Below are 56,865 nucleotides of genomic sequence, written 5' to 3' on the forward strand. Positions count from 1 at the left end.
ATAATAAATTTTTATGTACTAACAATTATTACAATAACTAAATAATAAGATATAGATCACATTAATAAGAATATATTTCTTTGTTAACATCAATATATACTTAGTCTTTAAGTGAGTTAGCTATCATGCTAACTCACCTAAGACCTTTATCTGCTATACATATTCTTTTTTCTAAAAACCTCTTAGATTAAAATTACAATAAGTCATACTTCTTTATTGATCTATCGTTATATTCAATCCTACCATTACACTGAAGCTAGTTATCGTATATTACTAAGTCGCGGGCTTAGTAATTAAGTGTGGTGGTGATGATACGTTCGTAGACTTAAACATTTTGAAATGAAAGAAATTTAAATAACCTCTATCAGCGATTGTGGGTGCCACTAAGCAACAAACGTTATGTTCAACTTAACTAAAGCGAGTATATCTAAAACTCGATCAGACTTCTTATTCAAATAGGATACTTAGCTAGATAGTACCAACCATTGAACTCTTTGATGGTTGATTGTCCTTAGTTATGTAAAAAATCCATCTTGTAAGTTGGTAATTCTTTCTGAGAAAAGAATGGCTTTATACATTTTGTATAAAAGAATTGTTTGCTACAAAGCGGTTCAATAATGATAAGCGGTTTGATTTATTTTTAACTATTTATTTTCTTACATTAATTCGATTCAGATCACCGTAGTAAAGTTTTCGTGATGTTTTTTCAAATGTCCTGCAATGAGTTTTCTCATGCAGTTCTGTTTAATGTGATCCATATATATAGAAAATATGATTCTATTACTCATATTGATGAGTATCATAGAGTTAGCATATTTTTAGGATGATGTTGATGGAATGGATTTAATCTCGTTTTACGATAAAGCCTTGTCGGATGTAGCGACCTCACCTATCGGCCGAAATATGCTATTGTCTCTTCTTGCTCATTTAAATACCGAGATCGTTGATGAGCACAGATTTGATGATGGTGCAGATTATGTGCAAGAGTGTGGTTTAAATGACAAGCAGTGTGAAGCGGTAGCCTATGGGGTACATCACGTTATCTAGCGTGTATTCAAGGCCCACCTGGAACGGGAATAACCAAGGTTATAAGTTTAATTGCTCGTAGAAGCGGGTGAGCGCGTACCTATTATCAAGGTATGTTCTTTTTTAGGGGAAGAGATTCCCCTATATTTTTATCTGGATGTAGGATATTGATATGGAGTTAGTTTAAGATCTCGAGCTATTTTAATCAAATAATAAAAATAAATCATTTAAATATAAGAAAGAAATTAAATGGTTTATTTTAAGTTTGATCGCCTTGGTAAATGGCTACGCGACAGTATTAATGTATGCACAAGGTAAAATTGCCTTTGCATTATTAACACTGGTATTGACAGCATTAGCGGTTTATATTTTTGGTAGCAGTAAAACCTATGCCCAACGTTATATCTATCCAGGTATTACTGGGATGATCATTTTCATTGTTTTCCCTCTTTTATATACGGTAAGTTTAGCTTTTACTAACTATAGTGCGACAAATCAATTAACGTTAGAGCGCACGCAGTCAATATTAGAGCAGCGTACATTCCAGGCTGGAAAAAGTTATAACTTTGAGTTGTATAAAGCTGGTGGCGGCTATCAAATTATTATCGATGATGATGGTAAATTGTTATCTACAGGATTAATTGATTTTAATAATAAATCGGTAAAATTAAAACCAGTAGCAGAGGCTTTTGGTAATACAAAGCCGATAAAAAATTATAATGAATCACATCCTGTTGCTATTAAATTAGAAGCGATTGTTCAAGCTTTTGGTAAAAAATTACCCATCAAAGATATTGTTAAAAACCGAAGTCAAATTTCAAGTCTAATCTTGGAATTACCTGATGGTAATGAAATTCGAATGAGTGGCTTACGAAAATTTGCTGCTGATTATCCTTTATTTACAATGCAATCTGATAACGTCACATTATTAAATAATCAAACAGATCAGTTATATAAGCCGAATATGGATACGGGCTTTTACCAACCTGTTGATAGTAAGGGTGAATTTGTTGGTGAACATATTTCTCCTGGGTTTGTTGTTGATGTAGGTATAGATAACTTTAAACGTGTTATTGAAGATGATGGTATCAAAGAACCATTTGTCGGTATCTTTATCTGGACGGTTGTTTTTGCCTTTTTAGCAGTAGCATTAACACTGATTGTTGGTATGGTGTTAGCGTGTATTGTGCAGTGGGAACCATTAAAAGGTAGTTGCTTATACCGTATTTTATTAATATTACCTTATGCCGTACCATCGTTTATTTCGATTCTTATATTCAAAGGTTTATTTAACCAAATTTTTGGTGAGATAAACATGCTATTAAGTTCAATATTTGGAATTAAGCCAGCATGGTTTTCAGATCCTGTATTGTCACGATTAATGGTTGTTATCGTGAATACATGGCTAGGTTTTCCTTATATGATGATCTTATGTATGGGATTATTAAAATCAATACCTGATGATTTATATGAGGCATCAGCGATTGATGGTGCAAGCCCATTCCAGAATTTTATAAAAATTACTGTACCATTAATGATTAAACCATTAACACCATTATTAATTGCATCATTTGCTTTTAACTTTAATAACTTTGTAATGATTCAGTTATTGACTGGTGGTGGTCCTAATATGGTGAATACATCAGAGCCTGCTGGTTATACCGATTTATTAGTAAGTTACACCTATCGTATTGCCTTTGAGGGCGGTGGTGGTCAAGACTTTGGCTTAGCAGGTGCAATAGCTACGATTATTTTCGTGATGGTGGCAGGTATGGCGTTACTTAATTTGAAATTTACTAAGTTGTCACAAGACTAAGGAGTCGGTCATGGCGATGGTACAATCTAAGTCATTAAAATATCGGTTATGGGCAACACACTTAGTGTTGTGGTTGTTTCTCGTGATCACAATATTTCCTTTATTAATGATTATTGCAATATCGTTCCGTGAGGGTAATTTTTCAGGAGGGGAGTTAATTCCAAGTAATCCAACATTAGATCATTGGAAACTCGCACTAGGTATTACAGTAGAACATGCTGATGGTTCAATAACACCACCATTTCCAGTATTATTGTGGTTGTGGAATACCATCAAAATCGCGACGATCACCTCTATATTGATTGTAGCGATGTCAACGACCAGTGCCTATGCGTTTGCTCGATTACGTTTTGCGGGTAAAGAAAATATCTTAAAAGGGATGATGATTTTTCAAATGTTCCCTGCAGTATTGGCGTTGGTGGCATTGTACGCATTGTTTGATCGATTAGGACAATATATTCCATTCCTTGGTTTAAATACTCATGGTGGATTGATATTTGCGTACTTAGGCGGTATTGCGTTGCATGTTTGGACGATTAAAGGTTATTTTGAAACAATCGATCATTCATTAGAAGAGGCTGCAGCTTTAGATGGAGCAACACCATGGCAGGCATTTAGATTGGTTCTATTACCTTTATCTGTGCCTATTTTAGCGGTAGTCTTTATCTTATCGTTTATTAGTGTTGTAACAGAAGTTCCTGTGGCATCAACACTGTTATCTGATGTTAATAATTACACGCTAGCCGTTGGGATGCAGCAATACTTGTACCCTCAAAATTATTTATGGGGTGACTTTGCGGCAGTGTTATCTGCTTTACCTATTACGATAGTCTTTTTACTTGCTCAGAAATTTTTGGTTGGTGGTTTAACTTCTGGTGGGGTAAAAGGATAAAAATACGAAATTATTAATAAAAGGGCTCTCTCATAGAGCTCTTTTTATTTTAAATTGATTTTAATATTTGGTTATTATTTTCCATTTAAATATCCATAATTACTCTGTGCAGCTTTTTTAATATATGTACTCCACCAGCCCATAATCTCTTTACGCTGCTCTAAATAATCCGAGCGGTTGTAACTTGCCCTTACTTCATTTTGATCTGCATGTGATAAACACGCTTCAATAAGCAAACTATCAAATCCTTGTTCGTGAAGTGCGATAGAAGCGACTGAGCGCAGCCCATGAGCGACTAATTCATCTTTTAACCCTAGGCTACGCTTAATAGCGGCATTCGCTGTAAATAGGCTTACATGACTATTCGTGTCACGCTCACCAGGGAAGACATAATCGTACAGCTCACTCTGCGGACGTATCTGATCTAAGATCTCGATCGCTTGTGGTGTTAACGGTATACGGTGCGCTTTTCGACGCTTCATATTTTCAGCTGGAATCGTCCATACTCGATTTTCTAAGTCAATATCAGCCCAACGAGTTGTTGCTGCTTCTTTGGGCCTAGTCATAGTATGCAATTGCCACAGAATGAGTAATTTAGTTTTAATTTGGATTCTTGCGCATGCATTTAGGCGCTCTAAAAAGTCAGGCAGTTGCTCTGGCCGTATTGTTGGCATGTGTAATACGGTATTTTTGCGAAATACTTTAATGATCTTAGCCAGTGGGTTGGCATGAATTAAACCGTGGTTAACCGCAAAATCCATTATCTGATTAACACTCTGGCATATTCTTTTAACGGTTGAATATTTACCATCTTTTTCTAATGGTCGTAATACCGCAATAGTACCAACAGCATTAATTGCAGTGATTGGTGTTTTGCCAATATGGGGGAAGATATATTTATCTAATGTACGCCATTCACGGTAAGCGTGTTCGGGCGTGATGTTGTCCTTTTTGCGCTCAAACCATAATTCAGCGATAGTTAAAAAGGTATCTGCTTGTTGTTTGCGAGCTTCTAGCTTTTTGGTTTGCTCAAATGACTTTGGGTTTATGTGTTGTGCTAATAGCTCACGATACTCAACCGCTTTTGTGCGTGCATTTGCTAGTGATAGATCAGGATAAGTACCTAGCGTGAGTTTCTGTGTTTTATTTGTTACAGGGTCATTATATTTAAACTGCCATGATTTAGTGCCAGCAGGGCGTACACGAAGCTGTAATCCATTACCATCTGATAGGGTAAATTCCTTGCCTGTTGCTGCTATAGTTTTCACTTTTCTATCAGTAAGACGTGTCACTTGACGAGCCATATTCGTAACCTCAAAACTAGACTTCGCCAGTATATATTAGTTTCGATTTATGGGGTACATCATGGGGTACTAAAAGTGTTGGCTTGGGGTATTATTTAGTGGATTTCAGTGGACGATAAACTATACTTAACTTGTTGATTGATAGTGTTAAATGTGGTTTTTATTAAACATCAATGGACGTGGTATTTTTAGTCCCTGGAACCACTGAATTGTTTGACTACTCATTTGATTTTTATACTCTTTATTTTTCTAGTTAACCTATGGAGTACAACCAGAGGCACTAAAATTTACTGTAAACGATAGCAGTGGGCATCATTTTCTATCCACACTGGTAATGCTGCTATCGGTTACATACAAATACTTATCACTGAGTTTACCATAACTGCTAGGGGATGCTTGCCCGTTAATGTATTTAGACGTGACAGCACCGTAAGCATGGTCAGTAATTGTTCGGTAGCTATTGTCAGTAGTTAATGCTCAGGTGCTATTGTTCAGTCGCAGCTAAGGCTTGTTGCCAGATATTAACTAAGCTTTGATCAAATAAGTAAAAGCTAATATCGAGTTGTTTAAATGCAGTCTCACTACAGACGTTAATTGCAACGGTGGCTGCTTATGCTGGTGGATAACGATAAATGCCACATGAGATAGCAGGGAAGGCAATAGACTGGCATTGACGGCTAATAGCCAGTTGCAGTGAATGTCGATAATTGCCTTCCATAATGTTTATTGTCGCTCAATACGGTGTTTTTTCGAGAGACTTTAATGATTATTGTTAATGTGTTGGTATGTATTAAACTGAGGTCAACCGCAAAATCCATAATTTGATTAACTCTTTGATATATTCTTTTTAACGGTTGAATCTTTATTATCTTTTTCTAATGTGTGCTATTCACTGTGGATATGTAGAAGAGTATCAATTGTGCAATGATTTATTATTAATTAGCAGAGATACTGCTTTGAATTATATAGTATTCAATACCTATTTGAGTAGCTTACCTTTTACATTATTAAACATTGATAATAGCCGTTGGTGGTCGAGGAGGTGTTGTTGAATAAATTGTCGACATACAATGACTCGTTTAGTGTAATCCTCGGGTAGAAGGAGGTTTAGCTCGTGTGCAATAGTTTGAGCGTGTTTGATCTCTTGTGCCGATGGCGGTGTTAACGCTTCCGGAATAGCTTTTATAATAGAGGTTTCTAATGCTTCAGAAAATCCTCGCCATGTAGTTAGGTCAATACGAGTTTCATCCGTTAACGATAATAAAGCCTGTTGTTGTTCTGAGACGGTAAAGTGATAAGTAATTTTTCCAAGTTTAAATTCAATGATATTCATAATAGAGTCATGTTAATAATACTGTTATTTATAGTAAATATATGCTGAAAGAGAAGAGAAAATAGATAGCTAATTTCTTATAATAATTCATCGTTTAAGCTTTATTTAAGTATTCAATTAATGCCTTAGCAAAGACATAAACGATAAAAGCCCGCACTGTCGGAACAGTACGGGCAATAGTTATACTTAGAATTACGCTTCTAGCGGCGCACGCCAGTCATCAGCACCTGAAGTACCTGAAACAGTGTGATCCCAATTAATTTTGCGGTAAGCCATAGAGATTTCAATCAGTTGAGTAAAATCAGCTTTGGTTGAGTCTTGGCAATGTGGCATTTGATTATCAATATTAACAATCGTTGCGTCTGTTAACGTTGTTGTGAAGTAGTGCTCTTGCTTACCTTCAACAGAAGTGCGGTACCACTTAAGTTCAACGGTTGGTAGCATTTCACCCGATGCTAATGAGTTGTACATTAGCGGAACCGCTTTGTTCAATGCCACAGTAAATTTAAAAGGCTTATGGACACGTTGGCCAGCAGGTTGACCTGACTGTGGGTCAGTTGGCACTGTTACGACATGCTTAAATTCTTGCACTAGCATTTGGTCTTCATGACCTTCAACGTAAATGTTACCCACAGAATCGGCAGTGAATGCGCCTGCAGTGATATTGCCCTGAGTTTGGCCTTGGATAGAGATATAACAAGGAGTTGGCATTGTAATGTCCTTTATATTTTAAAGTTAGGATGTGTGCGTACACATAGCAGGATGCATGCCAATAATAATAATATTTTAAGTTACTGTTTTTAAATGTAATTTAATGATATTAATTTATAGGGAAACTGATGTAGGCGAGTTGTTGCTTATATCGGGCAAAATATTGCTCAGTGGGCCACTTATTGCTCATACTGAGCGATATATTGCTTAAAAGAACTCTTTTGTATAAGTACTCCATTAATATCAATGAGTTATGTGATTACCACTTGGCTCAATAATTGCATAAATATAGTTTATTGTGGACGGTAACGGAATAATGTATGCCTTCCGCGCAGTTTTTTGATCTATTTTTACGGGGAGTAATAACCATTGAGTACGATGGGATTTTATCAGAGTCGGCAATTTAAGTTTGTGGATGATGAAAGCAAACTTAGAAATTCTACAAGATATCAATTAATTAGAGATGAGATCAATCGTCTTAACAATCCATCTTATGGAAAAATTGATTGGGATAAAATCAAGATGTTGTGTGAGGATCTTGCTCGAACTGACGGGTTAAACTTTCTGACAACACTCTATTATACGACTGCATTGGTCAAAGAACAGGGGGTGAGTGGGCTTGCAAATGGGCTTGAACTTCAACTTGCTGCGTTAATGCATCTCTATGAAAATAAAGATGTTAACCTAGTTAAATGTGCAGATCTCTATCGCTGGATGATTGCCAGAATAGGTGATGAGTTACGTCGATTAGAGCCTAAAGAATCACAGCTTAAGGATCTTTACCGTTGTGAACGTTGCTGTAAAGAAATTTATGAACTATTTTTAGACGTACATCCTCAACATGTTCCTGATTTAGAAGCCATTAGTTATGTGATTTTTGAACATGTCGATTATCTTGAAGGTAAGTTAAAGCTAATAGAGGCAGATAAACAAAATCATATTAATGAGCAACAAGATATCCCGCCTAAATTACCTCTGCGTAATAAACATCGCATACGCTTGTCTTGGGTGTTTTGCTTAGGTTTGTTATTAGGATTATCAGTTTTTGCTGTTAAAGACTATTTGAGATCCACAACAAATTCATTGCTAAAGCGAGTTACGGCAGAGAAGTTAGAAGCTCAAGTACTTACTTCAGAGCAAATTGCTCAATTGCAGCATCAATATTCTCCCTCTGTATTCACCGATAATAAGGCGATTATTATTCCTTTATATTTGCGTCAAGTGAATGATGAAATTAATGCATTATTTGGTAAGAATATAGCTCAAGCATTTTCTTTGATGGATACCGTTAAGCAACTGTATCCTAATGATGCACAAATAGAACAACATCAGCAGTATATTGCAGATATTCGAGAGCGATTTGAGACACAATATCGGCGCTTTAAAACAGCTAGAACCAATATTGCAAATTTACAACAAACGATGAATCAAAGTCGAAGCAATAAGTTGGCTTCACTTTCAGAAGAAATTAACGACTATGCAATTGGTTTATCACCTGTTTATGGAAGAATCAGTTATATTGAGCAACAAATAGTTAATAAGAATCAGTCAGAAGTACAAAAAGAGCTTCAACAACTTGATAGTGAAATAAAAGGGTTAAAATTAAAATTTTCACAATTAACAGATCAAAGTAAAAATATTTAAATGCTATTAGCGTTGTTTAATGAATGGATACGAATAGGGAAGGTTGGGTTAAGTGATGTATAGAAAATATCTAAGCATATTAATAAGTGGATGTGTATTAACAGCATGCACTGGAGAGACAACTGCTTCAGTAACCAGTAAAACGATACCAGCTGAAAAAATCACTCAAATAGAAGCGAAAGTAAAAAAGCTTTACCCTGATGCAGATACCAAACTTCAACATCAAATCGTGGATGTTGCTGTTGAATCACTTGAAAGTATGGTGTTTATCAAAGGTGGAGCCTTCATGATGGGGGCATTTAAAGCCCCTTGTAACCCCATTTCTACGGATAGAATGGATTGGTCGCCAGATGCTAAGTGTAATACGACTATTTCCAATTTTAAAACTGGCTCTAACTTTATACATAAAGTGACCTTAAGTGACTATTCATTAGCTAATCATGAAACGACCTATCACGGTTTTGATGCATTTAAAAGAGCGCATAATCTGCCAGTTGTTCATGCTGAAGATAGGAGGAAATATGACTTTCCTGATAAAAAGTTTAAAAATAGAGCAACACCGACTAAAACATGGCAAGAGGCAAAAGATTACTGTTTATGGCTGGGTAAATTAACGGGTTTTCCGATTGACTTACCCACAGAAGCGCAATGGGAATATGCAGCAAGAAATCGTGGAAAGCATCTATATTATGCTACCAATAACGGCTATCTCCAACCCAAAAATGGTAGGCATCTAGTTGATGGTAGGTATGTCGATTACACAAAAGATGAATGGAATATTGGGGACATAAACGATAGGTATAAGGTCAAATTGTATCCACCCAATCCGCTCGGTTTATATGACATGTCTGGAAATACACAAGAATGGGTCAATGATTGGTATAGCAAAGATTATTATCAACAATCCTCAGAACTCGATCCTCAAGGCCCATCAACAGGATCTAAAAAGGTCATGAGAGGTTGGGACTTAACTACTTACAGAACAGGTGAAGATATAGTTCAAGATGAATATTACTCATCAATTGGTTTCCGTTGCGCGGTGCAGCAAACGACACCAGTAAAGTAGTATGCATTTAGTATCGGCAATAATAACCTTTAGCTATTATTGCCGGCAACGTTGTATTACGGTTTTAAATTATTACGTTTGATTTTTAGGTGTGGACTGGAGGGAGTAAATGGGAATTTTTTTGGAACCATCCCCATATTTTCTAAATAATTTACACTCGCTAACTGAGCAATCCATTGATTAAATTCTTTTTGTTGGTCGCCATCTAAGATATAGTTTATTCGCTTTAGGTTTTTCACAAGCGCATCATCTGAACTTTGTTTTTTACCTTCGACATTCATGTGGGCTAACACTTCAACAAACTTACGCCAAGAGCGAACAGCGCCTGCTAATAACATATAAATTGCTTTTTCCTGTTTCTCTTCACGGTTGAAAACATACGTATGCACCAAAGTATTGAGCATCATTCCCACCGTTTCAGGAGGAAGAACTCTTAAACTAACGCCACTCAATACGTTTCGATCTAAAATTCGCTTTGTTAAACGTTTGGCTTCATCTGAAATGAATAAATCTTCGTTAATATGATCTATGCGGTACAACCACCAAGTATCAATTTTTCTAGTACCAATTTCTATTGCGTCTTTTATTGGTTTGAAATCTTTTTCTGTAAATGCACTAAAAGCGGCTCGAAATAAATAGGTATAAGCCTCTTCATTTATATTATCCATAATACGGTAGCCAATAGTATCAATCGCTTCCCAAATAATTTTTGCCAATTCAAATAACTGTGAAAAGTCAATCGAGGTGCCAAAACCGCCGGAAGCTCCGGGGCCCCATACTAAGCGCGCACAACAATGGATTTCTAAGCTACCTCTATCTAATCGAATCTGAAAATCAACCCCAGCACCAAGTCCAAACGCCACATTGCCTTCAGCTTTAATTTCAATTAGAGCGGAAAAATCAGTAGTCCCCGTCTTTTGAGGGGTTAGCCACTCTACCTTTCCGCTTAATTGCCCGCCAGCTTGAGCACCAGCAAACCCTTCAGCACTTACACCTACTTGCCCAGAAGGTTTTACTCCCATCGTAGGGTGAGGTGAGAAAATAACGCCAGTTCCCGCACTTTTCTCAGCCTGATTACTGATCATAGCTTTTCCATTAACCATTGCGGTCACTAAACAACTTAATGTTAATGTTGCGCTACATCTAAAGTGACCTAGAGGGTATAAGGCAGGTTTTCTGTCAGCATCAGTATAAGTAATAAGTGCGGAGTAACCTTTTTCATGTGGGAAGTAACTATTAAATGTAACCGCACCTTCTGCTAATGAAGCGGAAGACTCAGCTGCAAAGCCGAGATCAAATTTAGCTTGTTTAAGATTAAAATCGCCTTTCACACTGGCTTGTGCTGCAAATCTTAGTAATTGCGCTTCCGCACTGACGGCATAAACCGTTTCGCCGTTGGCATCTTTAAATTCTTTATTTGCTTTCCATTCTTTGAGCTTATAACCAGGGACTTGCCAGCCTATTATTTTACCTTCGAATTGGCCGTCAATAGTGTTCTTAATACCATCTGTCATGCCATTTGTAATATCTGATGATATTGCCTTACCCATTTCTTTCCAATTGCCGCTAGAGACAGCTTGATTCAAGTGGGTATGGTTTTCTGAATGACGCCAAAAAGGTTTTTCTCGTGTCATAAAATCTTGGCGTATGTAAACCAATTTATTTTGTGAAACGATAAAGATCTCAATAATCCCAGTTTTTTTATTCGTTAGCGCCACACTTTTTGACGAGAAGTTTTTTTGATTAATACCTTGTTTTACAGAGGATTCATCAGTACTAGCCACTGCTTTTATATAGTATTCTTGACGCTTCAGTTCTGTATTGATCTCTGAGATTAAAGCATCAACGAGTGTTTTCTCTGTTGGTTCAAAAGTAAAAACCTTATTAAGGAATTTTTTCCTTTCTTCTAGTTCAATTATTTTTGCTTGTGCCATGTTCCTATTAATATCACTGCGCTTGATGCCAATTGTATTTACAAAAGGATCATCTTCAGGCGTTGGTTGTGCTTCAGTTTGTGTATTAACAGGCAGAGCTCCTGAAGAAATAGCCATGTCATACCATTTTTGTCGCATGGCTTTATGCTTAGCAACAGCGGCATAATCTTGATTTGCATTGTTTTCAGGCGCTTTTTGCAATATTTGCTCATATCCATCAATCAGTTGTTGAGTATATGAAATCTCTTCTTCAAGTAATTCTTGAGCATGTTTATCTAACAACAAGTATTCTTTCGTTTTATCTCCTGTTTTGAATACAACATCGCACACTTCTATTCCTTTGCAGGTAGGTCTTGCAATGGCACACCCACCTTCTGTTGGTCGATTCATATTTACAGGTTCAACAGGCTTTAGTTCTATTGAGCTTGGTTTTTCCTGATTTGGTAAGGTAATACTATCGTTGATGTTTATTAGATCTGGATTGGGTTGGTATTGGGGATTTAACTCCAACAGCTCAACAAGGCTAATCTTGTTTTTGATCGCAATACCTAACAAAGTGTCATTTGGCTTAACGGTGTATATGTTTGTCATAAGAAAATAATACCTGTTAGGATGCTAGAAATTTATTAATACTATCAATCTGTTGATCGCTGATAACCCACTGAAACTGAGAGCGTAACTTCCCTTCATGATGCTGAGGAGGAGAGAAGTGCTTCCAGCCTTTATCCCACCAAATTAAGTTATCGATACCGGAAAAAATGTTTATTTTTTCTTCTTTGTTTAATACCGTAATTAATGCATTAAGAACACGAGGTTCGTAGAAACGAAATAAAGATTTGCCATAAGAAGTATTCGCGGTTAGACGACCTCTAATTTGTTGAAGCAATTCATTCATAATCAACGATGATGTTAAAAAACAACCGATGGGTGAGTGCATTGATTTGTCATATATCAATTGATAAAAATCAGGATTTATATCACTTAATTGAAGAAGGATTGGCCCATCAGCAATAGATTGAAATGGTGATTCTTCAAAAATTTTCTCAAATATAGGATTATCTATTGCGTAGGTATAGCACCACTTAAAGATATCAGGGCATAGTAGTGGTTCAATAATTGCGTATTGATAATGATTCAGTTCTATTGGTGTGAATGAATTTAGGTCCATTACTTTGGAGAATGAATCGGACATGTACCACCTCCACATGTACATAACTCTACAAATAAAGCTCCGCTTTGAAGTACTGCGGAGTAATTAATTAAAGAAGCAGGAACTAACGCCACTGCCGCTTCAACCGCGCCTGGTAATAATGGCGAAACACCCGCATAGCCAGAACCATTTCCAGCACTGCCGCCTGAATTGAGATTAATTGCAGCACCTGATATCGATACACCTGAAGCATCTATTTTGACAAAGCTACCGCCTGCTTTAAGGGTTAATTCCGCGCCAGCTTCAATGACAATTTTGCTGCCTGCTTTAAGATGCACTTCATTACCCGCATCGAGCAGTAAGGCTTTACCTTGTTTCATGTGTAAGCTGCCATCAACAGCCAGCGTATAGTTGCCTTTGGTGTGTTGGCGACTTTCACCCTCAACAGTTAAATGATCATTAGCTTTAATATGACTAAAACGTTCATTTGCTACATCTAGGTGTAAATTGTGTTTAATGTTATCGGTACGGTCATTTTCAACTAATACGTTGACATCCTTTTGGGCATGAACATAGATTTCTTCTTTACCTGCTTGGTCTTCAAAACGTAGTTCGTTATAGCCATCGCCTTGGTGAGTTTCTGTTCTTAATACCGTACGGGTTTTATGGGCGGGTAATTCATAAGGGGGTTGGTTCGTCGCATTATAGGTACGACCGGTAATAATAGGCTGATCGGGATCGCCTTCTAAAAAACTAACAATGACTTCATGACCAACACGGGGAAGGGCAACTATACCATATTGACTGCCTGCCCAACCTTGAGAGACTCGTACCCAACAGCTTGCTTTGTCATCACTGTTACTGTAACGATCCCAAGGGAATTGAATTTTGACGCGACCAAACGCATCACAATAAATCTCTTCCCCTTCAGGGCCGACAACGTTGGCGATTTGTGGACCATCCACCCGCGGCTTTACGTTAAATGGCGGGCGCCAAGGACGATGCGCAGGGATGACAATAAACTCATTATTATAAGTCGTTGCTCCTTCACCGCCTGCTTCTTCTAACGCTTGGGGTTGAGTACCCATGTGCGTGACGGCAATGATCAACCAATCACGATTACAGGTGTCATCATCATGATCTTGCAGGGTAAATTTCACCCCTGGAAGAATAGTGGGCACATTACTTTTTGCATTAGCCGTCTGGGCATCGCGTCGTAATGATTCAATCCGAAATTGCACAAAGGGTTTGCCGCTTTCATCGTCTTTATAACGACCTGGGTAATCAAAATGCTCATACGTGGCTTGTTGATAATCTGCTTCTTTAGCTGCTGATGTTTGCAAAAAACTATAAGCCGGCTTTTTAAAACTGTAATCTTTTAGTTGAGCAGATGATGAGTAAATTTGGGTGTTACGCGCAAAAGTTCGAATAAAAGGTACGCTACTACTACCACCACTACGACTGTTGTAAGCAAGAGGCTCAGCTAAACTTGCCGCCTGTTGGGTATCGTCAGTAAAGATGAGGGTGTTTTTATTGCTATTATGATTGAAGTAATAAAGTATTCCTTCTTCAGCGGCGATTCTATCGATAAAGGCTAAATCACTTTCACGATACTGTACGCAATATTCACGTTGTGTACATTGGCGGCTGATCGCAAAACCATAGTCATTAATGCCCATTTCTTGCAGCAAGATAGAGATAATCTCAGGCACCGTTTGTGTTTGGAAGATACGGCTATTTTGACGCAAGGCTAACCGTGCCAAAGGTGGCACAAATTCAACTTGATAAATTGTATGGCTATGTCCCGTATCACCTTGAACAAACTGACGCACGATACCATGCCATTGCTGCTGTAATGTGCCCTGTTGCCAAACCGTTAGTGTAGCATTGCGATCAATGGTTTCGGTAGGGGACAAACTTGGGTTGCGGCTGGCCAAATTGACTGTAAACGAAAAAGGTAAAGACAAGGTATCGTTGCCTTTAAACTCAGTCACAGCAAACGTTGATGCATCAAGCCCTTCAACGGTAAAGGTAAATTGTAATCCTGTCTGTTGTGCCATGATATTACCTCAATTAAATCTCTGCTAAAGCGATCAATTAATGCCTTAGCAAAGACATAAACGATAAAAGCCCGCACTGTCGGAACAGTACGGGCAATAGTTATACTTAGAATTACGCTTCTAGCGGCGCACGCCAGTCATCAGCACCTGAAGTACCTGAAACCGTGTGATCCCAATTAATTTTGCGGTAAGCCATAGAGATTTCAATCAGTTGAGTAAAATCAGCTTTGGTTGAGTCTTGGCAATGTGGCATTTGATTATCAATATTAACAATCGTTGCGTCTGTTAACGTTGTTGTGAAGTAGTGCTCTTGCTTACCTTCAACAGAAGTGCGGTACCACTTAAGTTCAACGGTTGGTAGCATTTCACCTGATGCTAATGAGTTGTACATTAGCGGAACCGCTTTGTTCAATGCCACAGTAAATTTAAAAGGCTTATGAACACGTTGGCCAGCAGGTTGACCTGACTGTGGGTCAGTTGGCACTGTTATGACATGCTTAAATTCTTGCACTAGCATTTGGTCTTCATGACCTTCAACGTAAATGTTACCCACAGAATCGGCAGTGAATGCACCCGCAGTGATATTGCCCTGAGTTTGGCCTTGGATAGAAATATAACAAGGAGTTGGCATGGTAATGTCCTTAATACTGAATTAAAAATGAGTTTGAATATTTGGTTGTTACGATTAGCATTATCTGTGCCAACTTTATTTTATTTATAACCAATTGTTTTTAAATGATTAAGTTTGAGTGGTGATAGGTTTTTATTAAGTTGAGCAAATTATTACTTAAGATCAGGCAATAACTTGCTCGCCAGGCAACTTATTGCTCGTTGTAAATGTATTGAATATTGTCAAGTTGTAGAAAATTATTGATAGTGCTGCTTTTGGAAATTTATACCCGATGATAACGGTATATAATTTACCCATTAATATAAACGTTATTGCCTATATTGATGCCACTTCCCATATTGGTAGGTTTTGTTGTGTTAGTACTGAGACTGACAATATGCAAGCTTGGCTTAAGAAAACAGATCCCGCATCCCGTATTCACAAGGTCACCTGCACGTGCAAAGTTTACCCCATTAACATTGGCAGCTCGTGGTGATTGAGCCACGATTGGACCTTGGCCACTGCAATTTTTGCTACCACATGGACAGGTTGCAATATCGCCAACTAATGCGACAGGTTGTCCATTAATCATGACATTTGAGTGGCCTGATACCACAGTACCTTTTGTTGATGTTGGACAGCCGAGTGTGATGACATCATTCATTTATTATTGCTCCAGAGTAATAAATCTAATTAGCGTAGCACGTTAAAAATTGGGGCAATAATTTGCCTATTAAACGAATGTGCTTTTTAGATGCTGCAACTTGTAATTCCTTGTGGGTATAAAGTCTTATTTGTATATAAATTTCATTTTTGCGGCATTGCATCCAAAATCGTTATATTTTTTTATTTAATCTTTTAAAATCAATGGGTTGAGTTTTTGTGATTAAGCGGTAATCTTAAGGCGGTAAGCTTATAGGGAATTTTACTTAACAGTATGTAAAATAATGATATTTTTTTTGAATGCATTTTTATGCCGTGTTTTTTGTATTCGTCTTTTTAATGTATTTGTCAAAATTCATACTTGAATGATTATGCCATTAGATGTTTAATCCGCCCCAATCCTTATGCAACTTAAGGCTCTTGTCATGCAATTTCAAATGACTAAGTTTGATTTAAAAAACAAATATAACAGGGATAAGATATGTCGAAAGAAGGCAGCGTAGCACCAAAAGAACGTATTAATATTAAATATGTTCCTCATAGTGGTGATGTGCAATCGGAAGTTGAATTACCATTAAAAACGCTAGTTCTTGGTGAATTCAAAGGCCATGCTGAAGATACCGCGATTGAAGATCGTAAAGCTGTTTCAATTGATAAAAATAATTTCGAATCAGTCATGCGTGAAAGTAATTTAATGCTGACGACATCAGTTAAAAATAAATTATCTGATGATGATTCTGATTTATCTATTTCGCTTTCTATTAAAGGATTAGATGATTTTTCTCCTGATGCAATAAGTCAGCAAGTCCCTGAACTAAAAAAACTAATTGAGTTAAGAGAAGCGTTGGTTGCATTAAAAGGTCCACTTGGAAATATTCCAGCATTTCGCTCTCGTCTTCAAGAACTTATTGAGTCTCAAGAGTCTCGTGAAAAGTTGTTAAGTGAGCTGCAATTGGTTAGTGGCGAAGCAGAAAAATAATCATTTCTGTAGGTGAAATTCTTTTAAAGGACCAATAAATGTCTGTACAAAAAGCTGTTGAATCGTCAAGTGCAACCCAAGGTAGTTTACTTGATGAAATTATGCTTCAAACTCGTATGGTACCGAGTGATGATGGCTACGATATTGCAAAAAAAGGTGTTGCTGCTTTTATAGAAAATCTATTAGGTAGCGAGCATGGTGTAGATCAAGTTAATAAAGCACTTGTTGATCAAATGCTCGTTGAGCTTGATAGTAAAATCAGTGATCAAATGGATGAGATTCTGCATAACGATTCAGTTCAGGCAATTGAATCAGCATGGCGTGGCGTCAAGATGCTAGTTGATCGCACTGATTTCCGTGAAAACAATAAGATCGAATTGTTAAATGTAACTAAAGAAGAATTATTAGACGATTTTGAGTTTGCGCCAGAAACTGCTCAATCTGGTTTATATAAGCATGTATATTCTTCTGGTTATGGTCAATTTGGTGGTGAACCTGTTGGTGCGATCATTGGTAACTATGCTTTTACTCCATCATCGCCAGATATGAAATTATTGCAGTATGTCGGTGCTGTTGGTGCAATGGCTCATGCCCCTTTTATTTCAGGTGTTGCACCTGAGTTCTTTGGTATCGAATCTTTTGAAGAGTTACCAAATATTAAAGACTTAAAAGCAACATTTGATAGCCCTCGTTATATTAAATGGCGCCAATTGCGCGAGTCTGATGATGCTCGTTATCTAGCTCTAACTGCCCCTCGTTTCTTGCTACGTACACCGTATGATCCTAATGAGAATCCAGTAAAAACATTTAACTACCGTGAAAATGTTAGTGATTCCCATGATAATTATTTATGGGGTAATACATCATTTGCATTAGCTTCACGCTTAACAGATAGCTTTGCACGGTATCGTTGGTGTCCAAATATTATTGGTCCTCAAAGTGGTGGTGCAGTTGAAGATCTTCCTGTGCACTTATTTGAATCTTTGGGTGAATTGCAAGCTAAGATCCCAACAGAGGTTTTGATCACGGATCGTAAAGAGTTTGAACTAGCGGAAGAAGGCTTTATTGCCTTAACTATGCGTAAGGGTAGTGATAATGCTGCATTTTTCTCTGCTAATTCGATTCAAAAACCAAAGGTGTTCCCTAATACAAAAGAGGGACGCGAAGCAGAAATGAACTTTAAGTTAGGTACTCAACTACCTTATATGATGATCATTAACCGCTTAGCACATTATGTGAAAGTGTTGCAACGTGAGCAAATTGGTTCTTGGAAAGAGCGTCAAGATCTTGAACGTGAATTGAATGCTTGGATTAAGCAGTTTGTTGCTGATCAAGAAAATCCGCCAGCAGATGTTCGTAGTCGTCGTCCATTACGTGCTGCAAAAATTGAAGTACTCGATGTTGAAGGCGATCCAGGTTGGTATCAAGTTGCGTTATCTGTACGCCCTCACTTTAAATATATGGGTGCAAATTTTGAGTTATCGCTAGTTGGTCGTTTAGATCAGGCATAATTTAATGTCCTATATTGAGCTAGCAGATAGGGCTTATGGTGTCAGTCTCTTTGAACGATTAGAGACTGATTCACCTCAGATAACAATGACGACAGCTCCTGATACGAAGCAAATATTGGACTCAATTAAACGAAATGTGGCGCAATTGCTTAATAGCCGACTTGGTGAAGCAATGAGTGCGCCACAATTAGGTTTGATTGATTTTAATGATGCAACATTGGGAACTCACGATTTGGCTTTACAGATTAAATTAGCCATTCGGCGCTGTCTTGAGTGCTATGAGCCGCGATTAAAACAGATTGATATTCGATATATGCCAGATGATGGAAGTCCGTTAAATATTTTTTTTCATATAACAGCATGCATCAATTCTAGTGCACTGCATGAATCAGTACGTATTGATTTGCTATTGGATAACAGTCGTAAATACCGAGTAATTTGACTTTGTCACAAGAAAAATACTTTAGAGATGAACTGGCTTTTTTAAAAGAGCAAGGGGCTGCTTTTACAGAAGTTCACCCACAGCTATCCCGTTTTTTGCAAGGGCGAAATACAGATCCTGATGTTGAACGATTATTAGAAGGATTTGCTTTTTTAACTGCTCGTTTACGGGAAAAGGTCGAGGATGAATTTCCGGAGTTAACGCACTCTATCATTAATATGTTATGGCCTAATTATTTACGCCCGGTGCCAAGCTTTAGTATTGTTCAGTTTTCGCCAATCGAAAAAGCGATAAGTGTTCGTCAAATAATTAAAGCAAATACTGATGTTGATAGTGAAGCCGTGCTTGATACTGTGTGCCGATTTAAAACTTGTCGGGATATAGATATTTATCCATTAAAACTTACTAATGTGACTACAATACATAGCCGTGAATCGTCGATTATTGATTTACAGTTGGATGTGTTAGGTGAGCAAGGTTTAGCTGATATTAATCTGAAGACATTACAGTTTTTTCTTGGTGGTCAGCATTACAGTGCACAGATGCTTTATTTATGGCTGAATCATTATTTATCACATATTGAATTGATTTGTGATGATAAGCAGTTCTCTATTCCAGCATCACACTTTAGAAGTCGTGGTTTTGATAGTGCTGATGCTGTGATGCCATATCCAAAGAATGTGTATGAAGGTTATCGAATTTTACAAGAATACTTAACTTTTCCAGATGTGTTTTTATTTGGTGATGTGGAAAATCTTGATCGTTTCATTACACCGGATATGGGACAAGTGTTTCATCTTCGATTTGTATTTTCAAAGACATTGCCAGCGGATGTTCGCATTCGTGAGGAATGTTTTAAATTGTTTTGCACGCCCGTTATTAATTTATTTTCTCATGATGCTGATCCTATCGATCTCACTGGAAAGCGTTCTGAATATAAGATCATGCCATCAAGTCGTTTTCCAACACATTTTGAGATATTCAGTATTGACCATGTCCAAGGCAGACAAGAGGCAGACGAATCGCGTGCACGAGGGCAAAAACGGGTTTATACCGCTTTTGAAAGTTTCCAGCATGAAATTGAGCGTTCACGTCATCGTTTAGCTCTTTATTATCGTGCCAGAGTTAAAGATAGCATGCGTAATGATGGCTTTGATCATTATATTTCGTTTGTACGTGGTGATGAGACTCAAGCTATCGGCTTTAGTGAAGCTATCTCATTACAACTCACTTGTACTAACCGGCAGTTACCATTGGAATTAGGTTTAGGTGATATTTGTGTTCCGACCAATAGTTCACCATCGTTTGCGACCTTTTCTAATATTACGGAGCCGACGCAACCATTAAGACCTACTTTAGATGGTAGTTTATTGTGGACGTTAATTTCTAATTTATCGCTTAATTATCTTTCATTATTATCGAAAGATGCATTGTATACAGTGTTACGAGCATATGACTTTAGAGCACTTGTTGATCGACAGGCTGAGCGTGTTGCAAAACAGCGTCTTGATGGAATTGTAAAAATAACCTCTAAACCAGTAGAGAGAATTATTAAAGGATTACCAGTTAGGGGCTTACAGTCTAAGTTAGAACTTAATCAAGCAGCTTTCAGTTCTGAAGGTGACTTGTATTTATTTGGTAGTGTATTGAGCCGATTTTTCTCCCTGTATGCCAGCATAAATTCATTTCATGAGCTTATTGTGATTAATAGTGTGAATCAGGAACAGTATTCATGGGGAACGCAAGTGGGTCTACAGCCTTTGATTTAACACTTGATAATATTCATTTTACATCAGAAAAAGTGAATATATTACAACAACAAGTGCGATCCTATGACTTTTATCAATTGGTTGAGTTATTACAACGTTTAGCTGATCAAGATCCAGATAGTGAAGGTTGGGAAGCAAATTGTCGTTTATTGTTTAAAGCAAATCCGAGTTTAGGATTTGCAGCGAGTGATATTTCAAAATTAGAGTTATTAGAGCAAGGTGGTTTTTGTCTTGAAACAACTTTTTTTGGGTTAAATGGCGCGCAATCTCCTTTACCTGGATTTTTACTTGAACAAATAGCCACTGAGAGTGAAACCGGTGTGCGTCGTCATTTCCTCGATTTTTTTAATAATCGATTATTGGCGCTGGTTTATCGCATTTGGCGTAAATACCGTTATTACATTCGTTTTCAAGAAAATGCCAGTGACAGCTTTTCATCACAACTATTTGCTTTTGTTGGCCTCGCAGATGATGAACTTCGTGGTGAAACGGATATTAACTGGGGAAAAATGCTGTCTTATGCCGGTACATTAGCGGGTAGAAGTCGCTCCCCTCAAGTGGTTGCGGGGATTATTGCGCACTGCTTTGATTTAGAGAGTGTTTCTATTCGGCAGTGGGAAGAGCGTAGTGTTGTTATCCCTGCTCATCAGCGTATGTGTCTTGGCATGGCAAACAGTGAGTTAGGTGAAAGTACGATTATTGGTTCAAAAGTACGAGATTGTACGGGTAAATTTGTTATTGAAATTAAAGGGCTGATTCAAACTCGATTTAACGATTTTTTGCCTTCAGGTAAAGAATATAAACCGTTTTGTAAATTAGTCGAATTCATTCTTCGTGAACAGATGGCGTTTGATTTAGAGTTAGAGCTCAAAGAAAACGAAGTACCATTATTAAAATTAGGAAAAGACTCAACACTGTCGTTAGGGTGGTCTTCCTTTTTAGGTCAAGTCGATAAAGATCGTAAAGTTTGTATCCAAGTTCGACAGTAAAGGATAAACGTATGGCTGAACAAAAACTTCTGAAACTGAAAATTACTAATACGCAGTCTTTAGAACCAGGTTTATCTGCAACAAAAGAATTTATTGCTACTGGTGGAACAATTGGTTCAAGTTTATCAAGTGATTGGTATCTTAAAGATCGCCAAGGCGAGCTGGAGTCGACTCATTGTCGTATCTCGTTAATTGATGGGTGTTTTTGTATAACAGATGTTTCTAATCAGACTTATATCAATGACGCTAAGATGCCTATTGGTTGGGATAAGCATGCGCGTTTAAATGAAAATGATGTTATTTCCCTTGGCCCTTATCTGATTCGTGTTTCTATCGATAATTCGTTTAGCGATAAGGATCAAGATATAGAGCATATGTTATCTGACTCAGAACATCTTGATTTATTTGGTGAAGAGCTAGATTTAACGGTTGAAGAGAAAGAGTTTGCTATTGATGATCCTCTAACGGCACTCGATGCATTAAAACATCATCTAGATACTGAATCATTAATGTCTGTACCGACGCTACAACATTCGCAGTTAGATACGCAATCATTAATCAATACTCAACATCAGTGGTTTGGTCATGAAAGAACAATACAGGCAGATACCGACAGTGATCCAACTTCAGCTATTTCGTTGAGTGGTTTTAAATATCAATCGAATCCAAGTGAGGATTCAAAGTTACTCACCGCAGCAACATATATCAACAAGGATAAGATAATGGACGATAAAACGTTGGATTTGCTTGAAGAAGAAATGAGCCGAGAGTTTTCTTACTCAAATAATCAATCTGCTGTAATTAATGACGAAAATCATTTATTAACAGGTCCATTATTTCGTGGATTAGGTGTACGGACTAGTAATAGTGAAAACCTTGCTGAAATGCAAATGCTTTCTGAAGAAATGGGAGCATCACTGCAAGCTGCAGTGAAAGGACTTATTGAACTTCATCAGCAAGTGAATACTAGCCGTTATGGTGTGATGAATAAAAATTTACAACCGATTGAAGATAACCCATTGCGATTAGGGTTAAGTTATGACGAAACAGTGCAAGTAATGTTTGATAACCAGCGTAGCGTAGTACATTTATCAGCCCCTGCAGCGATTGAAGAAAGTTTACGCACAGTTAAAGATCATAACGAAGCTGTACATATTGCGATTAATGATGCCCTCAATCAGATCATACAAGCCTTTTCACCTGAAGTATTGATGCGTCGTTTTTTACGTTACCGTCGTCCTGGGCAAGTTATGAGCCAGTCACCTGAATCATGGGCTTGGGAAATGTATCAGAGTTATCACAAAGAGTTAACATCAAATCGTCAACACGGTTTTGAGAAGTTATTTTGGGAAATTTTCGATCAATCTTATGACAAGAACTTGCGAGAGAAACAGCTGGAGGTATAAATGTGAAAATATCTTCTTTGATGCGCGCAGTGATATATGTGTGGTTGGTATTGTTAATCGGGTGTAGTTCTAAATATGATCCGACTTTAGAGGCCAGTACGATAACAATAAGTATGGTAACTACAGACTCTATAAATATTAATAATAATGAAGAAGCATCACCGATTGAATTAAAAGTTTTTGAGCTTGAAGATGATTCAATGTTTAATTCGGCATCTTATGATCAATTAGCTTTGAAATATAAAGCAACATTAAAAAGTAATTATATTGAAGATTATGATTATGTTTTGTTACCCAATAAATTTAAGTTTATCGAAAAAATAAAATTAGATGCTGACACGCGTTATATCGGCGTTATGGCGTTTTTTTCGGATAGTGATCATAGTGACTGGAAAAAAGCTGTAAAAGTGAAAACGTTGGGTAGAGATTATCATCTACTTATCTATATAAAAGATAATCAAGTGATGTTGGATAGGGTTGAATAATATGTCATCTAAAAGTCGAGTAATATGGAATGAGGGGTTATTTATAAAGCCTCAACACTTCCAACAACAACAACGATATTTTGAAAGTGTGATTGATGAAAGACTTAATTCTGTTAGTTTATATCTATATGGGATAACAGAATTAAGTTTAAATTTAGAATATTTAAGTTTTGGTCGTATTGCGATTGAGAGAGCTGCTGGAATTATGCCAGATGGCACATCATTTAATATTCCTCAGCAAGATTTATTGCCTGATGCCTTAGAAATAATTGATAGTTCACTTGCGAATCAAATTATTTACTTAACTATTCCATTACGTAGTGATTCACTATCTGAAGTAAGCTGGAATGACTCGATCGGTATAACACGTTATAAATCTCAGCGCGAAGAAGTGCGAGATATTCAGTCCTTACAAGGTGATAGTTGTTTAATCGATGTGAGTTCGACGAGTATCAGATTAATGTTGGGTAAAGATGACCGCAGTGCATATGCTTCTATTGCGATCGCTCGTATTTTAGAAAAACGCCCTGATGGCAGTGTAATGTTGGATGATAATTTCATCCCTTGTCACCTTAATGTGAAAGTTGTGCCTCGCTTGCAGCGTTTTATTGGTGAAATGGCTGGATTAATGCGAGAGCGAGCAAAAAATATTGCATCACGTATTGGTTTATCGAATCAAGGTGGGGTTGCCGATGTTGCTGATTTTATGTTGTTACAAATGTTAAATCGCACTCAACCTAGATTACAGCATATTACGCACTTACGTAGTGTTCATCCAGAAGCGTTATATCAAGAATTGACGTCTATTTGTGGTGAGCTTGCAACGTTTACTGATGAAAGCAGAATGACAGCAGAGTTTGCTAGTTATGATCATGATATGCCAGAGCAAACATTTATGACAGTAATGTCAATGTTGCGTCAAGCGTTAAGTATTGTGCTTGAACCTCGTGCAGTCTCAATTCAGTTACATAAACGTAAATATGGTCTCATGGTGGCTTCGATTCAAGATACTAATCTTGTTGTTGATGCTGAGTTTATATTAGCTGTCCGTGCGCGTATGCCACAAGATGAGTTACGTAAGTTATTCATGCAACAGACAAAAATTGCATCAGTTGAGAAAATTCGTGAGCTTATTTCTTTGCAATTACCTGGTGTTCCATTATCGCCTTTGCCTGTTGCTCCGCGTCAATTGCCTTACCATGCAGGCTACACATATTTCCAGCTTGATAAGACCAGTACAGCATGGGAAATGTTTATCAATTCGAGTGGTTTTGCGTTTCATGTGGCAGGTGATTTCCCTGATCTTGATCTTCAGTTTTGGGCGATTAGGAGTTAATTAGGATGGATAGCGTAGTAAAGAAGTCTGGTCGTATTCGCGAAAGCAGTTATGACGATTTATTGTTTGATAATGTAGATAATATTAATCAAGACCAAGACTTTTGGTTTCAGTTACGTGGGAATAATATTAATGTATTTATTGATGCAGCTACACCATTATTAGGTATGGCTTTACGTATTCGCCGATTAGGAAGTTGCGACAATATTGAAGAAATTTACAATCAAGCAGTCGAAGAAATTAAAGCAATTGAAGTAGAACTAACCGAGCTTGAGTATGAACATGCCGTTATTTTAGCTTATCGCTATATTCTGTGTTCATTTGTTGATGAAGCCGTAATGAGTACATCTTGGGGCGCGGATAGTGCTTGGGCTGAACACTCGCTATTAACTCGGTTTCATAATGAAACTTGGGGAGGGGAAAAAGTTTTCTCTGTGCTTTCTCGATTAGAGGCTGAACCAGAACGGTACCAAGATTTACTTGCATTCATCTATCTTTGTTTGGCTCTAGGGTTTGAAGGTAGATATAAGGTGATGAATAATGGTAAAGAAGCTTTTGATAAAGTATTTGCCAGTCTTTATGAAATTTTGCGTAGGTTAAAAGATAAAGAGCCGCAACCTTTAACATCTGCAACTGAACTCGTGGCTGCGAAAAAATATAAGTTAACGAAGCAAATACCTCTTTGGACTATATTTGCTGGTTTTTCTTTATCTTGGCTCGCTATTTTTATTGTGTATTCTGTTTTATTAAATAATAAATCAATAGATGTTTTAACACAGCTTAATCACATTCTTCAATAGGGCATTATCGTGATCAGAATTGAACTTCCGGTGCTAATTAATAAGTTAAATGCACAAACTAAACTTGCATTGGAACAAGCGGCAGCATTATGTATGAGTCGTGAAAGTAATGAGGTGACGTTTGAACATTTTTTATTTTCTCTTTTAGAAAACCCATTATCTGACGTACGAGTATTAATAAACCACGCTGGTTTAAATAGTGAAATTATTAAACAAACATGTGGTGAAGCAATGCCACATGAAATTGGTAATGATACCTATCCTTCTTTTTCACCTTTATTGGTAGAGTTATTGCAAGAAGCATGGTTACTTGCATCAATTGAAATGAATGAAGTTGAATTACGATCAGGCGTTATATTTTTAGCAGCATTAATACGACCAGATCGTTATTTAGCATTTAATTTAATTAAAGCGTTTGAAAATATTAATCGTGAGTCATTCCGTAAACAATTTTCGTCTTTAGTTATGGAATCATCAGAGACAGCGGTTACTAATACTGCTTTAGCACAAACGACGCCAGCCTTAAGTAATGACAATAGTACCCTTGCTCGTTTTTGTTCAAATTTCACTGAACAAGCCCGCCAAGGAAAATTGGATCCTGTACTTTGTCGTGATAATGAAATTAATCTGATGATTGATATTTTATGTCGACGTCGTAAAAACAATCCAATTGTTGTGGGTGATGCAGGTGTTGGTAAAAGTGCAGTTATTGAAGGACTAGCTTCACGTATTGTGGCAGGAAAAGTGCCAGAGTCACTGCAGCAGGTAGAGCTATGGGCACTTGATCTTGGTTTAATGCAAGCAGGTGCTTCGGTTAAAGGTGAATTTGAAAAACGCCTAAAATCAGTATTAGATGAGGTTAAGCATTCAGCAACACCTATCATTTTATTCATTGATGAAGCCCATACGATGATAGGGGCTGGTAACCAAGAAGGCAGTGGTGATGCTGCTAATTTACTTAAACCTGCTTTAGCTCGTGGTGAACTTTGCACGATTGCTGCGACTACTTGGAAGGAGTACAAGAAGTACTTTGAAAAAGATCCAGCATTAACGCGTCGTTTTCAATTAGTGAAACTTGATGAGCCAACGACAGAGCAAGCTGTTGATATTATGCGTGGCCTCCATAGTGTTTATGAGAATGCGCATAATGTATTGATTAGTGATGATGCGTTACGTGCAGCAGCAGAATTGTCGGCTCGTTATGTCTCTGGTCGTCAACTACCGGATAAAGCGATTGATGTGTTAGATACAGCTTGTGCACGTATTGCGATTAATTTGAGTGCGCCACCACGTCGCATTGCTGAAATAGAGAGCCGTTATCATCAGCGCCAGTTAGAAATAAAGATGATCCATCGTCAGCAGCAATTAGGGCTATCTATAGATGACGATCGTTTAGCTGTCTTGATCGAAGCTGAAAATATAGAACAGACAGAATGTGAGTCTTTGTATCAAGCATGGCAGCAGCAAAAGATATTAGTGACTGATATCATTGAGACACGTAAGCAGATTCTCTCTCCAAGATCAGCATCAATAGCACCAACAGATAAAGTAGAGTTATCTGCTGATGAGTTACGAGATAGATTAGTGGATCTTTATGCTCAGCTTGAGCAAATTCCACATGATGAATTGCTTATTTATCCAGAAGTAGATGCAGCGCAAATTGCTCAAGTCATTGCTGATTGGACAGGAGTACCTGTTGATCAAATGAATACTGATGAATTAACCAAAATTACAGAATTACCACGTATTTTAGGAGAAGCGATTAAAGGTCAAGATGTTGCGATTGCTGGCATTCATCGCCATTTATTAACTGCTCGTGCAGATCTTCGTCGTCCCGGTCGACCAAAAGGGGCTTTCCTATTGGTTGGGCCTAGTGGGGTCGGTAAAACTGAAACTGTAATACAGTTAGCAGAGCAGCTCTATGGGGGGCAGCAATTCTTAACCACAATTAATATGTCAGAGTATCAAGAGAAGCATACAGTGTCTCGCTTAATTGGCTCTCCTCCTGGCTATGTCGGTTTTGGTGAGGGTGGTGTCTTAACAGAAGCTATGCGCAAAATGCCTTATTCGATTGTGTTGCTTGATGAAGTTGAAAAAGCGCACCCCGAAGTATTGAATTTGTTTTATCAAGCTTTTGATAAGGGAGAATTAGCAGATGGTGAAGGCCGTATTATTGACTGCCAGAATATTGTGTTTTTCTTAACTTCGAATCTTGGTTATCAAACCATTGTTGATTATGCCGATCAGCCAGAGTTACTAGAAGAGAAGATGTACCCAGAATTGGCTGCTTTTTTTAAGCCAGCATTATTAGCTCGTATGGAAGTCGTGCCATATTTACCACTTAATAAAGAGGTGTTGGAACAGATTGTTCGCGGTAAGTTATCGCGATTAGAGAAGTTATTAACAACGCGTTATAAAGCTGAGGTGATCATTGAGCCTTGTCTAATTGAAGAGATTTTACGTCGGGCGACACGTGCAGAAAATGGTGCGCGTATGTTAGAAGCGATTATTGAAGGTCAAATGTTACCACCAGTTTCTTTAGACTTATTGAATCGACTTGCTCACCGTGAAGCGATCACTCGCATTCATTTGACGGTAGCGGATGGACAGTTCTGTGGTGAAGTGGAGTAATTGTCATGCAACAATGGCTTCATTGTACATCAGCTTTACTTAGTTATAGAGATAGAGTCAAGCTGACTGATTTTTATAACAATACATTAAAGCAAGAGTTAGCGTTAACGGCCAGTTATGTTGTTTATTTAGCAGATGATGGTCGCAGCTTATTCGTTGCTGATAATAAAGATTGGACATGGGATGTGAGTGATTTCGATCATCCGTTTTCTCATGTATTACAACAAGCATCATTGATTTTACTTGATCATAATCGGTTAGTTTATTGGCAACAGAATGAGCCGTTTAAGCAATTATCTGAATTAGTTGATGATCGTAGTAGTCTATTAATTACACCATTATTAAATAGTGATAAACAAGTTGCAGCTATTCAGGTACTTATTGGGCAGCAGAACATAATTAATGGATTGTTGACTGATGATAATTGGCATGAGTTTAGTGATGCGTTTGTTGCACAATGGATGCTACTCAAAGATATGGAGATGCAGCATTCGCATAAACAACAACTGAGTGATTCTATTGTACGATTAAAAGCCCAGCAACAGGAAAAAAATGCATGGTTAGATATGACATGCAAGCTGATTGGAAGCAGTGCCGTTATGGAGCAGTTGCGTGAACAAATAGCAATGGCTGCTAGCTCTAATCTCACGGTACTTATTCAAGGCGAAACTGGCTCAGGAAAAGAGTTGGTAGCGAAAGCTGTTCATAGCTTGTCATCTCGTCGAAATAAACCTTTTGTTGCAATTAATTGTGCTGCAATCCCTGAAAATTTACTAGAAAGTGAGTTATTTGGTTATGAGAAAGGGGCATTTACAGGTGCACTGACAAGCCGTAAAGGGTTGATTGCTCAAGCTGATGGCGGTTCATTATTTCTAGATGAAATGGGTGAGTTACCATTGGCTTTGCAAGCTAAATTATTGCGAGTATTGGAAACATACCAGTATCGGCCTTTAGGATCGAATAAAGAGCAATCTTCGAACTTTCGTTTAATCGCGGCAACCCATGTTAATTTACGTCAAAGTGTGAATAGTGGGGGGTTCCGACAAGATCTTTATTATCGTATATATCAATACCCATTATTGGTGCCAAATCTGAATAGTCGGTTGGTGGATATTGATGAGCTAGCAACTTATTTTATCCGTCAGTATAACGATCGTGAGCAGCGTAATATTTTAGGGTTGTCACCATTGGCACTTAATAAGCTTAAGAGCTTGAATTATCCAGGTAATGTACGTGAGCTACGTTCGTTAATTGAATTTGCTTGTGTACAAACTCAATGTGGAGCTTTGATTATAAAATCGGCGTTTATTGCCAAGTTACCATTAGATATAAAAATGTCGGTGAAGGAACTTGTTGTTAATGGTAATGACTTTTCTGCGATTAATGATTTACGAAACGCCTTAGAGTCTTACGAAAAAGCCATTATTCGCAATCGATTAGAACAGTATAACGGTGATCGTGCGAAGGCTGCCGAAAGCTTAGGTCTACCTAAACGTACGCTGGCACATAAATGTCAAAAGCTGGAGATCCAGATCAGATGATAATGAAATGGATCGTACTATCGTCAAGCCTGACCTTTGCGTCAGGCTTAGTATCGGCACAACCAATTTTATCAGTGACATTCGCTCAGGCTAATCAATGCCGAGATATTGAATCAAAGCTTGAACGTTTACAGTGTTTTGATGAGGTTTTTAAGACTCCTGTTACAGCAGTTAAAACGCCGACTAGTCTTAATACTGTGCAATATCCATCATCATGGATACGTGCTGTAAATAGTGAAAAAAGTCGAGGGGATACAAAAGGATTTATTTTTAATCAACAAGATAAAGATAACGAATTATCGCGTATGTGGTTAACAGAAACTGCGACGAATATTTCATTGCAAGGTAAGACTTCAATGGCTCCAATTCTGATGTTGACTTGTTTTGAAAAAATTAGCCGTATTCAGTTAATTTTACCACAACCAATTCAAGCCGGACGAGTCACCATATCAATTCCAGGATCACCTGTCGTGACGCAGGATTGGATCAGTGATAATAGTGGGTATTTATTGCGTTCAGGTCGTGGCATTCCTGCAATTGATGTAATTAAAGCGATGATTTCTGCACCACAACTGATATTACGATCCGATGTGGCAGGTATCGATAATTTAGAGTTTGATAATAAAAATCTTGCTGAGGTTATTAAACCAATGCGAGAAATTTGTCGTTGGTAGGAGTATTAAATGTCAATGACAAGTTTTAGAGAGCAACTGATCGCTCCGATAATGGTGGATAACCCTGTTGGTGAGCGTTTGAGAGATGATCCTCAGCTGAATTTTGTTGATAGTCAGATGATGAAAGTGGGTTCACTTTCTCATGGCGAAGTGCAATGGGAAGAAGTTGAAAATAGTGTCATCAGTTTACTCTCGACAAAAACGAAAGATATCAAGTTGCTCACAGTGTTAATGCAGTGTTTGCAACATAAAGCTACGCCGGAGCGTTTCACTCTATCTATTGGTGTGTTAGTAGACTTTATCTCGCATTTTTGGTTTGAATGTCAACCTATACCTGGTGAACGAGGCGCAGTCCACCGTAAAAAGTTTTTTAATCAAATTTGCCAGCGAACGTATGTTGCTGCTGATAAATTAGATAGTGCCTTATTTGATATTGAGCTTAAAGCAAAGTTAGAAACATTGTTGCAAGAGCTTTGTATACAGGCTGAAGAGCTAATTTTATCTGTAGATGTTGTTAATGATATCAGTGCGCGTTTACGGCATAAATTAGCTCAAGTGAGTAGTATCTCTAAAGTTGAAACGCCAAAGGCAAGCGTAACTTCAGCGGTAGATTCGTCTAATTCTAATAATGTGACGGCAGCAGTATCTGCAGTGCCGATGCCTAATTTAGATATCGATAGTGGTAGTGAGCGTAGTTTTAAAATGTCACTCCTGAAAGCTGTTGACTGTCTTTCTGAGCTTGGTTGTGATGGCGTGATGTTAAGCCTCCGTATTCGTCGTTTTGCAATGTGGTATTCAATTCATAGTTTACCTGATGCCAATGTGAATGGAGAAACGCAGTTAATGCCAGTTTCATTAGATCGTATTAGTGATTATGAAGAAGGTTTACAGCGTGGGGCTGATATTGAATTGTGGCGTCGAGTAGAAGAAAGTTTAACTAAAGCTCCTTATTGGTTAGATGGACATTTCTTAAGTTATCGTATCGCAATAGCATTGGGACAAGATATGTGGGCTGCGATTATTAAAGATGAATTACAACGTTTTATTCAACGGCTACCAGCATTGAAAACCTGTTCATTTAAAGGGTTAGTGCCTTTTATTAGTGAAGTGAGCTTGAAGTGGTTAGATAGTTCTGTTGGCAATGTAAAGGTTGATGAAGCGGTTCAAATGGGCAGTTGGAATGAGAAACGTGATGAAGCGCTTGCACTAGCACTTGAAGAGGGAATTGCTCCTTCTCTCAAAATGCTTAATGACGGGTTATCACAAGCAACTGAACCGAGAGATGCTTTTTATTGGCGTTTGTTATCAGCTGATGTGATGAAGAAAAACGCATTGCCAGCAATGGCATCAGAGCAATATCAGACTTTATATCGTCAAGTAAATGAAATGTCGGTTACGGAATGGGAACCGTCATTAATTGAACAAATTAAAAATAATATTGCAGCAGAATAACCACAGGGAAAATATAAAATGTGGAATTTAATAAGATCAATCGGCTTAAGATTAGTTTCAAGTATTAAAATATCATTACCTGTGATTACATTAGTTACATTTATTTTAATTAATGTAGCTATCTGGTGGGCGGGTCCCTGGTTAGATATTTATGGTCAACAACCTTTAGTTACTGTTACATCTCGTGTAGTGCTAAGCATTATTTTCTCGTTGTGCTGTTTTACAGTATGGGGAGGTATGCAATGGCGTAGCTTGCAACGTATTAATAAAGATAAAGCCCGCGAAGAGGTTTTACTTGAAGATCCTATTAAGCGGTTAGAAGCTCGTCAACAGGTCGAGCTTAACCAAGTAATGGGAGAGCTAAAACAAAATTTAAATAAGCGTAATTATCTTTATAGTTTGCCTTGGTATTTAGTCTTAGGATTAGAAAATGCGGGTAAAACAAGTTTAATTAATCGTTCTAGTCAGAATTTTGTTTTCTCTAGTGTAATGCGAGCATCAGGAAAAAAGAGCGAAAATCCATATTCTTTTGATTGGTGGATCGGTGATGATGCTGTGTTAATTGATCCTGATGGCGAATTACTGACACAACGCCAAAATGAAGAGAATAATGATGGAGAGATGGAACGGCGTTTATGGCTTAATTTTGTTAATTGGCTAGAAAAAACGCGTTCACAACGACCATTAAATGGGGTCGTTATTGCACTTGATATTGAGCACCTTGCGAGTTCAACTGTTGCTGAGCGTCGTGCATATGCTAATTTATTACGTGCTCGCTTACGTGAGTTGATGGAGATCTTATCAACACGAATGCCAGTATATATCGCATTGACTAAATTGGATCTTTTACATGGTTTTGAACCTTATTTTCGAAATTATACCCAAAGTCAACGTGAAGAGGTCATGGGATTTACTTTTTCACTGGATACTGTAAAAGATTTTGATCACTGGTTAGCTGAATTTGACCAAGACTACATTCAGTTTATTGAACGGATTAATGATTCTTTACCATTGGCGTTACGTCATGCTGTTGATACTGAAGATCGTACTGCTATTTATAGTTTTTCTCGTCAAGTAGCAGGGTTACATGATGTATTAAAGCAGTTACTAGTAGATGCTTTTGCTAGTGATCAGTTTTCAACACCCGCGTTAATTCGTGGTATTTACTTTATGTCTGTTTATCAGCAAGGAGTACCCACTAATGCATTTGTTGATGCTGCATCTCGTCGTTATGGTTTATCAAATACAATTAATAGCGCTCAACTGTCTAAAAACTCAACCACCTTTTTTGTAAAGAGACTTTTTAATGAGATTATTTATCCAGAAGCGGGTATTGCATCTGACAGCTTGCGTGTTATTCGCCATAAGAGAAAAGTGTTATCGATGTCGGTATTAGCCTGCAGTATTGCATCTGTATTATTAATTGGTGGTTGGCAACGTTATTATAGACAGAATATTGCTCATGAAAATGCAGTACTAAAGCAAGTCAGCTTATTTAAAGAGGAATATTCGGACGCTAAATTGATGCGCTCAGAGCAAGAGTTGTTAGGACCATTAAATTCAATTCGTCAAGCAACATTAGAGTTTGGAGTGTTTCAAGATAAGCCTAAGTATTTATCTGATATGGGACTTTATCAAGGTCATAAGATCGGACCAAAAGTTGAAGAGACCTATTTAGGATTACTACAGTTTCGGTTCTTACCTGCTTTAATGAAACAGTTAGCTGTGGATATTAAGAGTGCTAATTCAGAGCAACAAGAGTTATCAGCATTACGGGTCTTTAGAATGTTGACTGATCAAAGTGGACGTCAAGATGATGTTGTAAAAAGGTATTTTGCACAAGTGTGGCAGAAAAACTTTCCTAATGACGCTAAAACTCAAGATCAATTACTTGCACATTTGAACTATTCGTTAGCACATACTGATTTACAAGGTCTTCGCAATCACGGTAATAAAAATGCGATTTCGATAATGAGTCCGTATGATAATTTAATCGAGAGAACTCAACAGGATCTAAGTTCAGTGGATTTGGCTGATCGTGTTTATAACAACTTAAAACGTACGGCAGATCAAACATTAGGTGCGCCTCTTAATATAAAAAAAGCAGTCGGTCCTGTATTTGAGGTGGTTTTTGGTCAGCGCGCACAAGATGATGCTCTAAACATTCCACAGTTATTAACGACCAAAGGTTTTAATAGTTACTTTTTACCTAAAATCGAATTATTGTCAGATGTAGCATTGACTGACAGTTGGGTATTAGGTGAGTCAACAGTGGCTAAGTTTAGTTCAGAAGATAAACAAGTGTTACGCCAAAAGATCCGTGATTTGTATGTTGATGATTATGTAAACACATGGCAACTAGGCTTAAATAATATCGACATTAAATACTTTTCAGATATTAATGAAGCAGTAACTGTTTTGGGTAATATTGTTGGTCATAAACAGCCAATAGAGCGTTTTATTAAAATTGTTGATATAAATACTCAGTTATTTCCAAAATTGCCTGAAAATGATAAGGCAAGGATGGTGTTGATGGCAACGCCGCAATATAAAGTAGCATCAATGATTGCAACACCGTTTACTGAGATAGATTCAATTTTGGATAATAATGGTAAACAACCTGCATATCTACAAGAAGTGATGGCCTCAGTACAACAACTTTATCATTATATGAAAGCGATTCAAGATGCACCTGACAAAGGTAAGGCGGCTTTAGAAGCAACGAAAGAGCGATTAGCATTAAAGGATAACGACCCTATTTATGCATTACAACAGATGGCTACTAATTTACCGAAACCGCTTGATAGTTTAGTTAAAGATATCGCAGATGAAAGTTGGTATGTGGTTAGGCAAGAAGCGATTAAATATGTTGAAGTTCGTTGGCAGCGTGATGTATATAAGGAATATAAAGAAAAACTTGCTTCACGTTATCCATTCAATAGTAATGCATCGAAAGATGTGTCATTAAAGGATTTTGAAGTTTTCTTTGCGCCTGGTGGTACATTGGATACTTTTTATAATAATGACTTGAAATTATTTATTGATGATAATCTTTCAATGGATATGAATAGTGGTGATAAACAGTCATTATTACGTAGTGATGTGCTTAAACAATTTGCAAATGCGAAAAAAATTCAACAAGCTTTCTTTAACCGTAAAGGTATATTAGATGTTGAGTTTACGCTTGAGCCAATTAATTTAAGTGCTAATCAACGCCGTAGTGTAATTAATGTTGATGGTCAATATGTTGAGTACAGCCATGGCTCTCGTCGACCAGTAGAGCTGATTTGGCCCAATACACTACGTGAAACTGCAGTATCTAAATTATCATTAGTTCCTGCGTCGGAGAATTTATCGCCACGTGCAATTACGATTCAAGGACCATGGGCATTTTTCCGCCTTCTTGAACGAGGGCAGGTTGTAGGTGCTAGTGAAACGAGTGTTGATTATAGATTCGCTATTGATAATGGTGATGTGATTTATCGTTTAAATACTGAAGTGGATGCTAACCCGTTTACATCATTACTATTTAAGAACTTTAAATTGAGTAAGACACTTTATTAATTAAGTTTATTTATTGTATCTAAAAATTTATAAAATGATAAAAAGCTGCCTTGTGCAGCTTTTTTTATATATGTATTCCACTAATTAATTACATTAAATCATTCGAATAATTGTAATCGGCTCTTATCTTATTTCGAACTGTGTACGATAGAAAAGTTTCAGTGAGCTGCTACAGACTTAACCTGAAAACTTGGTTAACTCATAGATATAAATATATTTAGTGTTAAGTACCACTATTGTATCCATAGTATCGTGTCAACAGTATGAGTAATGAGCAATACAGCCCATTACTCTATTTATTATTTTAGAAACAATTGTTGATATTATTTGTTGGTGTCCAGTTGCTGCCATCGTCAGAGCAATATTCTTTATGGATGCCATTAAAATAATCATCTGATTTATGGAATTTTTTACTAATTAGATCTCGAGTGATGTTAACACTATGATCAGCTTCTTGAATGGTATAACTACGCCAAGCACTATTTGCTGAGTGTATAGACGTATCTGAAAAATCAGTACTAATAAAGTTGAAGATGTTTAAATCATTAGCGGTAATATTATTCAAATTCCCTTTCAAATTAAGAAATTGTTCACCTTCATTTAATGAATTACCACTATAACTGAAATAGCCACGGTAACTAATATTATCAACATTATATTCAACTTCGACATCTTGTTGATTTAAATGTTGAGTATCAGCGACAGTTAATTGACTACATGCTGCTAAGTTAGGTTGATTTGAATCGGCATAAGTGTTGCTGATTTGATAAGAGGGATTACTATTTTGAGCGATTGATTCTCGAATAGTACAACCACCTTGTTCAAACTCATTGGCGTATGAGAAACGGATACCGTCACGTTGTAATGAATATACGCGATCTAAATGTACATCCCTAATGATAGTAGATAGATCATCACTTACTTCATAGATACTTTTTGTACTTTCAGATTCTTTATCTGAGATTGTGCGATAAACAGTTTCTTCTTTATGCCAAGTTTTATCATCAGGATCACCATTGTAGCTCCATGGCCCTTGATAATATTCAACGCTAGCTAGCCATGCGTTAGGGTGTTTTTTTTCAAGTGCAATAGTATCTTGATATGATTTTTTTAAAGAAGGAACTAAAGCAACGGCAATGTCATGCAGTTCAGCATTACCAGAAGCAATGAAATCACCGTAGAGTTCATCAGCGGTAACACCATAACGTTGTGCTAATCGTTGTTCTTGTTCTAATAATCGGTTTTGAATGTTGCTGCGTATTTCCGATTGTTCTTTGACCGTTTTACAACTTAGTTGTTGCTTATCTTGACGTAATTCTCGTTCGATGGTGGACCATAATACGGTTGTTAAAGGGGTGATGTTTTTGATATCAGTATTCGATGAAATAATGATATTTGGTGGAATAACCATTTGGTAAGCCTCAGTTATTTCGCCAAGATCTTCATCAATCGCACCAACAGGAACATCAACAATCGTTGGTACATAGTCAGAACAAGACGCATCGTTAGCATCAAGGACAATATTAAAATTACCACCAGCTGTTGTTATAGCGTAGGGTTCACCAGAATCTCGTTTATTATTGTAGTTTAAATCAAGATATACCGTTGCACCGACAACATAGCCATCAATTGCTTTACCAGAGATTGATGTGAAATTTGTTGTTTCTTCAGAACTATTGCCACCACCACAAGCAGATAGAACTAGAGTTGATGATATAGCAAGAGCAAGAGGTGTGACTTTCATTAATTATTCCTTAATAGAATGAAAATATTACAAGTTAAGATATAAGGTTGGATAGTAAAAAATAATCGCGGAATAATACTGCTAATGATGAATATTAGTAGTATGTAATTTTATAAAATTGTGATCTAACTCGCAATTAATAAAGACATCAATTATCGTTATTAATTATTGGTTATTTTATACAGATGAAGAGCTTATCTTAATATGCTGGTGGTTTTATATTGGTGAGTTAAGTAATTATTCCCCCCTATTTTTTATATGACGTTTTAGCATTAACGTCTGAACAACATGGTTATCTGTTTGTTAGAACCGAGAAGTAGGATACTTAGTTAATGTGTGACAATATATTTTCTATTAATAAATATATATTCATAAGAGGTGGGTTGAAATGATTAAAAATGTATTTACTACAGAGTAAAACCGTACTTTATTAATATATATAGTTCAATCTATGTTAATAACTATAATTGAATATTTATCTATTAGTGAATTAGGAAAAAAGAAAATAATTTATAATATAGCCTAATTACTATTATTCACTGCTGAAATAGTAATTCATTCTTTGTTCAGAAAAGATATGTTTTTATTTGTATGTCAAATTCATCTTATCTTTAATCAATATTTAAAATAACGAGCATATTCGATTTATGTCTAGGTCTAAAACGACAACACTGAGCAAGTTTACTAATTATCGTTTTTTAGGGCTTGCAGGGCTTTCATTAGTGGCTGTTGCTGTAATAATGGCAAATTATCACCGCTCGCCGTCGCATTCTATCGAAGGTCCTGTTTCGATATCGGCGCCAGCCCATAAAGATAATACTGTATTACCATCAACTACAACGCTTCCAGCGAAGTCTGGTACTGATGCTGCATCATTAGCGACAGACGCGCACCAAGCAGTCTCGAATACCGCAGACAAGGCCATTAAAAAATCAACGGTGCCAGTCATTGACGACAGTGTTAGCAATGAGCCTAGTTACCAATATACCATTAAGCCTGGTGATACACTGAGTGAGATTTTTGCTCACGAGAAGATTCCATATTCTGTTATGTATTCTATCATTTCAGCTGATCGTAATTTTAAGGTTGCCGATCTAAATGCAGGAAATGTTGTACGTTTTTGGATTGATAGCGCCAATCACCAATTAACAAAATTCCAGCTTCAACTTAGCCTTGCTGAAAATATTGAATATACCCTTACGCCAAAAGGTAATTACGAAGCCAAAAAAACAGTACTAAAAGGCGTATGGCATGATGCTGTTATCACTGGCACTATTGATGGTAGTTTTTTATCTTCAGCCAAAAAAGCGGGATTGCAATACAGTGATGCAACTCAAATCATCAATCTTCTACAAAATAAAGTGAGTTTCAATCATCTCAAAGTTGGCGATAAATTTGAGGTCGTCACTAACAATAAATTCATAGGCAGTACGCCAACAGGTGATAACCAAATACTTGCTGTACGTATTTATACTAAAAAAGACGTAATTTCAGCTTATAGTGATGGTCATGGCAATTTTTACGACCAACACGGTGAAGGTTTACAACCGGCCTTACTACGCTGGCCAACCGCTATTCATTATCGTATTACTTCACCATTCAGTTTAGCTCGCGTTAATCCAGTATCAGGCATTCTTGAACCACATTATGGTGTCGATATCGGTGCGCCTTCTGGTACTCATGTATTAGCGACAGGGACAGGTGTGGTTACACGTGTTGCGTACCAAAAATATGCGGGTAACTACATCAATATTCGGTATAACAAAACATATAGTGCACGCTTCCTTCACAATAGTCGTATTTTGGTTAAAAAAGGCCAGCATGTAACACGTGGTCAAGTTATTGCCTTATCCGGTGCGACAGGGGAGGTTACTGGGCCACATGTTCACTATGAACTGCATATTGACGGAAAACCAGTCAACCCAATGACAGCTAAAATACCGCTAGCAACATCAGTGTCACCTAAAGAAAAGCAGGCATTTGAAGAACGTGTCGCTCAATATAATAAAATGATGTCAACAGAGAGTGGTGAGCCAACTTCAAATATTAAACTTGCTAATAAATAATTAAGAAAACAAGTACGGATAAAAGCCCTCATATTGAGGGCTTTTTTATTAATATGTGGTTACAGATTTTTTGATAAATAATTATATAGTATCTATGCATGCTAATTAAATATTGAACTTAATCGTATGCTAAACTTTAAAGCAATAGAATATTATAATTGTTTTTAATAATTATATGGTTATATCTATTGTAAACTTAGTTATTTTACTTGGGGTGTAGTGAGTTTGGTTAAATTAATAGTCAGTTAAATTACGTGTAATAATTTAATAAAATTGCAAAGAAATAAAAATAAATGCGAATTCAATCACATTTTCAGTATGGGTTAATATTCTGGTGTGAGTCTGGATGTTAAAAAATATACAAATACTTAGTTATATTAAATTATGAGATTTAATTAGTTATCTCTAATGACTAGAGTTGTTTTAAATTTGCGCATGGAAGCTTTTATGATGATTTTAGATAAGTCAAATATCTCTGTTAGCACTAAGAATTCTTTATTTATGGAAAGGGATCAGTGTGGTAAAAATAAAAGTGAAATACTACAAGAAATTGGACAGTTGTTAGAAGTAACAGTTAAAGATAGTGTTCATAAAACTGTAAATATTAATTCATTTTTATATTGGATTAAGCCTGCTATATTACATAATCAATATATATTAATTGATAGTAAAGGAAGTATTGAACCTATCGGGTATCTTATTTGGGCTTGGGTTGATAATAAAACTCTTTTGGGATATTTAAATAATGATCATTTTATTCTACATCCAATGTGTTGGAATGAAGGTAACAATTTAATTATAGTTGATTTTCTATGTACAGAAAAACCATATACGTTATCTGTAATTAAGAAATTATATCGAAATGCAAGGTATAAAGCATTTATATCATGCAGAGATATAAATATCTGCATTAGAGATAAATCAGGTTTAGTCATAAAACACAATAGGAAATAACTTATGAGTGTTAAAACAATATCGGTAAGGAAAATAAAAAAGTTAAATTTTATTGAAACAGGTTTACCTGAGATATCTTTTTCTTCATTTGATACTTTTCGATTAATAGGAGCAGAACTTGCTTGGTTCAATAGTGATTTATTAAAAAAATATAATATTAATGGTTCAAAAGAAGAGATAGAAGCGTTTTTATTAAACGAATATTCTTATGTGTCCCCAAACTATTTAAATTCAAATCGTTTAATCATTAATGAATGTAAAACTTTTTGGGCCGATCGTTATGGTTCTAGACATGAAGTTTGTAATGGTGGTAGTGCTCGTTGTGGATTTGATGGTGTTTTTCAAGTCAAGGGTATTGGTATAACACCACTATTAGCACAAAATATGAGTAAGTCACATTCTCATGGCAAACTGTTTTTAGATGAGGCTATTTCTGAAGCTATTTGGGGTGAAATTTGTCATCGACACTTACCTTATGGATCGATTAGAACTTTAGCTATTATCAAAACAAATGTTCAAGAAGAGTTCTCATATTTAGGTAATAGTCCAAAGAAACCATGTGCTTTAGCGATAAGAGAGTTTTCTATTCGCCCTGCACATTTTGAAAGAGCCACTTTTTTTTGGCCTTTACCTGAATATATTTCTTTAAGAAATGATGATGCAGATCGAGTAAGAGAATGTATTAATTATTTACCGATCTCATTAGGTGTTAGTGATTCAACGTTATCGTCTAAAAAGGAGTTATTTGATTGTTTAAAAAGCTTTGTAGTTCGTATAGCAAAACAAATAGCATATTCTAGAGTAAAGGGAATACCACATGGCTCTTTGACTAGCTCCAATATTAGTATTGATGGTCGTTTTCTTGATTTCGGAACGATTACTGCAGTACCTGATTTTGGTAATTATGTTCTGGCTGATGGTGTAGGTGCAGTTTGGGACGATCATATTTTAATAACTAATTGGTTGAAGAATTTATTTTTAAATATAGATAGTTATTCTATTCTCAATGATGCTTTATCTAATAGTTTAGTTCAGGAGTTAGTGAGATTTTTTCTTGATGAACTCGAATATCAAGAAAATTATGCAATTTTAGAAGAACTTGATGTTAAGAATAAAAGTAAAGATAACTTAATATTAGCAGGTGATATAAAAAGAAATTTGATCTCTCGACATAGAATAAATATCGGTGATTTTTGCGCTGAAGATTTTAAAAGTAAGATTGTTAATCTAGCAAAAGAAAAGAGGTTGAAAATAGGTAATGTTAAGTTTGAACTTCGAGATTTAAAATATTCATCATTTACTATTTTTAATGATGAATACTTAAGTAAGACAAAATATTCAAATGAATCAATCAACAGATTAATTGCCAATTATTGTTAAGGTGTCGAATAGTGTTTGATTTTCTTGAGCTAATTTTAATTTCAACATCATCAATAACATTATTTACAACGGTTGTATTATTGGTGTTTTATAAGTATGGAAAAGAACAAGTAAATGTTAAGATATTACCATCAGTGTCTGTTTTTGTTCCTTATTATAATGAAGATTCTGATGTTTTATTAAAAACATTATCTTATTTAGATAATCAAGAATATCCATTACTGCTTGAAGTTTTAATAATAGATGATGGGTCAACGAATGACAGTAAAAAAGCTGTTGAGCAATGGTTAAACGTTCCAAGGCGACAAAAGTACTTATTAATAAACAAACATAAAAATAATGGGCGTAAAGGTTTTGCGTTGGATTATGCTCTCAGCTTAGAGATTGCAACAGGAGATGCTTATGTCATTGTTGATAGTGATACGTTTATTCAATCTGATGGGATTAAAGAATTAGTCAGTAAATTATGGTCTGATGATAGATACGCTGCAGTGTGTGGATATATAACTCCTAATAATTATAAAGATAGTTTTATTGGTCTCCTTCAGCATTATGAGCACATAAGTTTTTATGGTGCAATTAGATCGGCACAAGATAAGTTGGGATGTGTTCCCGTGTTAGCTGGTGCTTTTGTGGCACATCGCGCATCAATTATAAAAGATCTTGGTGGTTGGAGTGAATGGTTAGTAGAGGATATTGCTTGGTGTTGGAAAGCAATATCGAATGGATATAAAACAGGGTATGCGCCAAAAGCAAAAGCTTCAACACAATGTCCAATTGATTCTAAAGGTTTGTTTAATCAAAGGCGCAGGTGGGCGAGAGGACGAGTAGAGGCGTTTGTTGTCGCTTGGAAGACTCATTGGTTTGCTGGTATATGCTCAACGCCTTGGTTCTTTATTACAGCATCACAATATATTTTCCCATCAAGTTTAATTTTATTGGGACTTATGCTGGTATTTCATATTTGGATCCCTCTTATTCTTGGTGGAATAAATATGATCGTTTATTTAATTCTGCTTCATTTGTATATCAAAGAGAACGATTTGCAACGAGAGTTAACAACGAGTCAAATATTAAAAGCACCTTTGTTTTCATTAGTATTGGAGTCGATAACGTGGTTGCCAAATTTATTAGGATATATAGACGAAATTTTAAGGAAAAAGAAAATATGGTTAACAAGATAAATAGTCTTTTAACCTTTAATGAGCACAGTACTCTTTTACTGTAATTAATAGAAAGGGAATTATTATGTATAACTTAAATGCGAATGAGATATTGATGGTCGATGGTGGTGGGGATGGTGGCGTTGCTACTTCATATAGAATTATAAATGCTAATGACATAAAAAACTTTGGACAGTGGATTGCTAGCAATTCTGCATGGTCAGCAATATCAGGTAATCGTGGAAATTTTTCAAATAATTCAGGTGTAGGTACAGGAACGAGCCAATCATATGGAGGAAGCGGACTTTCAGTTGGCGGTCAAATGATGGGGGCTGGAAGAAACTTCTAGTTTTAAGTTAGATATAAACATATAGGCGGTAGATAATATATTAACTACCGTTTATATGAGGTTGATTAATTATGTTTATACTTAATAATAATATTAATGTTATTATTTATATAATAAAATCGATATTTTTGGCATTTTTATTAGCATTTATATCGATTAGTATTATTATGTTATTTTTTGATTTTATTGATAAATCTAGCCCTTCTGAAATTTTAGGTCTAATTGACGTGTTTGGGATTATAGTTGTTTCGCCTTTGATTGAAACTATTATAATTTTAATTATAGTTAATTTTATGAGAAAATTTATATCTAACTTAATATTAATATCTATTATGATTTCATTATTTTTTGCTATATTACATTCTATGACGAATAAATTTTGGGGATTTGTGATTTTTTTTCCATTTGTGGTTTACGTAATATCATATCAAGTTTGGTGTTTAAAAAGTTATAAATATGGTTTTTTTGTATGCTTGTTCACTCATGCTGGAGTTAATACCATATCGGTAGTTCTGATGTTATTATAAAATGATGATTTTTAATGAATTATTTTTATAAATAGATTGATGTTTGGTTATTATTTTTTGTGTGCGTATAAATAATAGTTTCGGCGCATTTAAATACGGAATATATTAATGGTTAAGATAAAAGAACTTTTTAAGATTAAAAGTAAGTGTGATTTGTTTTTAATAAATTGGGCTTTAATGAATAACTGTAATTATAAATGCAGCTATTGTCATCCAGACTTAAATAGTGGCTCAATTAAAGCTCCATCATATGAAGTCGTGGTCAATTTTGTAGAAAATATTAGTTCAGATGCCAAAAAGCTTGGTTTAACGCCTTATTTTGAGTTTGGAGGAGGGGAAGTAACTCTTTTACGTTATTTTAGCAAATTAATACAATTGATACATGAAAATGGTGGATTAGTTTGTATTGTTTCAAATGGTTCAAAGTCTTTGTCATGGTGGCGAGAGAATGCTGAATATTTGAATGGTGTGAGTTTGAGTTACCATGTAAATGATATTAAAGATGAAAATCATTTTACTGAGGTAGCAAAAACCTTAGAGAGTTCTAAAAATACTCGATTGCATGTCAATGTGATGATGGATCCTCAAAAGTTTAATGATTGTTATTTGTACGCTCAGCGTTTAAAAGAACAAGTTAAATGTTCAATTGCACTGCAACCTCTATTTGAAGGTTTTGGCCATGGTGGTATTACCCAAAAATACAATTATACCGATAAGCAAGAGTCATTAATGAAAAGCTTCAGAGGGTGGCCAGACGAAAAGAACCTTCCTGAACCTAGATCTTTTTTGGATATAGAATATATAGATGGTTTAAAGGGGACTGTTTCTACTTTTGATTTGCTTATTAATGATCAAGTAAATTTTATTGGTTGGGATTGTTATGCTGGCGTTGAAAGTATAGTAATTACTTTTGCAGGTGAAATATATCGCGCATGGTGTATGCAAGATGGATCAATTGGATCTATATATGATACAGAGATCATTTTACCAGTAAAACCAACTCGTTGTCGTACAAAAATTTGTCAGTGTGGTGCAGATCTTTCTTCAACTAAAATTAATAAACGATTAATTGAACAATTAGATAATTCAATTGCTGTGACGCAAATTCTTTAAGAGATAATAGATATGGTTGCACGAGGTAAACATCTTTATCGACCTGAATATTTTGAAGCGCAAAAAGTAACCAGTCAGGGAAGAATTCTACTTAATGCTTCTTTTAATCAAAATATTTATCTTTGTCTTTCAATGTTAGTGCTGATTGCTATTGTAACCTTCATCACGCTTGCTGAATATACAAGAAGAGAAACGTTAGTTGGTCTAGTTAGCCCCCTTGAAGGAATGGTTAAGGTTCAAGCTAATGATTCGGGCTATATTGAACAAATTTTTGTAAAAGAAGGTGATAAGGTTGAAAATCTTACACCTCTTTACGAAATAAAAACCGAGCGCTTTGATGATTCAGGAATTGCTGTAAAGCAAAGAATTCTAGTTTCGATTGAAAATCAATATCAATTACTTGTTGAAAGAAGACAGCAAGAATCGGTGAAAGCGAATTTAGATCGTCAAGCTTTGGTTGAAGATATTACACGATTAGATATTGAAAGTGGTATTTTAAAAAATCTCCTTAAGTTATCCAACCATGAATTGAAACTGACTCACTTATTAGCAAATAAACAGAAAACACTTCTAAAAAACCACTTCTTATCAGATTACGATTATCAAAAGATACAGCTTGATTTGCTTTCTAAGCAGTCGAAAACTGAGAGTCATAATTTAAATTTACAAAAGTTATTACGAGAAAAGCAAAATCGTATTACAAGTCTTAAAAATAAAGATATCAGCTTAGATATTACGCTGAAGGATCTCGATAGACAGCTAGAAGCGATGATGCAAACAAAAGTGGAATTTTTGTCTAAGGGGGATAGCCAAGTGCGATCTCCAATTAAGGGAATTATTGCGTCAATTCTTGCAAATACGGGGCATTCAGTTACCAATGGCCAGCCATTGCTAGTTATTGTCCCTGAAAGTGATAAAACGTTTGTCGAATTATATGCACCAAGTCGTAGTATTGGTTTTATGAAAGTTGGCCAAAAAGTGAGATTGAGATTTGATGCTTTTCCCTATGAAAAATTTGGTGCTCAGGTGGGAACAATAACGAGTATTTCAACGTCAGCGGTAGCACCTGAAATGATTGTGAATCGTCGCTTGATTAATAATGCTGAAGTTGAGGGTTTATACCAAGCAAGAATTGAACTTTCAAAACCTACGATCACTGTTTATGGACGAGAAGAACGTTTGATTTCAGGAATGACTGTTGTGGCAGATGTTGAGCTCGATACTCGAAAGATCTATGAGTGGATTTTAGAGCCATTTTACACCATTAAAGGGAAGGTTTAGCGAGTGAATATCAGTAGTCAATTAGATTGGGTATGGGGTAAGAAGCTGGCGTTAGTACGCCAAACTGAAACTGCTGAGTGTGGTGTTGCCTGTCTTGCGATGATTGCTGATTGGCATGGATATAAAATTAGCTTAAGACACTTACGAGGAAGATTTGATGTTACTCAACATGGTATGTCTTTCGCGCGACTTATTGAATGTAGTGAATTGCTGAAGCTTTCTGCGAGGGCTGTTCGACTTGATTTAGATGAATTGCATCAGTTGAGTACACCTTGTATTTTGCATTGGAATTTAAATCACTTCGTGGTTCTGAAATCCGTTAAAGGAAATAAAGTTGTTATTCACGATCCGGCAAATGGAATAGTTCATCTTTCATTGTCTGAGGTAAATAAGTCTTTTACAGGTGTCGCTCTAGAATTATCTCCTATGCATGATTTTAAAGAGGAGGATGAAAAACAAAAGACTAAGCTTTCAGATCTTATTGGTAAGACCGTTGGTTTAAAAGCTTCTTTAATTAAAATTTTTATATTTGCACTTGTATTGGAAGTTTTAGCGCTCTTATTACCTATGCTGAACCAAATTGTAATTGATGAAGTACTCGTGGGTTATGATAAGAATTTGCTGGTACTAATTATATTCTCAATTCTTCTTATTACAGCTACACAAACACTAATTGGTCTTGCAAAAGAATGGGCAACAATAACTTTATCTGTCAATTTCAATATGCAATGGACAGCGAACGTTTTTCATCATTTGTTTCGCTTACCTATAGAGTGGTTTGAAAAGCGTGATATTGGTAGTATCAGTGCAAAATTTGCTGCAATTAATGTTATTCAAAATACACTTACTACAAGCGCTATCCAAGCACTACTTGATCTAGTGTTAGCTGTTGGTACATTAGTTGTTATGTTATTTTATAGTACAACTCTTTCTATAATCGCAATTATTGCAGCATTAATTTATGTATTGCTACGTTTTACTTGGTTTGGTGCTTTTAAACGAGCAGAAGAAAATACCTGGGAAGCGAACACTAAAGAAGAAAGTTATTTTTTAGAAACAGTCAGGGGAGTATTGAGCCTTCGCGTGAACGGAACACTTCCTTGGCGTGAATCAGCGTGGCGGAATATTAATATTAATAGACGTAATGCCCAACTTTATGAGATGAAGCTTGGGATGATTTATAACACGATAAATATTACCATTATTAGTTTAGTTTCTGCCGCGGTACTTTGGTTTGGGGCAAATTTAGTTTTAAGTGGGCAATTTACTATTGGGATGCTTGTTGCATTTTTATCTTATCAAGGACGTTTTTCTGGCAGCATTAGTTCGCTAATTGACAAGTATTTCGAATATAAAATGTTGTCTGTTTATAACGAAAGATTGGCGGATATCGTACTTACTCAAAAAGAAAAAAATAATGAATATGGTTTTGCACCTATTCAATTAAAAATGGCGACTGATAATAGTAAGTTGATCGATTTTTCAAGTGTCTCTTTTTCTTATGGTACGAATGAACCTCTTCTTCTTAATAAGGCATCATTTCAACTTAAACAAAACGAAATCGTTGCTCTCGTGGGTCCATCTGGATGTGGAAAATCAACAATATCTAAGCTTCTGCTTGGAGTTTATCAACCAACGGCAGGCCATATTACATTTTTTGGAAATTCTAATGTTTCTATGAAAGATGTAAGACAACGTATTGGTGCTGTTCTTCAGGAGGATCAATTGTTTAGCGGTTCTATCATTGAAAATATCACTTTTTTTGGATCTGAGCTAGATGAGGATTGGTTAGTGCAGTGTACTCAAAAAGCGGGTGTGCATGATGATATAGAGCGCTTAAATATGGGGTATCACACGCTCATTGGTGAGATGGGGGCGAGTTTATCTGGCGGACAAAAGCAACGAATTTTAATTGCGCGAGCTTTATATAAAAAGCCTGAGTTGTTGATATTAGATGAGGCTACGAGCAGTTTAGATGTACATACGGAGTCACTTGTTTGTCAAACATTTAGAGATATAGATCTTCCTATTCTTATGATTGCTCATCGCCCTGAAACGATCGCATCTGCGGATAGAGTATTACTTCTGCAAAATGGCTTGATAACTGAAGTAGCAAATTCATTTAAATAAAGGTGGGATCATGTATCAATCTCAAAGAATACTTTGCCCGGTAGCAGACACAACATTAAGCGATGTTCAAATAACAGAACGATACGGTTGCTATTTTGGAATTGAACCTTGGGTAAGCTTCTCAGGTTGTCCCTCCATTACAATGACTCGAATTTCAGATAGCACGTCTATTACTGAATCATTCGTAAATTCTAGATCTATAAAAATAGGTGAGGGTTGTTATATAGAATCGAGTATGCTTCCTGCTTTTCCTTCAGGGTCAACGAAATTGACATGTGTAGCAATTAAAGATGGTGACTTTGGACAAATTACAATAGGTAAAAACAGTACTCTTCAAGGGACTTCGATTTGTTCGTATAAGTTAGTCGATATTGGTGATAGAGTGATCTTTGGACCTAATGTGGTGATTATGGATTGCAGTGGTCATGCTATTGAAAAACGGGGTACCTCCGTTGAGTTAGAACGTTTGAAAATAGAACCTGTTCATATTGGTGATGATGTTTGGATCGGCTATGGAGTCATTATTTTACCAGGTGTATCGATAGGTTCTAAATCGGTGATTGGTGCAGGCAGCGTCGTGACGAAAGATATTCCTAAAGGAGTATTAGCAGCCGGTAACCCTTGTGTTGTTAAGCGGTTAATATAGAAGTCACGAGGATTTATAATTAGTTTTGGCACGTTTGTATAATTTAACGCTAAGGAATATAAATTAAACAAGTAATTTTTATTTTAGTTAACATCTATTACCTTTATTTATTAGGAGGGATTATAAATACTAAAAATGATTTTCTACTCTTATCTATGCTATTTATCGTCCCAGTTGGAATCTGGAATATAATAGATTTTTTTGAAGTGAAATTTTTAGCGTTTTTAAGGAAATGATTGAATGTTATGCGTAGAAACTTTGTCATCTAAATTTATTTCTATAGTAAGAGAAAATTGAAAATACAATAAAAATCACATCAGAATTATCTTATTTCTAAGATAATTATTAATGAGTATCAACCATCATTTATTCAAATAAACGCCAAGCAATCCTCGTTCTATCTTAATCTAAAAAAGAAACATTATCGTTTGTAATAACCATTATAAGCTAAGCGTTAATATTATCTTAATATGGTTGTTAATTATCGTTAATTGTTTTTTTAATCATCAGTGTTAGTTTTGTTTATATAAGAGTTAATATTGTTTCCATTATCTATACGATTTAATCAAGTGTCAGCAATATAATTCATAAGCTATTTCTTATCATAATGAATATTGTTTAATAACTTTTGAGTTAGATGAGTAAATAAAAATGTTAAATGCATTAAGGGTGACTCATGTATGTAAAGCAAATCGTAAGAGATTCAGCTCGTCTTAATTCTATCAGCATTGGTCCAAAACCGACAAAACTACCTGTATATAAAGATTATTTACCACCTTGTAATCAAAGTTGCCCTACGGGAAATGATATTCAAGGTTTTCTAGCATTAGTGAGAGAATTTGAGTTTAAAAAGGCGTGGCAAAAATTAGTTATTAATCAACCTATGCCCGCTATTCATGGTCGTGTTTGCTACCATCCTTGCGAGTTGAGCTGTAATCGTATTCACAGTGATTCACCTGTCTCCATTCAACAAGTTGAGCGTATGCTTGGCGATCTTGCTTTAGATCAACACTGGTCTTATCCAATTATTGCTGAACAAACCAAGAATAAAGTACTCATTATCGGTGCTGGGCCGGCGGGTCTTGCCGCTGCTTATCATTTACGCTTAGCGGGACATCAAGTCGAAATACGTGACGCGAATCCTCAAGCTGGAGGAATGATGAATTACGGTATTCCAGCTTATCGATTACCGCGCGATATTTTACGGCAAGAGATTCAAATGATTGCAGATATGGGGGTGAAAATAACCCTCAACCATAAAGTGAATAATATCTTAGAGGAAAAACAGCAGGGCCAGTTTGATGCTGTATTTATTGCTATTGGTGCACAAATCGGCCGATCTCTTGCGATGCAAATAGAAGATTTTGGACCGATTTTAGAAGCAACAGAATACCTTAACCTCGTAGGTAACAATCAAGCACCACAACTTGGGCCTCGAGTTGCTGTTCTCGGTGGCGGTAATACGGCCATGGATACTGCGCGTGTTGCTAAGCGTTTGGGCGCGGAAGAAGTGATGGTCATTTTCTTTTCTGATCGTGATCATATGACTGCTCATGAATTTGAGGCTGAAGAAGCAGAAGCTGAAGGTATTCAAATTCATTGGTTACGGAATTTAAAGTCAATTAATGGCGACGAGCTTGCCGTTGAGGTAATGGAGGTTGATGCAAATGGCGATGCTCAACCGACAGGAGAGGTTGAGACGCTGCATGCTGATGCGATGGTGTTTGCTATCGGTCAAGATATTGAAGGCCAACTATTCAGTGATGTTGATAATATCGAAGTCAATCATGATGGTACCGTTTATGTTAATGAACATATGATGACCACTTATGAAGGCATTTTTGCTGGCGGCGATATGATTTCATCTTCGCGATCAGTAACAATATCGACAGGTCATGGTAAAAAAGCAGCGCGAAATATTGATGCTTGGCTACGTGGTGGCGTGTATTTAAGTGAAGAAAAGCATCAAGTTGTCACTCATGACATGCTTCAGCTTTGGTATGAAATTGATTCAGAGCGTAATCCTATAAAAGAAACGGGTGTCGCAGAGCGTGTTAAAGATTTTAGCGAAGTGGTTCATGGACTAACACAAGATCAAGCAGTGTATGAAGCTACACGTTGTTACAGTTGTGGTAATTGTTTTGAATGTGATGGCTGTTATGGCGCATGTCCAGAAGACGGGGCAATTTTAAAACTTGGTAAAGGTAATCGGTATAAGTTTGATTATGACAAATGTACGGGATGCCAAGCCTGTGTCAATCAATGTCCTTGTCATGCTATTGAGATGACTTCCGCTGCAGATATTTATTGCCAATCTAAAAAACAATAAGGGAAATACTATGACACATCAATATAAAACAATGGATGGCTGTAGTGCTGTTTCTCATATTGCTTATCGGACCAACGAAGTTGCAGCGATATATCCGATCACCCCATCATCACCGATGGCAGAGTTAGCGGATCAATTCGCAACCGAAAAACAAGTTAACATATGGGGTGATATTCCCAATATTATCGAAATGCAATCGGAAGGTGGAGCAGCTGGCGCAACTCATGGCTCGCTACAAACAGGGGCGTTAACGACAACGTTTACCGCATCGCAGGGATTATTGTTAATGATCCCAAATATGTACAAGATTGCAGGCGAATTAACGGCAACGGTTTTTCATGTAGCAGCCCGTTCATTAGCAACAGGTGCACTATCAATATTTGGTGATCATCAAGATGTCATGGCCTGTAACCAAACAGGTTTTGCGATGTTAGCATCAAGCTCGGTACAACAAGCGCATGATAATGCCTTAATTGCGCAAGTTGCCACACTAGAATCACGAGTGCCATTTCTGCATTTTTTTGATGGATTTCGAACATCACATGAAGTGAATAAAATTGATGTGATGGCCGATGATATTATTCGCCAGATGATAAATGACGATGATGTGATTGCGCATCGTCAACGAGGATTATCCCCTGAACGTGCATTTATTCGTGGTACGGCACAAAACCCAGATATTTACTTTCAGGGACGTGAAGCGGTGAATCCATATTACAAAGCGATTCCCCAAATTGTTAAACAAGCAATGGATAAATTTGCCTTATTAACGGGGCGTAAATATAAACCGTTTAATTATTATGGCGATCCTGCAGCAACTTCTGTGATGATTATAATGGGCTCAGGAGCGCAGACGGTTCGTGTAACTATTGACGATCTTAATGCTAAAGGCGCGCATATTGGTGTGATAGAAGTACATCTATATCGTCCGTTTGCTATAGATTTTTTTACGGATGTTTTACCTAAAACCTGCCAGCATCTCATTGTGATGGATCGTTGTAAAACCCCAGGTGCAGTAGCTGAACCACTTTATACTGATGTGATGAGTGCGTTAGTAGAACAATGCTCTACTGGTCAACGAGCGCAATTACCTAAAATGACCGGTGGTCGTTATGGGTTGTCGTCAAAGCAATTTACGCCAGCAATGGTAAAAGCAGCTTTTGATAATGCTGTTAGTGACAGTCCAATAAGCCAATTTACAGTCGGTATTAATGATGATGTTAGTTTAACTAGCTTAGCCATTGATTCTCAATATACCTTAGAACCCGCTAATACAGTTCGAGCGATTATTTATGGTTGGGGATCGGATGGTACTGTTGGAGCCAGTAAAAGTACCATTAAAATTATCGGTGGACTTGATGGAAAGTTTGTTCAAGGCTATTACGACTACGATTCTAAAAAAGCAGGCTCAAGAACCGTTTCACATTTACGTTTTGGCGATCAACCTATTGAAGCACCATGGATGATAGAAAGTGCTTCATTTATTGGAATTAACCAATTTAACTTTTTAACAAAGTTTGATTGTTTACAACATGCAGAGCAAGGTGCAAAAGTATTATTAAACTCACCTTATGATGCGGAGCATGTCTGGCAGCATTTGCCTCAGATTGTGCAGCAACAACTGATCACTAAGCAATTAAGTTTGTATGTGTTGAATGCGATGCAAGTTGCAGCAGAAACCAATATGGGACGCCGTATTAACACTATCATGCAAACAGGTTTCTTTATGCTGACAGATATTTTGCCGCAGCAAGATGCTATCACGCAAATTAAACATTCAATTGAAGTTGCTTATGCTCGTAAAGGGCAAGCTGTGATTGAGATGAATTGGAACGCAGTTGATCAGGCTGTTTCTGCTATGGAGCAGGTTATGATCCCTGAAACTGCGACATCATTGATTAGTATGAAAGAAACGATTACTCAAGCCGAGTCATCATTTTTACAGAACGTTACTAAAGAAGTGATGGCAATGAGAGGGGATTTAATTCCTGTTTCGCAAGTGCCTTGTGATGGTACTTTCCCTTCAGGTACTACTCGGTTTGATAAACACCGTCAGGCCGTGAGTGTGCCAGTCTGGAACCCTGAATTATGTATTCAATGTGGTAATTGCTCTTTCATTTGTCCACATGCCACTATTCGCTCAAAAATATATACTAAAGATGCACTTGCAGAAGCTCCTGAAGGCTTTAAATATACAGATGTTATAGCTCGAGGCTTTCCTGACACCGCTTATACTATTCAAGTGTATGCAGAAGACTGCATGGGATGTACGCTTTGTGTGGATGCTTGTCCAGCACATAGCGCCACAGATTCAAGTCGTAAGGCCTTGCAAATGGTGCCAGCAGCAGAACAATGGCACCAACAAGCGCCAAATGTTGAGTTCTTTGAATCGTTACCGCAATTGCCTATTAATCAAGTAGATTACTCAACCGTGAAAGGAGTGCAGTTTTTACCGCCACTTTTCCAATTCCCTGCGTCCTGTGCAGGTTGCGGTGAAACCGCTGTTTTAAAAGTTATTAGCCAATTATTTGGTGAGCGATTGATGATTGCTAATGCGACAGGGTGTTCATCAATATACGGGGGCAATATGCCAACCACACCGTGGACATCAGGTGAAAATGGTTATGGTCCAGCATGGTCAAATTCGTTGTTTGAAGATAATGCTGAATTTGGATTAGGTTATCGAATCTCGGTTGATCATCAACAACAAGTTGCTCGCCGATTATTAATGGAATTAGCCGATATTATTGGCCCCAAATTCACTCAAGAAGTATTGAATGCTAAACAAACAACAGAACAAGAGTGCAGAGATCAACGACAGCGCATTGATAAAGTACGCCAATATGTCAAAGGGAATCCTAAAGCAGCAGCGCTTAATTCCGTTATCGACGCAATGGTTAAGCGTTCTATCTGGATTGTTGGAGGAGATGGTTGGGCTTATGACATTGGCAGTGGTGGCCTTGATCACGCTTTAGGTACCTCAAGAAATATTAATATTTTGGTGATGGATACAGAGGTTTATTCAAATACAGGCGGTCAAGCATCAAAAGCAACACCTTATGCGGCTACTGCAAAATTTGCAGCAGGGGGGAAACAAACGTTTCGTAAAGAATTAGGCTTACAAGCGATTTCTTATGGAAATGTGTATGTCGCACAGATTTGTTTGAATGCTAACCCGCAGCAAGCATTACAGGCATTACGTGAAGCAGAAGCTTATGATGGACCATCTCTGATTTTATCTTACAGTCCATGTATTGCTCATGGTTTTGATATGACAAAAGCACGTAAACAAGCAAAAAATGCAGTTTATTCCGGTCACTGGCCTTTGTATCGTTATAATCCGAGCCTAAAAGATCATGGAGTGAATCCATTCACACTTGATTCTCTTCGTCCGACAATAACGAAAGCTGAATTTATGAAGGCTGAAAATCGCTTTAGCCATTTATATAAAATAAATCCAGAGCATGCTGAGGCTATGTTTACTCAAGCTCAGACTATTGCTTTGAAAAAATGGTCAGTATTTGAAGAGATGGCTCAAAATAATGCTGAGTCGTTTATACCAGAATTAAATACAATTCAATTGTAATGGCGGGTGGGGCTGAAGTATTTGGTGTTATTTTTAAGTCGATATTCAGCCCTGAGAGTTGTTGCTAGTTTTCGAGTCTGGTTATGGTGTACACCGCAGCGTTAGTTCAACGCTGCGGTTCCACTCTGTTTAAATATCGCTTTAATCAGAGCGACCACGGCCGAGAATAGGGAATTGCTCAATGACTTCAGTTCCTCTTATGGCATATAAGGTGTCGAAGTTGTTTAGTGTTGTATCGCAATGACTTGGAAGTAAAATGAGTTGTTGGCCTATTTGTAGTGGTTCATGGCCATCGATGAGGTTAATAATACCATGTTCATCACCTCCTGTTTTGTAACTCAGCGTGCTATCACCTTCGACTTTAGGCATACCAAGATCAATCGAAAGACATTTCATGCCTGCATCAATAACCGCTCGCTGTGGACTAGGGTGACTAATAACCGTACTTAATACTTTTAGAGCGACATCAAATTGGTTATTTTGGTCTTGATTATTTTCATCGCCAATAGCTTGATAAGTGGTATCCATAAACAAATAAGAGCCTGCTTGAATTTCACTAAATCCTAGTCCTTGATAAGCTGCATATGTGCCTGTTCCTCCGCCACTAATAATGTCAGGGGCTAATCCTTTGGGTTTTAATACGGTATTAATGTAATTAAAAAGATCTTCAACGACTGTTCTTGCTTGAGTATTTCGCTCTTGATAACCTTTTATATGTTGCAAGTGGCCACTGTATGCTTGTAATCCAACATAGCTAACGCCATCAGAATAATTAATTGCCTCTATTAATGAAACTAAGTCATTACCGATTTCAACTCCGCATCGTTGCTGACCGCTTTCTACTTCAATCATCAATTCAATACAAATTCCAGCCTCTGTCGCCGCTTGAGCGATATCTATGACGTGTTGCTGGTGATCTATTACTTGAATAAAACGATAGTCAGGATATTGCTGATAAAGTTTGACTAAACGTTGAATCTTATTTTTTCCAGCGATAGGTGTGGTTATTAGAATGTCGTTAATACCTCCGGCAGCCATAACTTCTGCTTCACCGAGTTTTGCCGTACATATTCCTTGAGCCCCTGCATCAATCTGCATTTGTGCTATAGCGGGGTTTTTATGGGCTTTAGTGTGCGGTCTTAATTTTAATTCTAGAGCATCAATACGTTGTTGCATTTCACGTAGGTTATTTTTCATTTTGTCGAAATCAACAATCAAAGCCGGCGTAGGTAGTTGAGTAATATCCATTGTTATCCTTGCTATTTTTTTATTTTCAAGGGGAGATAAAGATAAGGCTAACAGATCAAACTCACGGCTTGCAAAAATTAATGTGAGCAAGTTATAAATTTTATATCATTCTTATAAAGGTTGGGATAACTGAAGCTGCTTTGATGATAGATGATTTGTTTTTTTAGTGCTATTAACGTTAATAGTTACTTTAAAGTAAATATTAAAAAGTTAAATAAAGAGTGACTCTGTTATGATTTTTATTCTTAATAATATAGCTTGTGATTCAATAAAAACAGCCTATTCTATAATGGAATCTATATCCTTTTTAGGTATTTGTACGAGTATTTTATCAATATTAATATATTAGTTCATTCACTGATGAAATCCATTACATTGTTTAAATTCGTAATAGGTAACATTTTGTTAGACATTGGTGTCTATTTTTAAGTGCTAAATTATAAAAAACATAATATTTTTATTTCATGATTTATGTTTTTGTTTATACTGTGAAAATTGATTGTTGATTAATTTATATGAATATAAAAATTTTAAAATCAAGATATGCTTTAAACTTAACTC

General features: G+C 36.6%; 41 protein-coding genes. 30 read left to right on the plus strand and 11 right to left on the minus strand.

What is annotated here, in order from left to right; genetic code table 11:
* The first annotated feature begins 837 nt into the window (after positions 1 to 837).
* The 3 genes from C0W29_RS19360 to malG all read left to right on the plus strand — a co-directional run bounded on the left by C0W29_RS19360 (position 838) and on the right by malG (position 3,734).
* A complete protein-coding gene (locus tag C0W29_RS19360; protein WP_045045276.1) occupies positions 838 to 1,047 on the plus strand; it encodes a hypothetical protein in 210 nt (69 codons plus the stop codon).
* Positions 1,048 to 1,270: 223 nt separating this feature from the next.
* A complete protein-coding gene (gene malF, locus C0W29_RS19365; RefSeq protein WP_045045277.1) occupies positions 1,271 to 2,842 on the plus strand; it encodes a maltose ABC transporter permease MalF in 1,572 nt (523 codons plus the stop codon).
* A gap of 10 nt (positions 2,843 to 2,852) precedes the next feature.
* Positions 2,853 to 3,734 carry a maltose ABC transporter permease MalG gene (gene malG / locus C0W29_RS19370; RefSeq protein ID WP_045045278.1) on the plus strand — a complete coding sequence of 294 codons (882 nt, stop codon included), beginning with the start codon at positions 2,853 to 2,855 and terminating at the stop codon, positions 3,732 to 3,734.
* A 74-nt stretch (positions 3,735 to 3,808) separates the two neighbouring features.
* Here the strand turns inward: malG and C0W29_RS19375 are convergent, their stop codons facing one another.
* The 4 genes from C0W29_RS19375 to C0W29_RS19390 all read right to left on the minus strand — a co-directional run bounded on the left by C0W29_RS19375 (position 3,809) and on the right by C0W29_RS19390 (position 7,082).
* Positions 3,809 to 5,038, minus strand: a complete 1,230-nt coding sequence (locus tag C0W29_RS19375; protein WP_045045279.1) for an integrase arm-type DNA-binding domain-containing protein — start codon at positions 5,036 to 5,038, stop codon at positions 3,809 to 3,811.
* A 610-nt stretch (positions 5,039 to 5,648) separates the two neighbouring features.
* Complete coding sequence (locus C0W29_RS19380; protein ID WP_080895417.1) at positions 5,649 to 5,756, minus strand: macro domain-containing protein; 108 nt, start codon at positions 5,754 to 5,756, stop codon at positions 5,649 to 5,651.
* A gap of 261 nt (positions 5,757 to 6,017) precedes the next feature.
* On the minus strand, positions 6,018 to 6,371 hold the full coding sequence (locus C0W29_RS19385; protein ID WP_036789747.1) for a hypothetical protein: 354 nt from the start codon (positions 6,369 to 6,371) through the stop codon (positions 6,018 to 6,020).
* 192 nt (positions 6,372 to 6,563) lie between these two features.
* The gene (locus C0W29_RS19390; RefSeq protein ID WP_065191671.1) at positions 6,564 to 7,082 is read right to left on the minus strand and encodes an Hcp family type VI secretion system effector; all 519 of its coding nucleotides are present in this window, start codon (positions 7,080 to 7,082) and stop codon (positions 6,564 to 6,566) included.
* A gap of 378 nt (positions 7,083 to 7,460) precedes the next feature.
* On the opposite strand from C0W29_RS19390, the gene C0W29_RS19395 reads away from it, so the two are divergent.
* Both C0W29_RS19395 and C0W29_RS19400 read left to right on the plus strand, forming a co-directional pair.
* On the plus strand, positions 7,461 to 8,726 hold the full coding sequence (locus tag C0W29_RS19395) for a type VI secretion system ImpA family N-terminal domain-containing protein (RefSeq protein ID WP_045045868.1): 1,266 nt from the start codon (positions 7,461 to 7,463) through the stop codon (positions 8,724 to 8,726).
* Between the two features lie 55 nt (positions 8,727 to 8,781).
* A complete protein-coding gene (locus tag C0W29_RS19400; protein ID WP_045045869.1) occupies positions 8,782 to 9,792 on the plus strand; it encodes a formylglycine-generating enzyme family protein in 1,011 nt (336 codons plus the stop codon).
* A 56-nt stretch (positions 9,793 to 9,848) separates the two neighbouring features.
* On the opposite strand, the gene C0W29_RS19405 is transcribed toward C0W29_RS19400, so the two are convergent.
* The 5 genes from C0W29_RS19405 to C0W29_RS19425 all read right to left on the minus strand — a co-directional run bounded on the left by C0W29_RS19405 (position 9,849) and on the right by C0W29_RS19425 (position 16,210).
* Positions 9,849 to 12,317: a LysM peptidoglycan-binding domain-containing protein gene (locus tag C0W29_RS19405; protein ID WP_045045870.1), complete on the minus strand. Its 2,469-nt coding sequence runs from the start codon at positions 12,315 to 12,317 to the stop codon at positions 9,849 to 9,851.
* A gap of 16 nt (positions 12,318 to 12,333) precedes the next feature.
* Positions 12,334 to 12,918 (minus strand): DUF4123 domain-containing protein, encoded by a 585-nt coding sequence (locus C0W29_RS19410; protein WP_158260035.1) that lies wholly within the window; start codon positions 12,916 to 12,918, stop codon positions 12,334 to 12,336.
* A complete protein-coding gene (locus tag C0W29_RS19415; protein WP_045045872.1) occupies positions 12,894 to 14,936 on the minus strand; it encodes a type VI secretion system Vgr family protein in 2,043 nt (680 codons plus the stop codon). Before C0W29_RS19415 ends, C0W29_RS19410 begins: the two co-directional genes overlap by 25 nt.
* Before the next feature lie 112 nt (positions 14,937 to 15,048).
* A complete protein-coding gene (locus tag C0W29_RS19420) occupies positions 15,049 to 15,567 on the minus strand; it encodes an Hcp family type VI secretion system effector (protein ID WP_107174047.1) in 519 nt (172 codons plus the stop codon).
* Positions 15,568 to 15,856: 289 nt separating this feature from the next.
* Positions 15,857 to 16,210 (minus strand): PAAR domain-containing protein, encoded by a 354-nt coding sequence (locus C0W29_RS19425; RefSeq protein ID WP_045044603.1) that lies wholly within the window; start codon positions 16,208 to 16,210, stop codon positions 15,857 to 15,859.
* A gap of 480 nt (positions 16,211 to 16,690) precedes the next feature.
* On the opposite strand from C0W29_RS19425, the gene tssB reads away from it, so the two are divergent.
* From tssB to tssM, 14 genes are read left to right on the plus strand one after another with little or no spacing between them, the layout of a single operon-like run.
* Positions 16,691 to 17,188 (plus strand): type VI secretion system contractile sheath small subunit, encoded by a 498-nt coding sequence (tssB, locus tag C0W29_RS19430; RefSeq protein WP_045044604.1) that lies wholly within the window; start codon positions 16,691 to 16,693, stop codon positions 17,186 to 17,188.
* A 38-nt stretch (positions 17,189 to 17,226) separates the two neighbouring features.
* On the plus strand, positions 17,227 to 18,699 hold the full coding sequence (tssC, locus tag C0W29_RS19435; RefSeq protein ID WP_045044605.1) for a type VI secretion system contractile sheath large subunit: 1,473 nt from the start codon (positions 17,227 to 17,229) through the stop codon (positions 18,697 to 18,699).
* Positions 18,700 to 18,703: 4 nt separating this feature from the next.
* A complete protein-coding gene (gene tssE / locus C0W29_RS19440) occupies positions 18,704 to 19,141 on the plus strand; it encodes a type VI secretion system baseplate subunit TssE (RefSeq protein WP_045044606.1) in 438 nt (145 codons plus the stop codon).
* Positions 19,142 to 19,143: 2 nt separating this feature from the next.
* Positions 19,144 to 20,910, plus strand: coding sequence for a type VI secretion system baseplate subunit TssF (gene tssF, locus C0W29_RS19445; RefSeq protein ID WP_045044607.1), 1,767 nt, complete (start codon positions 19,144 to 19,146; stop codon positions 20,908 to 20,910).
* Positions 20,874 to 21,899 carry a type VI secretion system baseplate subunit TssG gene (gene tssG, locus C0W29_RS19450; protein ID WP_045044608.1) on the plus strand — a complete coding sequence of 342 codons (1,026 nt, stop codon included), beginning with the start codon at positions 20,874 to 20,876 and terminating at the stop codon, positions 21,897 to 21,899. The genes tssF and tssG overlap by 37 nt, the downstream gene beginning before the upstream one ends.
* A gap of 11 nt (positions 21,900 to 21,910) precedes the next feature.
* On the plus strand, positions 21,911 to 23,305 hold the full coding sequence (tagH, locus tag C0W29_RS19455) for a type VI secretion system-associated FHA domain protein TagH (protein WP_045044609.1): 1,395 nt from the start codon (positions 21,911 to 21,913) through the stop codon (positions 23,303 to 23,305).
* Positions 23,306 to 23,325: 20 nt separating this feature from the next.
* Entirely contained in the window at positions 23,326 to 23,790 is a 465-nt protein-coding gene (gene tssJ / locus C0W29_RS19460) for a type VI secretion system lipoprotein TssJ (RefSeq protein WP_045044610.1), read from the plus strand.
* A 1-nt stretch (position 23,791) separates the two neighbouring features.
* The gene (gene tssK / locus C0W29_RS19465) at positions 23,792 to 25,126 is read left to right on the plus strand and encodes a type VI secretion system baseplate subunit TssK (RefSeq protein ID WP_045044611.1); all 1,335 of its coding nucleotides are present in this window, start codon (positions 23,792 to 23,794) and stop codon (positions 25,124 to 25,126) included.
* Positions 25,127 to 25,131: 5 nt separating this feature from the next.
* Positions 25,132 to 25,926, plus strand: a complete 795-nt coding sequence (icmH, locus tag C0W29_RS19470) for a type IVB secretion system protein IcmH/DotU (RefSeq protein WP_045044612.1) — start codon at positions 25,132 to 25,134, stop codon at positions 25,924 to 25,926.
* A gap of 9 nt (positions 25,927 to 25,935) precedes the next feature.
* The gene (gene tssH / locus C0W29_RS19475) at positions 25,936 to 28,557 is read left to right on the plus strand and encodes a type VI secretion system ATPase TssH (protein WP_045044613.1); all 2,622 of its coding nucleotides are present in this window, start codon (positions 25,936 to 25,938) and stop codon (positions 28,555 to 28,557) included.
* Positions 28,558 to 28,562: 5 nt separating this feature from the next.
* Positions 28,563 to 30,098, plus strand: coding sequence for a sigma-54 interaction domain-containing protein (locus tag C0W29_RS19480; protein ID WP_045044614.1), 1,536 nt, complete (start codon positions 28,563 to 28,565; stop codon positions 30,096 to 30,098).
* Positions 30,068 to 30,772, plus strand: a complete 705-nt coding sequence (gene vasI / locus C0W29_RS19485) for a type VI secretion system-associated protein VasI (RefSeq protein ID WP_235862039.1) — start codon at positions 30,068 to 30,070, stop codon at positions 30,770 to 30,772. The genes C0W29_RS19480 and vasI overlap by 31 nt, the downstream gene beginning before the upstream one ends.
* A gap of 9 nt (positions 30,773 to 30,781) precedes the next feature.
* Positions 30,782 to 32,224, plus strand: coding sequence for a type VI secretion system protein TssA (gene tssA / locus C0W29_RS19490; RefSeq protein ID WP_045044615.1), 1,443 nt, complete (start codon positions 30,782 to 30,784; stop codon positions 32,222 to 32,224).
* Positions 32,225 to 32,242: 18 nt separating this feature from the next.
* The gene (tssM, locus tag C0W29_RS19495) at positions 32,243 to 35,788 is read left to right on the plus strand and encodes a type VI secretion system membrane subunit TssM (RefSeq protein ID WP_045044616.1); all 3,546 of its coding nucleotides are present in this window, start codon (positions 32,243 to 32,245) and stop codon (positions 35,786 to 35,788) included.
* Between the two features lie 304 nt (positions 35,789 to 36,092).
* Here the strand turns inward: tssM and C0W29_RS19500 are convergent, their stop codons facing one another.
* Positions 36,093 to 37,532: a hypothetical protein gene (locus C0W29_RS19500; RefSeq protein ID WP_045044617.1), complete on the minus strand. Its 1,440-nt coding sequence runs from the start codon at positions 37,530 to 37,532 to the stop codon at positions 36,093 to 36,095.
* Positions 37,533 to 38,179: 647 nt separating this feature from the next.
* Between C0W29_RS19500 and C0W29_RS19505 the strand changes: the two genes are divergently transcribed.
* The 11 genes from C0W29_RS19505 (at position 38,180) to nifJ (ending at position 55,056) form a co-directional block, all read left to right on the plus strand.
* Complete coding sequence (locus tag C0W29_RS19505) at positions 38,180 to 39,598, plus strand: peptidoglycan DD-metalloendopeptidase family protein (protein ID WP_065191307.1); 1,419 nt, start codon at positions 38,180 to 38,182, stop codon at positions 39,596 to 39,598.
* Positions 39,599 to 40,045: 447 nt separating this feature from the next.
* Positions 40,046 to 40,552, plus strand: a complete 507-nt coding sequence (locus C0W29_RS19510; protein ID WP_036789808.1) for a toxin-activating lysine-acyltransferase — start codon at positions 40,046 to 40,048, stop codon at positions 40,550 to 40,552.
* A 3-nt stretch (positions 40,553 to 40,555) separates the two neighbouring features.
* Complete coding sequence (locus C0W29_RS19515) at positions 40,556 to 41,932, plus strand: protein adenylyltransferase SelO family protein (RefSeq protein ID WP_045044618.1); 1,377 nt, start codon at positions 40,556 to 40,558, stop codon at positions 41,930 to 41,932.
* An 11-nt stretch (positions 41,933 to 41,943) separates the two neighbouring features.
* On the plus strand, positions 41,944 to 43,116 hold the full coding sequence (locus tag C0W29_RS19520) for a glycosyltransferase family 2 protein (RefSeq protein WP_045044619.1): 1,173 nt from the start codon (positions 41,944 to 41,946) through the stop codon (positions 43,114 to 43,116).
* A 64-nt stretch (positions 43,117 to 43,180) separates the two neighbouring features.
* The gene (locus C0W29_RS19525) at positions 43,181 to 43,444 is read left to right on the plus strand and encodes a hypothetical protein (RefSeq protein WP_045044620.1); all 264 of its coding nucleotides are present in this window, start codon (positions 43,181 to 43,183) and stop codon (positions 43,442 to 43,444) included.
* A gap of 635 nt (positions 43,445 to 44,079) precedes the next feature.
* Positions 44,080 to 45,084, plus strand: coding sequence for a radical SAM protein (locus C0W29_RS19535; protein ID WP_045044622.1), 1,005 nt, complete (start codon positions 44,080 to 44,082; stop codon positions 45,082 to 45,084).
* A 12-nt stretch (positions 45,085 to 45,096) separates the two neighbouring features.
* Complete coding sequence (locus C0W29_RS19540; RefSeq protein WP_045044623.1) at positions 45,097 to 46,365, plus strand: HlyD family secretion protein; 1,269 nt, start codon at positions 45,097 to 45,099, stop codon at positions 46,363 to 46,365.
* Positions 46,366 to 46,368: 3 nt separating this feature from the next.
* Complete coding sequence (locus tag C0W29_RS19545) at positions 46,369 to 48,495, plus strand: peptidase domain-containing ABC transporter (RefSeq protein WP_107174048.1); 2,127 nt, start codon at positions 46,369 to 46,371, stop codon at positions 48,493 to 48,495.
* 235 nt (positions 48,496 to 48,730) lie between these two features.
* Complete coding sequence (locus C0W29_RS21960; protein ID WP_239993686.1) at positions 48,731 to 49,141, plus strand: DapH/DapD/GlmU-related protein; 411 nt, start codon at positions 48,731 to 48,733, stop codon at positions 49,139 to 49,141.
* 676 nt (positions 49,142 to 49,817) lie between these two features.
* Positions 49,818 to 51,470: an NAD(P)-binding protein gene (locus C0W29_RS19555; protein WP_045044625.1), complete on the plus strand. Its 1,653-nt coding sequence runs from the start codon at positions 49,818 to 49,820 to the stop codon at positions 51,468 to 51,470.
* Between the two features lie 10 nt (positions 51,471 to 51,480).
* Positions 51,481 to 55,056: a pyruvate:ferredoxin (flavodoxin) oxidoreductase gene (gene nifJ / locus C0W29_RS19560; protein WP_045044626.1), complete on the plus strand. Its 3,576-nt coding sequence runs from the start codon at positions 51,481 to 51,483 to the stop codon at positions 55,054 to 55,056.
* 141 nt (positions 55,057 to 55,197) lie between these two features.
* Here the strand turns inward: nifJ and C0W29_RS19565 are convergent, their stop codons facing one another.
* Complete coding sequence (locus C0W29_RS19565; protein WP_045044627.1) at positions 55,198 to 56,304, minus strand: DSD1 family PLP-dependent enzyme; 1,107 nt, start codon at positions 56,302 to 56,304, stop codon at positions 55,198 to 55,200.
* Between the last annotated feature and the right edge of the window lie 561 nt (positions 56,305 to 56,865).

This window comes from Photobacterium kishitanii, from assembly GCF_003026355.1.
Classification (GTDB): domain Bacteria; phylum Pseudomonadota; class Gammaproteobacteria; order Enterobacterales; family Vibrionaceae; genus Photobacterium; species Photobacterium kishitanii.

Coding starts and splice junctions, on each gene's coding strand:
- C0W29_RS19515 (WP_045044618.1), top strand. CDS start 40,556: ATGAGTGTTAAAACAATATCGGTAAGGAAAATAAAAAAGTTAAATTTT.
- tagH (WP_045044609.1), top strand. CDS start 21,911: ATGGCTGAACAAAAACTTCTGAAACTGAAAATTACTAATACGCAGTCT.
- C0W29_RS19405 (WP_045045870.1), bottom strand. CDS start 12,317: ATGACAAACATATACACCGTTAAGCCAAATGACACTTTGTTAGGTATT.
- C0W29_RS19395 (WP_045045868.1), top strand. CDS start 7,461: ATGGGATTTTATCAGAGTCGGCAATTTAAGTTTGTGGATGATGAAAGC.
- C0W29_RS19420 (WP_107174047.1), bottom strand. CDS start 15,567: ATGCCAACTCCTTGTTATATTTCTATCCAAGGCCAAACTCAGGGCAAT.
- C0W29_RS19400 (WP_045045869.1), top strand. CDS start 8,782: ATGTATAGAAAATATCTAAGCATATTAATAAGTGGATGTGTATTAACA.
- C0W29_RS19410 (WP_158260035.1), bottom strand. CDS start 12,918: ATGTCCGATTCATTCTCCAAAGTAATGGACCTAAATTCATTCACACCA.
- C0W29_RS19505 (WP_065191307.1), top strand. CDS start 38,180: ATGTCTAGGTCTAAAACGACAACACTGAGCAAGTTTACTAATTATCGT.
- icmH (WP_045044612.1), top strand. CDS start 25,132: ATGGATAGCGTAGTAAAGAAGTCTGGTCGTATTCGCGAAAGCAGTTAT.
- tssE (WP_045044606.1), top strand. CDS start 18,704: ATGTCCTATATTGAGCTAGCAGATAGGGCTTATGGTGTCAGTCTCTTT.
- vasI (WP_235862039.1), top strand. CDS start 30,068: ATGTCAAAAGCTGGAGATCCAGATCAGATGATAATGAAATGGATCGTA.
- C0W29_RS19390 (WP_065191671.1), bottom strand. CDS start 7,082: ATGCCAACTCCTTGTTATATCTCTATCCAAGGCCAAACTCAGGGCAAT.
- malG (WP_045045278.1), top strand. CDS start 2,853: ATGGCGATGGTACAATCTAAGTCATTAAAATATCGGTTATGGGCAACA.
- C0W29_RS19385 (WP_036789747.1), bottom strand. CDS start 6,371: ATGAATATCATTGAATTTAAACTTGGAAAAATTACTTATCACTTTACC.
- C0W29_RS19425 (WP_045044603.1), bottom strand. CDS start 16,210: ATGAATGATGTCATCACACTCGGCTGTCCAACATCAACAAAAGGTACT.
- tssG (WP_045044608.1), top strand. CDS start 20,874: ATGGGGAACGCAAGTGGGTCTACAGCCTTTGATTTAACACTTGATAAT.
- C0W29_RS19535 (WP_045044622.1), top strand. CDS start 44,080: ATGGTTAAGATAAAAGAACTTTTTAAGATTAAAAGTAAGTGTGATTTG.
- C0W29_RS19480 (WP_045044614.1), top strand. CDS start 28,563: ATGCAACAATGGCTTCATTGTACATCAGCTTTACTTAGTTATAGAGAT.
- tssB (WP_045044604.1), top strand. CDS start 16,691: ATGTCGAAAGAAGGCAGCGTAGCACCAAAAGAACGTATTAATATTAAA.
- tssM (WP_045044616.1), top strand. CDS start 32,243: ATGTGGAATTTAATAAGATCAATCGGCTTAAGATTAGTTTCAAGTATT.
- tssA (WP_045044615.1), top strand. CDS start 30,782: ATGTCAATGACAAGTTTTAGAGAGCAACTGATCGCTCCGATAATGGTG.
- tssC (WP_045044605.1), top strand. CDS start 17,227: ATGTCTGTACAAAAAGCTGTTGAATCGTCAAGTGCAACCCAAGGTAGT.
- C0W29_RS19360 (WP_045045276.1), top strand. CDS start 838: ATGGATTTAATCTCGTTTTACGATAAAGCCTTGTCGGATGTAGCGACC.
- C0W29_RS19510 (WP_036789808.1), top strand. CDS start 40,046: ATGATGATTTTAGATAAGTCAAATATCTCTGTTAGCACTAAGAATTCT.
- C0W29_RS19415 (WP_045045872.1), bottom strand. CDS start 14,936: ATGGCACAACAGACAGGATTACAATTTACCTTTACCGTTGAAGGGCTT.
- tssK (WP_045044611.1), top strand. CDS start 23,792: ATGTCATCTAAAAGTCGAGTAATATGGAATGAGGGGTTATTTATAAAG.
- C0W29_RS19525 (WP_045044620.1), top strand. CDS start 43,181: ATGTATAACTTAAATGCGAATGAGATATTGATGGTCGATGGTGGTGGG.
- nifJ (WP_045044626.1), top strand. CDS start 51,481: ATGACACATCAATATAAAACAATGGATGGCTGTAGTGCTGTTTCTCAT.
- C0W29_RS19500 (WP_045044617.1), bottom strand. CDS start 37,532: ATGAAAGTCACACCTCTTGCTCTTGCTATATCATCAACTCTAGTTCTA.
- C0W29_RS19540 (WP_045044623.1), top strand. CDS start 45,097: ATGGTTGCACGAGGTAAACATCTTTATCGACCTGAATATTTTGAAGCG.
- C0W29_RS19555 (WP_045044625.1), top strand. CDS start 49,818: ATGTATGTAAAGCAAATCGTAAGAGATTCAGCTCGTCTTAATTCTATC.
- C0W29_RS21960 (WP_239993686.1), top strand. CDS start 48,731: ATGCTTCCTGCTTTTCCTTCAGGGTCAACGAAATTGACATGTGTAGCA.
- C0W29_RS19565 (WP_045044627.1), bottom strand. CDS start 56,304: ATGGATATTACTCAACTACCTACGCCGGCTTTGATTGTTGATTTCGAC.
- tssJ (WP_045044610.1), top strand. CDS start 23,326: ATGCGCGCAGTGATATATGTGTGGTTGGTATTGTTAATCGGGTGTAGT.
- C0W29_RS19380 (WP_080895417.1), bottom strand. CDS start 5,756: ATGGAAGGCAATTATCGACATTCACTGCAACTGGCTATTAGCCGTCAA.
- C0W29_RS19375 (WP_045045279.1), bottom strand. CDS start 5,038: ATGGCTCGTCAAGTGACACGTCTTACTGATAGAAAAGTGAAAACTATA.